The sequence below is a fragment of the Pseudomonas sp. NPDC087814 genome, from assembly GCF_044742865.1.
Lineage (GTDB): Bacteria > Pseudomonadota > Gammaproteobacteria > Pseudomonadales > Pseudomonadaceae > Aquipseudomonas.
This window is the reverse complement of sequence record NZ_JBIUVK010000045.1, coordinates 1-55,767: the sequence shown is the minus strand read 5'-3', so window position 1 is coordinate 55,767 and position 55,767 is coordinate 1. Positions and strand designations below refer to the sequence as shown.

Genomic DNA, 55,767 nt, shown 5'->3' with positions numbered 1-55,767 from the left:
GTCAGGTTATACGTAACGGAGCCGCCAGCCTTTGCGGCCATTGGGCTGGACTAGGAGGTAGAGGCCATCGCCGTCGAAAAGCTTGTAGGCGCGGTCTGTATGTTTTGCCAAGCGGCAAGCTGCGTCGGAGAGCGGAGCTGTGGTGCGCGACATAAGGGTACTCCCTTTTATCGAAGTGACCTGTATCCCAAACTCTACCCTTAAAACGGTTGGAATCCACCAGTTTCTGACGGAAACCGATGGAACGCCAAAACGAAAAAACCCGCCAGAAGGCGGGTTTTTCGGGGGTTCCAGAGATTTTGAAAGCCTTCTCTGGAACCTTGGATGGTGCCGGCACCAGGAGTCGAACCCGGGACCTACTGATTACAAGTCAGTTGCTCTACCAACTGAGCTATACCGGCGTGTTAGGGCGACGATTATAGCGATTGGCAGGCATCTGTAAACCCCTGAATTCTGACTATTTTTGCAACCGACCGGGTTTTCTCTGCGCGGCCTCGTTTCAGCCACCCCAACCCCGCCAATCCCATGCGCTGGATCACTGGAAAGGCCTGCGTGCAGAAAGCGGCAAGTGCCAGTTCCTGTCCTGGAACAACAACCTCAAGCCCGACGGCCGCTTCACCATCACGTTTTCCGCGATGCGCAGCAAACCCAGCCGATTCAAACCGAGAACGGTACCTGGTGTGGCTGCGGACCCGACTGGCGATTGCCAGGAGGATTATGAGTTCACCGAGCACCGTATTCGCGGTTAATCCCATTTAGCTTCAGATGAGGTTTTGTGGCGAGGGAGCTTGCTCCCGCTGGGCTGCGCGGCAGGCCCAAAACAGTGGGAGCGCTGCGCACTCCAGCGGGAGCAAGCTCCCTCGCCACAGGTTTTGTCGTTCAGCTTTTTAGTTGCCTTCGTTGCACGAGTCGGCAAACTTCTTGTACTCAAACACCCGCTTCTGCCCATGGGAATCCAGGTAGGTCATCCGCGCATTCACCACGCCACACGCCGCGCCTCCATCGTCCACGGTCGACAGTACTTGCTGTACATCCAGCTTGGGGCTGGCCTGGACATGGGCCGAAAAGGCGGCAACGTTGAGCAAGGCAAACAGGCTGCTGGCGATGAGGGTGTTGCGGTTCATGGTGGTGTCCTCTGAGGTTCAATAGGGTGTGTGTTGCGTTGGAGCCTATTGAGCGCCCGGGAGGTATCCGGCCTGTGTCATGCACCCGGCGTTTTGCCTCGGCATGTGTTGAGAAGGGGATTGCATACAACTTGATACAGAAACATATCCATTAGAGGCATTAGTGCCTCAGGGTCTTTCTCTTAGATGTTTTCGACATAACGGTCATCGTTTTTCCCTTGAATAAGGTGAGTGTTACCGTATTCTGTTTCGAAATATTAAGCGTCATATAAATAGCGGAATCGTTTAACCCGGTTCACGGAACGTTGGCGGTTAATTACTAAGTTGTAATTTGATTCGTCAGCTAAGCAATTTTTCCTGACCAGGCGGCCAGGAAAATGGTTAGAAGCCTCCGCAAGCTTCTGATCTGAAAGGAAATGATAAAATTCGCTAAATAAGTCAAAAATACGGCACTCAGCCGCTCGTCGGAAATAATTCGTCCAAAAGCATCAAAATACTGACACCATCAATCTGATATCACAGAATGCCGCCAGCCAACACATAACTAGAAAAACCAAGGTCAGCTCAACGGGCTGACCTTTTTAACGCCTTTAAAGCGTAATAACCGGGGAGGGCCGTGGGTGAGTCGCGCAGACGATATTTCAAAACTATTCAATAAGCTGGGCGCCAATCCAAATGGCTACCGGGAGATGTACGCCGTCCATGATTATCTTGAGGATGACGTGGTGGTCGAGCGTTTCGACGCCGTGCCCATCCCGGCCCAAACCGCTTGCACCGTCGCGCTGGATGAGCCGCCGTCGGCGCCATTGCTGCGCTTGCTCGAAGAGCTGACCCAGGGCGAAGCCGATCACCTGCAACCTCCCGAAGTGGTCGAAGGGCCGACCGGTGAGGTGTACTCGGATCAATCCTCACCCAAGGTGATCGTGGTGGTCTCGCTTAAGGGCGGTGTCGGTCGCAGCACGCTGACCGCGGCCATTGCCAGCGGCTTGCAGCGTCAAGGCCACCCGGCCGTGGCGCTGGACCTGGACCCGCAAAATGCCCTGCGTCATCACTTGTGCCTGGGCCTGAATTTGCCCGGCATCGGCGCGACGAGCTTGAGCAATGAGTCCTGGGAAGGCCTGGCTGAGCGCGGCTTTGCCGGTTGCCGCCTGGTGGCCTTCGGTGAGACCAACAACGACCAGCAAAAAAACCTCAATCGCTGGCTCGGCGAAGACGCCCAATGGCTGCCCCGGCACCTGGCCGGCTTGCAGTTGAATGGCCAGGACACGGTGGTGATCGACGTGCCTGCCGGCAACACGGTGTACCTGCACCAGGCCATGGCCCTGGCAGACGTGGTGTTGGTGGCGGTGCAGGCGGATGTTTCCTCATTCAGCACCCTGGCCCAGATGGACAGTGTGCTGGCGCCGTACCTTGAGCGCGAAAAACCGCCACTGCGTTACTACGTGATCAACCAACTCGACGGCGCCCACCGCTTCAGCCTGGACATGGCCGAAGTGTTCAAGGCCCGCCTCGGCGATGCACTGCTCGGCACGGTCCACCGTGACCCGGTGTTCAGTGAAGCCCAGGCCTGCGGCCGCGATCCCCTCGACCCTACCGTCAACAGTCTCGGCTGCCAGGACATTCATGCCCTGTGCCGCACGCTGCTCGAACGCATCGATTCGGACCTTCCATGACCGACACTACGTCCTCTACGCCCCACGCTCCGGGGCGCGCCGAGCAGCGGCTGGACGCCGCGATTTCGCGCTTCAATCGCTGGCCCGATACGCTGCGCAAAGTGCTGGTGGTGATCAGTTGTGTGGTCGGCACCTTGCTGTTGGTGAGCATTGTCAGCGCCCCGCTGGACCTCTATAGCCAATGCCTGTTTGCTGCCGTGTGCTTCCTTGCGGTGCTGGTGCTGCGCAAGATTCCCGGGCGCATGGCGATCCTCGCGCTGGTGGTGTTGTCGCTGGTGGCGTCGCTGCGCTACATGTACTGGCGGTTGACTTCCACCCTGGGTTTTGAAACCTGGCTCGACATGCTGTTCGGCTACGGCCTGGTGCTCGCCGAGCTGTACGCGCTGGTGGTGCTGATCTTCGGCTACGTGCAAACCGCCTGGCCGCTGCGCCGCGAGCCGGTGTGGCTCAAGACCGAGCCGTCGGAGTGGCCCACCGTCGACGTGTTCATCCCGACCTACAACGAGGCGTTGAGCATCGTCAAACTGACCATCTTCGCCGCCCAGGCGATGGACTGGCCCAAGGACAAGTTGCGCGTCCACGTGCTCGACGATGGCCGTCGCGACGACTTCCGCGATTTCTGCCGCAAGATCGGCGTGAACTACATCCGCCGCGACAACAATTTCCACGCCAAGGCCGGCAACCTCAATGAAGCGTTGAAGGTCACCGACGGCGAGTACATCGCGCTGTTCGACGCCGACCACGTGCCGACCCGTTCCTTCCTGCAAGTCAGCCTCGGCTGGTTCCTCAAGGACCCCAAGCTGGCGATGCTGCAAACGCCGCACTTCTTCTTTTCACCCGACCCGTTTGAAAAGAACCTCGACACCTTCCGCGCCGTGCCCAACGAGGGCGAGTTGTTCTACGGCCTGGTGCAGGACGGCAACGACCTGTGGAACGCGACGTTCTTCTGCGGCTCGTGTGCGGTGATCCGCCGCAAGCCCTTGCTGGAAATCGGCGGCGTGGCCGTCGAGACCGTCACCGAAGACGCCCACACCGCGCTCAAGCTCAACCGCCTGGGCTACAACACCGCTTACCTGGCGATCCCGCAAGCCGCGGGCCTGGCCACCGAAAGCCTGTCACGCCACATCAACCAGCGCATCCGTTGGGCGCGGGGCATGGCGCAGATTTTCCGCACCGACAATCCGCTGCTGGGCAAAGGCCTGAAGTGGGGCCAGCGCATCTGCTACGCCAACGCCATGCTGCACTTCTTCTATGGCTTGCCGCGGTTGGTGTTCCTCACCGCGCCACTGGCCTACCTGATTTTCGGCGCGCAGATTTTCCACGCCTCGGCGCTGATGATTGTCGCCTATGTGTTGCCCCACCTCGTGCATTCGAGCCTGACCAACTCGCGGATCCAGGGGCGCTTCCGCCACTCGTTCTGGAACGAGGTCTACGAGACCGTACTGGCCTGGTACATCCTGCCGCCGGTATTGGTTGCATTGGTCAACCCCAAGGCGGGCGGCTTCAACGTCACCGACAAGGGCGGGATCATCGACAAGCAGTTCTTCGACTGGAAACTCGCCCGGCCGTACCTGGTACTGCTGGCGGTGAACCTGGTCGGGCTGTGCTTCGGTCTGTATCAATTGATCTGGGGCGACGAGTCCACCGCGGTCACCGTGGCGATCAACCTGACCTGGACCCTCTACAACCTGATCATCACCAGCGCTGCAGTGGCGGTGGCTTCCGAAGCGCGGCAAGTGCGCTCCGAGCCGCGGGTCAGCGCGAAATTGCCGGTCAGTGTGATCTGCGCCGACGGTCGTGTGCTCAAAGGCACGACCCAGGATTTCTCGCAGAACGGCTTCGGCCTGATCCTCGCCGACGGGCACCAGATTGCCCGGGGCGAACAGTTGCAGTTGGTGCTGTCGCGCAACGGTCAAGACAGCCTGTTCCAGGCGCGGGTGGTGTTCAGCAAGGGCGCGCAGATTGGCGCGCAATTCGATGCACTGTCCCTGCGCCAACAAAGCGAACTGGTACGCCTGACGTTTTCCCGCGCCGACACCTGGGCCGCGAGTTGGGGTGCCGGCCAGCCCGATACACCGTTGTCAGCCCTGCGTGAAGTCGGTGCCATCGGCATCGGCGGCCTGTTTACCCTGGGTCGCGCCACGCTGCATGAATTGCGTCTGGCCCTGCGCCGCACTCCCTCACAACCGCTCGATACGCTGATGGACAAGCCATGACTTCCACACTATTTGCCCGCCCGCAGTCGCGCGGCGTGCTCGCGCTGATGATCGCTTCGCTGCTGGGCCTGGGCTCGCAGGCACAGGCCGCTGCACCCGCTGTTGCGGTGCAGAGCACTGACGACGGCTACAGCCTGACCCTCAAGCAACTGGGCCGTCGCGACACCATGAACCTGCAAGGCGTGGAAGCGTCCGACAGCGTCAACTTCGACATCCGTGCCGATGAAGTGGTGAAGGGCGCGCAACTGTTGCTCAAGTACAGCTACTCGCCGGCGCTGCTGGCGGACCTGTCGCAGATCAACGTGCTGGTCAACGACGAAGTCGCCGCCAGCCTGCCGCTGCCCAAGGAAGGCGCAGGTATCCAGCAGGAAAAACTGGTGCAGATTCCGGCGCACCTGATCACCGAATTCAACCGCTTGAGCCTGCAGTTCATCGGCCACTACACCATGTCCTGTGAAGACCCGCTGCACAGCAGCCTGTGGGCCAAGATCAGCAACAGCAGTGAGCTGAAAGTGCAGGTGCAGCCGATCGTCTTGAAAGACGACCTGTCGGTGTTGCCGCTGCCGTTCTTCGACAAGCGTGATGCGCGCCAGGTCAGCCTGCCATTCGTGTTTGCCAGCGCGCCAGACAATGCCGCGCTGGAAGCTGCCGGTGCGCTGTCGTCGTGGGTAGGCGGCTTGGCCAGCTACCGGGGTGCGACGTTCCCGACCACCCTTGGCGAGATTCCGGCCAAGGGCAACGCCATCGTGCTGGTGCAAAGTACCCAGGCCGTGGATGTACACGGTGTGGCGGTCCCTGAGCCTAAAGGGCCGACCCTGACCCTGATCACCAACCCCAACGACCCGAATGGCAAGCTGCTGATCGTCTCCGGCCGTGATGGCGCCGAACTCAAGCGTGCCGCCACCGCCGTGGTGCTGGGCAACCCGGTGTTGACCGGCAACAGCGTGGTCATCACCAGGCTCGACACCCTGGCCCCGCGCAGCCCTTACGACGCGCCGAACTGGCTGCCCAGCAACCGTCCGGTACGCCTTGGCGAGCTGGTAGAACTGAAAAAACTCAACGTCTCCGGCTACAACCCGGGCCCGATCAGCGTCGACCTGCGCCTGCCGCCCGACCTGTTCAACTGGCGTGAAGAGGGCGTGCCGCTCAACGTCAAATACCGCTACACGCCGCAGCAGGTGTCCACCAACTCCTCCTTGCTAATCGGCCTGAATGACCAGTTCATGAAGTCCGTCGCGTTGCCGTCGGTGAGCAACCTGGGCGGCGGGCAGAGCCTGCTGGACCAGCTGAAGAAAGACGAAACCCTGCCCCGTGAAGTGACGACCCTGTTGCCGATCAGCTCGGCTTCGCCCAAGTCCAAGCTGCAACTGCGCTTCATGTACGACTACATCAAGGAAGGCGAATGCCGGGACATCATCGTCGACAACATGCGCGGTGCGATTGACCCGGACTCGAGCCTGGACCTGAGCAGCTACCAGCACTTTATCGCCATGCCGAACCTGGGCGTGTTCAACGACTCCGGCTTCCCGTTCACCCGCCTGGCTGACCTTTCGGAGTCGGCGGTGGTGATGCCGGACAACGTCGGCACCGATGAATTGAGCGCTTACCTGACTGTGATGGGCCGCTTCGGCGAGTCCACCGGCTACCCGGCCACCGCCGTCAAAGTGGTGCAGGCCAAAGACGTGCAAAGCGTTGCCGACAAAGACCTGCTGGTGCTCGCCACCGGCGGCAACCAGCCGCTGCTGCAGCAATGGCAGCAATACCTGCCGGCCACCAGTGACGGCCTGCAACACCACTTCCTGTTGTCTGACCTGCCACGTTATGTGCGCAGCTGGATCAGCCCGGACGCCGCAGCCAACCAGCATACGGCCAATGCCGGCATCACCTTCAGCGGCCTGAGCAACAGCACCTGGTTCGCCGGCTTCCAATCGCCGCTCAAGGCCGGGCGCAGCGTGGTGCTGATCGCCAGCAACCAGCCTCAGGGCCTGCTTGAAGCGACCTCGGCGCTGATTGGCGGTGACGACTACAAAGACTCGATCCAGGGCAGCCTGGCGGTGGTGCAGGGCACGCAGATCAGCTCGTTGGTCGCGGACCAGCAGTACTACGTCGGCGACCTGAACTACTTCAAATTCATGCAATGGCAGCTGTCCCAGAACCTGGGCTGGATGCTGGCGATTACCTTCCTGGGGCTGCTGGTGCTGACCTGCCTGATCTACCTGGCACTGCGTGCCCGTGCAAAACGGCGGTTGGCATGAACCCTTTGCGTAGCGCGATCCTGGCGGTGATTGGCAGCACATTGCTTGCCGGTGCCGCCCAGGCACAGACCTGCGATTGGCCGCTGTGGCAGAACTATGCCAAGCGCTTTATCCAGGACGATGGCCGGGTGTTGAACTCGTCCATGAAGCCGACGGAAAGCAGCTCGGAAGGGCAGTCGTACGCGATGTTCTTTGCCCTGGTGGGCAACGACCGGGCGACCTTCGACAAGCTCTGGACCTGGACCAAGTCCAACATGGCGGGCGCCGACATCGGCCAGAACCTGCCGGCCTGGCTGTGGGGCAAGCGTGACGATGGCAAGTGGGGCGCGATCGACAGCAACTCCGCCAGCGACGCCGATTTGTGGATGGCCTATGCGTTGCTCGAAGCCGCGCGCGTGTGGAACGCACCGCAGTACCGCAGCGACGCGCAACTGGTGTTGGCCAACGTTGAACGCAACCTGATCGTGCGCGTACCGGGCCTGGGCAAGATGCTGTTGCCGGGGCCGGTAGGCTATGCACACGCGGGTGGCCTGTGGCGCTTCAACCCCAGCTATCAAGTACTGCCGCAACTGCGCCGCTTTGCAAAAGAGCGCCCGAACGCCGGCTGGAACGAAGTGGCCGAGAGCAACGCGAAGATGCTCGCCGACCTGCCGAGCAATCCCCATGGCCTGGCGGCCAACTGGGTCGGTTATCGCGCCACCAGCGCGAACACCGGGCTGTTTATCGTCGACCCGTTTTCCGATGACCTGGGCAGCTACGACGCGATCCGCACTTACCTCTGGGCCGGCATGACCGCCAAGAGCGACCCGCTGGCCGCGCCGATGCTCAAGGCCTTGGGCGGGATTTCCCGTGCCACCGCTGCGTCGGTCAGCGGTTTGCCGCCGGAGAAAGTCCACGTGCTGACCGGTGAAGTCGAGAAAAACAACGGCTACACGCCGACGGGTTTCTCGGCCTCCACCATGGCCTTCTTCCAGGCCCGGGGCGAAACCGCCCTGGCGCAATTGCAAAAGCAGAAAGTCGACGACGCCCTCGCCAAGGCGCTCGCGCCTTCGGCCCCGGACAGCGCCCAGCCGATTTACTACGACTACATGCTCAGCCTGTTCGGCCAGGGCTTCGCTGATCAAAAGTACCGTTTCGAACAAGACGGCACGGTGAAATTATCCTGGGAGTCTGCATGCGCCGTCACACGCTAGCCATTGCGATTCTGGCGGCCCTGGCTTCCAGCGCCAGCTTTGCCGAAACCACTGACCCGCAAAACCTGCTGATCGAGCAGGGCTATTACTGGCAGTCGAAAAAGAACCCGGAACGCGCCCTCGAGACCTGGCAGAAACTGCTGCGCCTGAGCCCCGAACAGCCGGATGCGCTGTACGGCATCGGCTTGATCCAGGTGCAACAACAGCGTCCGGCCGAAGCGCAAAAGTACCTGGCCCGCTTGCAGGCGTTGAGCCCGGTACCGCGCCAGGCCTTGCTGCTGGAGCAGGACATCACCGTCAACCTCCCGGCCAACGCCAAGTTGCTGGAACAGGCCCGTGAACTCGGCGAGCCTGAAGAAGAGCGCGAACAAGCGGTGGCGCTGTATCGCCAGATCTTCCAGGGGCGCCAGCCCCAGGGCCTGCTTGCCCGCGAGTATTACAACACCCTGGGCTTCACGCCCAAGGGCACGAACGAGGCCATCGCCGGCTTGCAGCGTTTGTCTCGCGAGCGGCCGAACGACCCGATTGTGGCGCTGTTCCTGGCCAAGCATCTGGCGCGTAACCCGGCCACCCGCGCCGACGGCATCCGCGCCCTGGCCAAGCTGGCACCGAACAACGACGTGGGCGGCAACGCCGATGAAACCTGGCGCTTTGCGCTGATCTGGCTCGGCCCGCCGAAGAGCGACCAGGTGCCGTTGTTCCAGCAGTTTCTGGCGGCGCATCCGGACGACAGCGAAATCCGTGCGCTGATGAACAAGGGCATTGCCCAAGGCAAGACCGGCGCCGGTTGGCAGCGTGATCCGCAGATGACCAAGGCGTTCAAGGCGCTGGATGACGGCGACCTGAAAACCGCCGAGCCGCTATTGGCGGCGCGCCTCAACGAAAAACCCAATGACGTCGATGCCCTCGGTGGCATGGGCGTGCTGCGTCAACAGCAGCAGCGCTTCAGCGAGGCTGAAAGCTACCTGGTTCAGGCCACCCGTTTGCCGGGTGGCGCGGCATGGCAGTCGGCGCTCAATGATGTGCGCTACTGGAACCTGCTCAACCAGGCCCGTGACGCCCAGCGTGGCGGGCGCGGCAGCCAGGCCCGCGACCTGGTGGCCCAGGCCGAACGCTTGAACCCTGGCCAGCCCGGCGCTGCCGTGGCACTGGCGGGTTTCCAGGCCCAGGACAATCAGTTCGACACCGCCGAAGCCGGCTACCGCAAAGTGCTCGCCCGTCATCCTGGCGACCCGGACGCGCTGAGCGGCTTGATCAACGTGCTGTCCCAATCCGGGCAGCCGGAAGAAGCCTTGAAGCTGATCGACTCGGTGTCGCCCGCCGAGCGCGCGAAGTTCGCGCCGAGTGTGAAAATCACCGCGTTGCGCGCTACCCAGGTCGGCAAGCTGGCCGAGCAGCGGGGCGATTTGAAAGCCGCGCAAGCCGCCTACAAACAAGCCCTTGATGCCGACCCGGAAAACCCGTGGACACGCTTCGCCCTGGCGCGCATTTACCTGCGCGACGGCCAGATTCGCAACGCCCGTGCCTTGATCGACGGCTTGCTGGCCAAGCAGCCGAACCAGCCGGACGCGCTGTACACCAGCACGCTGCTGTCGGCGGAGCTGGGTGAGTGGAAAAAGGCTGAAGAGACCCTGGCGCGTATCCCTGCGGGGCAACGTACCGCTGACATGAACGAGCTGGGTATCGATATCGCGCTGCACAAGCAGACCGACATCGCCATCGAGACCGCCCGCCGTGGCCAGCGCCCGGAAGCCCTCGCGCTGCTGGGCCGCAGTGAAGCCATGACCCGGCAGAAGCCTGAGCGCCTGGCGGTGCTGGCGGCCGCTTATGTGGAAGTCGGCGCGACGCAGCAGGGCCTGGATATCATGCAGAAGGTTCTGGATAACAATCCGAACCCGACCGTCGACCAGAAACTGCTGTACGCCAATGTGCTGCTCAAGGCCAACCACTACACCGAGGCGGGCGACATCCTGCGTGAAGTGCAGGGCAAGCCGCTGAGTGAAACCGGTCGCCAGCGTTACGACGATTTGATCTACCTGTACCGGGTCAAACAGGCTGATGCCCTGCGTGAGAAAAACGACCTGGTCGCGGCCTACGACATGCTGTCGCCGGCGCTTGCCCAGCGTCCCAACGACGCTATGGCGGTAGGTGCCCTGGCGCGGATGTACGCGGCCAGCGGCAATAGCAAAAAGGCCATGGAGCTTTATGCGCCGCTGATTCAGCAGAACCCGAACAACGCTCGCCTGCAACTGGGCCTGGCGGATATCGCGCTGCAAGGCCGTGATCGTGGCCTGGCGGAAAGCGCCAGTGAAAAGGCGCTGTCCCTGGAGCCGGGTAACCCCGAGATCCTCACCTCGGCTGCGCGCATCTATCAGGGGCTGGGCAAGAACAACGAAGCCGCTGCACTGCTGCGCAAGGCGTTGGCGATTGAGAACAGCCAGAAGAGCCAGACGCAATTGGCTCAGGCCGGCTCCCAGGGCGTGCCTTACAACCCCTTCGTCGGCTTGCCGGGCCAGCGTCGCCAGGTCACCGACCTGACCGTTGCCGGCGCCGTGCCGCCGCCGATTGATGCACCGACCAATGTCGTGCCGGACAATGCCCTGGCAGCCTCCGCGCGTCCGGCGTCGAACAACTGGAACGAGCCGTTCGAGCCACCGTCGAGCATTGCTGCACTCGACACCGCCAACCTCAGCCCGGCACGTCGTGCGCTGGATACGATCCTGCGGGATCGCACCGGTTACCTGGTGCAGGGCTTGAGCGTTCGCAGCAACAATGGCGAAAGCGGCTTGAGCAAAATCACTGACGTCGAGGCGCCGTTTGAAGCGCGGATGCCGGTGGGTGATCTGAACGTTGCGCTGCGCGTGACGCCGGTGCATGTGAGTTCCGGCAGCGTGAAGAGCGACTCTGCCACACGCTTTGGCGGTGGCACGGCCAACCCGGCGGGCTCCCAGAGCGACACAGGCGTCGGTCTGGCCGTTGCCGTGGAGAACCCGGATGAAGGCCTCAAGGCCGACATCGGTGTAAGCCCGCTGGGTTTTCTGTACGACACCATCGTCGGTGGCGCCAGCGTCTCGCGGCCGTTCTCCCAGGGCTCCAACTTCCGTTACGGGGTCAACGTTTCGCGGCGTCCGGTCACCGACAGTGTGACCTCCTTTGCCGGTTCCGAAGACAAGCGTACCGGCGAGAAATGGGGCGGCGTGACCGCCAACGGCGGGCGTGGCGACCTGAGCTACGACAACCAGAAGCTCGGTGTGTATGGCTACGCCTCGTTGCACGAGCTGTTGGGCAACAACGTCGAAGACAACACCCGGCTGGAACTGGGCAGCGGCATCTACTGGTACCTGCGCAACACCCCGACCGACACCCTGACCCTCGGCATCAGCGGTTCGGTCATGGGCTTCAAGGAAAACCAGGGTTACTACACCTACGGCCAGGGCGGTTACTTCAGCCCGCAGCGCTTCTTCTCCCTGGGTGTGCCGGTGCGCTGGGCGCAGAGTTTTGATCGGTTCAGCTACCAGATAAAAAGTTCGGTGGGCATCCAGCATATCGAGCAAGATGCGGTCGATTATTTCCCGGGGCATAGCGATTACCAAAATGACCCGACCCGGGGCGATCCGAAATACGCCAAGGACAGCAAGACCGGCATCGGCTACAGCTTCAACGCCGCCGCCGAATACCGCCTCAGCTCGCGCTTTTACCTGGGTGGCGAAGTCGGTCTCGACAACGCCCAGGACTATCGCCAGTACGTCGGTAACGCCTACCTGCGCTACTTGTTTGAAGACCTGAGCGGGCCTATGCCCTTGCCGGTCAGTCCGTACCGTTCCCCTTATTCGAATTGATTGATAGGAGTCATCCATGCCTGTTTCCGCTTCTGCTATTGCCGGCCTGACCCTGCTGGTATTGGGCGAAAGTCACATGAGCTTTCCTGATTCACTGCTCAACCCCCTGCAGGACAACCTCACCGCCCAGGGCGCCAAGGTTCACTCCATCGGCGCGTGCGGCGCCGGTGCAGCCGACTGGATCGTGCCGAAGAAAGTCGAGTGCGGTGCCGAGCGCCTGCCGGTTGGCAAGGCCGAGATTTTCGGCAAGAACGCCATGAGCACCACCCCGATCAAAGACCTGATCGCCAAGGACAAGCCGGACCTGGTGGTGATCATCATCGCCGACACCATGGCCTCGTACCCGGAGCCGCAGTTCCCGAAAGTCTGGGCCTGGAAAAGCGTGACTTCCCTGACCAAGGCCATCACCGAAACCGGCACCAAGTGCGTGTGGGTCGGGCCGGCGTGGGGCAAGGTCGGTTCGCAGTACAAGAAGGATGATGCGCGCACCAAGGTGATGTCGCAGTTCCTCGCCACCAACGTGGCGCCGTGCACCTACGTCGACTCGCTGACCTTCTCCAAGCCGGGCCAGTGGATCACCACCGACGGCCAGCATTTCACCATCGACGGCTACCAGAAGTGGGCCAAGGCGATCGGCGACTCCCTGGCGAAGTTGCCACCGGCCGCCGTGGGCAAAGGAGCGCAATAATGAAACGGATCACCCTGGGCCTGGCGACCTTGCTCGCCAGCGTCAGTGCCTACAGCGCCGACATCCCGCTTTACCCCACCGGCCCGGAGAAGGATTCGGCCTTCCTGCGCCTGGCCAACGGCACCGACGGTGAACTGAAATTGCTGCCCCAGGGTTCCAAGGCCAGCCTGGTGTTGGGTGGCGACAAACTGGTGTCTGACTACCTGCCGGTGTCGGGCGGCAAGACCCCGATCAAGGGCGTGTTGAGCCAGGGCGGCAAGGATTCCGAGCTGGCCGTGACCGTCGCGCCGGGCGAGTTCGCCACCGTAGTGGCGGTGCCGGACGCCAAGGGCGGCACGCGCCAGTTGGTGATCCACGAACAGCCGGATGACTTCAACGCACTGAAGGCCTCGCTGGCCTTTATCAACGCCGACGCCGCCTGCGTCGACGCGAGCCTGGAAGCCGTGGCGCAAAAAGCCGAACTGTTCAAGAAGGTCGCCGAAGGCTCGATTTCGCGCCGCATGATCAACCCGGTGGAACTGTCGGTGCAGCTCAAGTGCGCCAACGCGCCGGTGGGCCAGCCGCTGACCTTCACCCTCAAGGCCGGCGAACGCTACAGCGTGCTCGCACTGCCATCGGCCGCCGGTTCGAGGTTGCTGTTTACCTCCGACACGCTCGCTAACTGATCGGGCCCGACACCACCATGGTCTTTGCCTCACTGGAATTCCTCACGCTGTTCCTGCCGGCCTTCCTGTTGATTTATGCGCTGGCCCGTCCGGGCTGGCGCAACGTCATCCTGTTGATCGGCAGCTGGCTGTTCTACGGCTGGTTGAGCCCGCTGTTCCTGTTCCTGCACATGGTGTTGACCGTGGTGGCGTGGGTCGGCGGTTTGCTGGTGGACCGTTCCCGTGAAGACGGCAAGGGCCGGGTGCGGCTGTTGATCGCGTTGATCGTGTTCAACACCGCGGTGCTGTGTTGGTACAAGTACGCCAACATCGTCGCGGGCACCGTGAGTGAGGTGATCACCTGGTACGGCGCGATGCCGCTGGATTGGCAGCGCGTGGCGTTGCCGGCCGGGTTGTCGTTCATCGTGCTGCAGGCGATTTCGTACCTGGTGGATGTGCATCGGCACACGGTGCCGGTGGAGCGCAGCTTCATCAATTACGCGACCTATATCTCGATGTTCGGCCACTCGATTGCGGGCCCGATCATTCGTTATGACTGGGTGCGGCGCGAGCTGAACCAGCGTTATTTCAACTGGCCGAATTTCAGCCTTGGCGCCCGGCGTTTCATGATCGGCATGGGCATGAAAGTGCTGGTGGCCGACACCTTGTCGCCGTTGGTGGACATCGCCTTCCACCTGGAAACTCCGAGCCTGGTGGATGCCTGGATCGGCTGCCTGGCGTACTCGTTGCAACTGTTTTTCGACTTCGCCGGCTACAGTGCCATGGCCATCGGCCTGGGCTTGATGCTGGGCTTCCACTTCCCGGAAAACTTCAACCGGCCGTACCTCGCCAGCAGCATCCAGGACTTCTGGCGGCGCTGGCATTTGTCGTTGTCCAGCTGGCTGCGGGACTACCTGTACATCGCCCTCGGCGGTAACCGCGATGGCGTATGGCGTACCTACCGCAACCTGTTCCTGACCATGGCGATTGCCGGGTTGTGGCATGGCGGCGACAGTTGGAACTACCTGTTGTGGGGTTCGGCCCACGGTATCGCGTTGTGCATTGACCGGGCGTGGTCGCGCTCGAGCCTGCCGAGCATTCCGCCGGTGCTGTCGCACATCTTGACGCTGCTGTTTGTGTGCCTGGCCTGGACGCTGTTCCGCGCACCGGACTTCCATTCGGCACTGACCATGTACGCCGGCCAATTCGGCATGCATGGCATGGCCTTGGGTGATGCGTTGGCCGTGGCCATGCGCCCGGCTCATGGCATGGCCGCGTTGCTCGGTTTGGTGTGCATCGTCGCGCCGATCTGGCAGACCCGCTGCGAGCAGCGTTTTGGTACGCAGCCTTGGTTTGTGGTGGCCGCATCCCTGTGGCCGGTTGCCGGGTTTGTGTTGTCGTTCGCGCTGATTGCCAGCCGCGATGCCGTACCGTTTCTGTACTTTCAGTTCTAAGGAAGCCTGACGATGCCCGCCCCTACCGCGCCGACCCCACCGAGTGAATTGGCCGTCCGCACCAGCCCCCTGGCGGGCTGGGTGTTGGTGCCTTTCCTGGCGGCGGGGCTGTTGTCTTGCGTCTGGCTGATGGTCAAGGGGCCGGTGAGTTTCCTGCCGCCCAAGGTCGACAGCGACATGCTGCTGCACGGTGAAGTGACCCATCGGTTTGCCAAGGAATTGTCCAAGGCACCGATGGCCATCGAAGCGGCAAACCTGGAGCGCGGCGCCAGTTGGCTGGCGTTCGGCGACACCGGGCCGCGGGTGCGCCAGGGCTGCCCGGGCTGGCTGTTTATCAGCGATGAGCTGAAGCTCAACCGCCACGCCGAAGACAATGCGCGCACCAAGGCCGACGCGGTGATCGACCTGAAAAAGCAGCTGGGCCAGCGCGGTATTGATCTGCAAGTGATGGTGGTGCCGGATAAAACCCGTATCGCCGCTGCCCAGCGTTGCGGCTTGTATCGTCCGGCCGTGCTGGATGGCCGGATCCAGCAATGGAGCATGCTGTTGCAAACGGCGGGCGTTGAAGTACTGGATTTGACCGACACCCTGAAACCCCTCGGCCCGGATGCCTACCTGCGTACCGACACGCACTGGAGCGAAATCGGCTCGAATGCCGGCGCCCGCGCCGTGGCCCTGCGCATCCAGCAGCGCGGTATCCAGGCCACGCCGGAGCAAGCCTTCGACATTACCCAGGCACCGCTCGCACCGCGACCGGGTGACCTGGTGCGCCTGGCCGGTCTCGATTGGTTGCCGCCGAAGTTACAGCCGTTGGGCGAGCAGGTTGCGGCCAGCACCGCGCATGAGAACGGCCCGGCGGCGTCGAGTAACCCTGACGATTTGTTTGGTGACGCCGGCCTGCCGAACGTGGCGCTGATCGGTACCTCGTTTTCGCGCAATTCGAATTTCGTGGGTTTCCTGCAAAAAGCCCTGAACGCTCCGGTGGGTAACTTCAGCAAGGACGGCGGCGAATTTTCAGGCGCCGCCAAGGCTTATTTCGACAGCCCGGCGTTCAAGCAGACGCCGCCCAAGCTGCTGATCTGGGAGATCCCGGAGCGGGATTTGCAAACACCTTACGACCCGATAAAGATTAGTCAGTAAATTGACCATTTACCGCTCGTCTTAAAGATTTCTTCAGAAACACCAAAATAATGACACCTTCATTCCTTTGTCACAGAATGCGTACACAAAGGCGCCCACAAAAAGACCTGCGGTAAGCATCAGTACAGCTGACCTTTCACGTCTTTAAGATGCGTCGTGAGGGAGTGTTGGCGATGAGCCGTACCGATGATCTTTTTTCGTTGTTCGATAAGACGACTGCCAGTGATGTTCAAGGGATGGATTCGATGCTGCAGTTCTTCGAAGACATGCCGGTCGACGACAGTGCCAGCCTCAATATGGGCAGTGGCGCGTCGTTCTCCCGACATTCCCCTTGTGCCAACGAGCAGTCCCGCGAAGCCGCGAACATCCGGGCGAAGGTGGTAGCGCTGGTTTCGGTCAATGGCGGCGTCGGCCGCAGCACCCTGGCCACCGCGCTGAGCAGCGGTTTGCAGCGCCTGGGGCAGCCAGTGGTGGCGCTGGACCTGGACCCGCAAAACGCGCTCTATCACCACTTCGGCCTGGGCCACACCTTGCCCGGCATCGGGCGCACCAGCCTGCACAACGAGCGCTGGAGCCAGATCCTTCATTCAGGCTTTGCCGGTTGCCAGGTGATCACGTTTGGCGAAACCGATATCCGTCAGCAGGAAGACCTCCAGCGCTGGCTGAAACAGGAGCCGCATTGGCTGGCGCAACATTTGTCGGCCCTGGGCTTGGGTGAGCAGGACACGGTGATCATCGACACCCCGGCGGGTAATAACGTCTACCTGCATCAGGCACTGAACGTGGCCGATGTGGTGCTGGTCATCGCCCAGGCGGATGCGGCTTCCCTTGGCACCCTGGAGCAGATGGAGCAGTTGCTGGCGCCACACCTTGATGATCGGCCGGCGCTGCGTTGCCACTTCGTGATCAACCAACTCGACGAGACCTCGGGCTTTAGCCTGGACATGGTCGAGGTGTTCAGGAAGCGCCTGGGTGACAGCCTGTTGGAGGTGGTGCATCGGGATCCGGCGATCAGCGAGGCCCTGGCTTTTGGCAGCGATCCGCTGGATAACCAAGCCGCAAGCATGGCCTGTGACGATATAAACGCGCTTTGCCGCCTGCTGGTTGCCCACTGAAAAGCCCGGGTTATGCCGCTAACCTCAGATGCTTATGCACAATCGGTTGGTTCGACCTGTCATCAAACCGCAATTTTGCGGAGCGGTTCTCATCACGCTGCAACTGCCTGTTTTGCGTGCGTTTTATTTTGTGAACAAAAAATGACCAGTCAGCATTTTGCCCCGCGAAGCTTGCCGGCAGGGCCTCTGCCAGAATTCCATCAACAGAGTTATCCACAGGGCACGCTGCGACAAAATGCCCTTTAATTGCGCTCGGCGAGCAGCATTAGGTTGCGCGGGGTGAGCGGTGTTTCGCAGAAGCTGCCGACTTGAACCCTGTAACCGTTTTCTTCGAGAAACAATGCCCGGTCCAGCACCAGCCACATTTCCAGCGGGCGCCGAAACAGACCACGCACTAATTCCAGGTTTCGCACCTGCGCCAAGCGCTGCCAGCCTTGGGCCTCCAGTGCCGACCAATCCTGTTCCCCTGTGGATAATCCCTTGAGGGCCGCCAGTTCGCGGCAGTAGTCGGCGAACGGCTTGGCCAGCCAACTCGCGGGCAGGGACGGAGTGGGCAGGTAAGCATCGCTCCCGCGCAGTTGCCGCTGCAGAACATCAAAGCCCAGGCGCCTGGCCATCGACGTATCGCGCTGCTGGCGCACCCGCGCGCCTGCGGTAACGGTTTCGCTCAGCGGCAGGCCGAGGTCTTCCACCGATAAATGCAGTGACGACGCCTGGGCGGCAATCGACAGCGGCGGGTACTGCTCGGCGCGGATGCGGTTGTAGCAGCAGGGCGCCACGGCCAACTGCTGGCAGCCGGCGGCGCTGGCCAGCCGGAGCAGGCGCACATGCAGATCGCCGCAGGCGTGCAGTGCCACCGGGGTTTGGTCGCGGCTGATCTGTACGTCGGCCATCACATCTTGCAGGCGATGGGTGACGGGCAATTGATGGTGTTCGCTGAGGGCTTGCCCTGAGGCGATGAGGGCCGGGTCGTATTCCAGGCAGGTCAGTTGCTGCCCGGGTTGCAACAGGCGGCGGCCGAGGTGGCCCTTGCCGGCACACCAGTCGAGCCAGTGTTCGGGGGTTTGGCGAAATTGCAGCGCGGCGCCGAAGGCTTCGATCTGCTGCCATTTGCGGCCGGGTACATCGACGTTCAGGCGATGGCAGGCGGCGGGTAGCGGGCGGGATGGTAAGTTATCCACAGCGCTGAGATTCAGCGACTGCATGGCCAGCTCAGGGAAAGGCGCAGGCGCCGGCAAGTGGTGAGGCTGGTTATGGCTGCTTTCCGCTTCGGCCAGCGAGCGCTGGCGCAACCAATGGGCCAGTTCGGGATGCTGGGTTTCCCACGGCAATTGCAGATGGGTAAAGGGCCGTGGTCGCCACAGCCCTTGATGTTCGGTGAGGAACGTATCCAGCGCCTGGAAGCGGGCGAGCAGGTGCTCACCCGTCAGCAAGGCGTCAGCGGCCCTGGCAGGCATCGACCCGCAACCAGCGCTCCAGCAGCTTGAAGAAGCGCACCAAAACGTACGACATCAGCAGGTAGAACAACCCGGCAGCGAAGAAGATTTCCACCGGCAGGTAGGTGCGGGCAATGATCGTGCGGGCCATGCCGGTCAGTTCCAGCAGGGTCACGGTACTGGCCAGGGCGCTGGCCTTGAGCATCAGGATCACTTCGTTGCTGTAGGCCGGCAGGCCGATGCGCGCGGCACGCGGCAGGATGATGTAGAACAGCGCCTTGGGCCTGGACATGCCCAGCGCCCGCGCGGCTTCGATTTCACCCGGCGGGATGGCCTGGATCGCGCCGCGCAGGATCTCGGCGATATAGGCGGCGGTGTGCAGGGTCATGGTGGCGGTGGCGCACCAGAACGGGTCCCGCAGGTACGGCCACATGAAACTCTCACGCACGGCGTCGAACTGTGCCAGGCCGTAGTACACCAGGAACAGCTGCACCAGCAGCGGCGTGCCGCGGAAGAAGAAAATGTAGCAGTAGGGCAGGGTGCGCACGTACCACAGGCGTGACGAGCGGGCGATGCCCAGCGGGATTGCCAGCAGCAGGCCGGCGATCACGGCGATGGCCACCAGCTCCAGGGTCAGGGTTGCGCCCTGGGCCAGTTTCGGCAGCCATTTGATGATCACGGCCCAGTTCAGGCCCAGGTCGAAATGCGACAGCCAGCTGTAGTCGCCACTCATTGCGTGCTCCTCGCAAAGCCGCGCGCGGCACGTTTTTCCAGGAAGTGCATGCCGGTCATCGCCAGGACAGTGAGGCCCAGGTACATGAAGGCCGCGACCATAAAGAAGGTGAAGGGCTGCTTGGTGACGGTCACGCCGATCTGCGCGTGGCGCATGATTTCTTCCAGGCCGATCACCGAGACCAGCGCGGTGTCCTTCATCAGAATCATGAACAGGTTGCCCAGGCCCGGCAGCGCGATGCGCCACATCTGCGGCATGATCAAGCGGGTGAAGATCCGGACCTTCGACAAGCCCAGTGCGACACCGGCTTCACGGTGGCCCTTGGGAATGGCCAGGATCGCGCCGCGGAAGACTTCCGTGGCGTAGGCGCCAAAGCACAGGCCCAGGGCGATCACCCCGGCGGCGAAAGCGCTGAGGGAAAGGTCGGGGTTGCCGAAAAACTCCCCGAGGGAGCGCATCAGGTTGACCGTGCCGAAGTAGATCAGCAGGACCCACAGCAGTTCCGGGATGCCGCGAACCAGGGTGGAGTAGCTGCCGCCAAGCCATTGCAGCGGTTTGTACGGGGAAGTCTTGGCCAGGGCGCCGGCCAGGCCGAGCACCAGCCCGAGGCACAGGGCGGTGAGCGCCAGCTTGACGGTCATCAGCGCGCCGGCGGCGAGCGCCGGGCCGAATCCGTAGAGGTCGAAATTCATGGTTTAGTCGTTTCGCAAGGCAAAGCTCAGGACCGGCGCACTCAAGCGAGCACGCCGGGCAGGCCATTCAGGATCACTCGATGCTGAAAGGGAAGTACTTGTCGTTGATCTTCTTGTAGGTGCCGTCGGCCTTGATTTCAGCCAGGGCTTTGTTCAAGCGCTCGCGCAGCGGGTCGCCTTTGCGTACGGCGATACCGATCTTGTCGCTCTCGACCACCGGGTCGCCCTTGAATTCGTAGGCGGAGCCGTCTTTGCTTTTCAGCCACTCGTACTGCACGTACTTGTCGGCGAGCATCCCGTCCAGGCGGCCGGAAGTCAGGTCGAGGTAGGCGTTTTCCTGGGTGTCGTAGAGCTTGGCGGTGGTGTCCGGCAGCTTGTCTTCCAGATAGGTACCGGCCAGCGTCGCGCGCTGTGCACCGATGATCTTGCCCTTCAGGTAGTCCGCGTCGGTCTTGAAGTCTTTGTTGGCTTTGGGCGCGATGAACTGCAGCTTGTTGGAGTAGTACGGGTCGGTGAAGTCGACGGCCTGCTTGCGTTCATCGGTGATGGACAGCGAGGAGACCAGGAAGTCGAACTTCTTGGCATTCAGGGCCGGGATGATGCCGTCCCAGTCGGAGACATACACTTCGCACTTCTCGACTTTCATCTTGGCGCACAGGGCGTCGCCGATGTCCTTGTCGAAGCCGACGACGTTGCCGCTGGCATCTTTATTGTTGAACGGCGGGTAGGCCGCTTCGATCCCCATTTTCAAGGTTTCAGCCATCGCCGTGGTGCTGAACGCCATCGAAACAGCGGCGGCCAAGAGGAATTTTTTATAGTTCTGCATGCATGTTGCTCCGTTAGCGGTTGCTGGACATGAATTGTTTGCAGCGCGCCGAAAGCGGGTTTTCAAATACCTGCTGTGGCGATCCTTGCTCTTCGACCAGGCCCTGGTGCAGGAACACCACTTCACTGGACACCTGGCGGGCAAAGCCCATTTCATGGGTGACCAGCAGCATGGTGCGGCCTTCTTCGGCCAGGGCGCGGATCACATTAAGTACTTCCTGAACCATTTCCGGGTCAAGGGCCGATGTGGGCTCGTCGAACAGGATGACTTTGGGCTGCATGGCCAGGGTGCGTGCGATCGCGGCGCGTTGTTGCTGGCCGCCGGACAGTTGCGCGGGGTAGGCATGACGCTTGTCACTGATGCCGACCTTGGCCAGCAAGGCTTCGGCGATTTCAGTGGCTTCGGCCTTGCTCTGGCCGAGCACGCGGCGCGGGGCCTCGATGATGTTGTCGAGGACGCTCATGTGCGGCCACAGGTTAAAGTTTTGAAACACAAAACCGATTTCGCTGCGCAGGCGGTTGATCTGTTTGCCGTCGGCGGCCACCAGTTCGCCGTTTTTCGCAGCCTTGAGCTTGAGCTCTTCACCAGCCACCAGGATTTGCCCCTGGTGCGGGTTTTCCAGCAGGTTGATGCAGCGCAGGAACGTGGACTTGCCGGAACCGGAGGAACCCAGGATCGAGATCACATCGCCGTCGCGGGCGGTCAGCGAGATACCTTTAAGCACCTCCAGCTCACCATAGCGTTTATGCAAGTTGCGGATTTCAAGCGCGGGCGTGGCCTCAGCCATGTGCGGTCCTCATTGTGTTCATTGCGCTCCTGCTGTTGGCCCGCCTTCCTGGCGAGGCGCCAAGCTAGCATAGCGTCCGGATGACAGCCAACAGCCCTGCAGGCGGTAAACAGACGGTCTGCGGCAGGGTGTCGCATCGGCACAGCAGTGTGTCGCGCCATCAACAACCGAACAGCCGTTTGAACCAGTATTCCTACAGGTTTCGCGTAAAAAAGGGCGCGATGGTGCCAGCTTTGGCCGGGTGTTGGAAGGGTTAAACCGGCGAACGGTCCATATCAGCCCTTTAATGGGGCGTCACGCACAAATTGTGTGTGTTTTTGGTGCACTGATTCGTCTTTCAAGTGAGTCGCACAGTAACGCTATAGCGGAATGCCATTAGTGTCAGTGACTTACGAGAGCTATTGAGTTTCCCTACAGCCCGCGTCAATCGCGGCTCTGTAACATTTTGGCGCAAATCTTGCGTAAAAAATAAAGAACGCCCCGTTGGTTTCTTTTCACGAGAAAGACGCCAGACCGGGTGGACCGTATTCGCAATTCCTCGCAAAGGTGTGTCAATGAGTAGTACGCAAAGCTCCAATGACCTCGAACAGGGGCTCAAACCGCGTCACGTCACCATGCTGTCGATTGCCGGCGTTATCGGTGCCGGGTTGTTTGTGGGCTCCGGCCACGCGATTGCTGCGGCGGGCCCGGCCGTGCTGCTGGCTTATGCCGCCGCCGGTACGCTGGTGGTGTTGGTGATGCGCATGCTGGCCGAGATGGCCGTGGCATCGCCGGACACGGGTTCGTTCTCTACTTATGCCGACCGTGCGATCGGGCACTGGGCCGGTTTCACCATCGGCTGGTTGTACTGGTGGTTCTGGGTCCTGGTGATTCCGCTGGAAGCCAACGCTGCCGCGACCATCCTGCACGCCTGGTTCCCCGGCGTGGCGATCTGGGCCTTCACCCTGATCATTACCTTGCTGCTGACCGCGACCAACCTGTTCAGTGTGAAGAACTACGGCGAGTTCGAGTTCTGGTTTGCGCTGATCAAAGTGGTGGCGATCATCGGCTTTGTGATCCTCGGCATCCTGGCGATCTTCGGCTTCCTGCCGGGCAGTCAGGTCAGCGGCGTTTCGCACCTGTTCGACACCCAGGGCTTCCTGCCCAACGGCATGGGCGCGGTATTGGCGGCGATCCTGACCACCATGTTCTCGTTCATGGGCACCGAGATCGTGACCATCGCGGCCGCTGAATCGAAGAACCCGGGCCAGCAGATTTCCAAGGCCACCAACTCGGTGATCTGGCGGATCGGCTTGTTCTACCTGGTGTCGATCTTCATCGTCGTGGCCCTGGTGCCGTGGAATGATCCTGCGCTGGCAGCGGTCGGTTCCTACCAGACCGTGCTGGAACGCATGGGCATCCCGAATGCCAAGCTGATCGTTGACCTGGTGGTGCTGGTGGCCGTGACCAGTTGCCTGAACTCGGCGCTGTACACCGCTTCGCGCATGATGTTCTCCCTGGGCCGTCGCGGTGATGCACCGGCGGTGTCCAAGATCACCAACAAGAGCGGCACGCCTTACTGGGCGGTGTTGCTGTCTACCGGCGCGGCGTTCCTGGCGGTATTCGCCAACTACGTGGCACCGGCGGCGGTGTTTGAATTCCTGCTGGCCAGCTCCGGCGCCATCGCGCTGCTGGTGTACCTGGTGATCGCCGTGTCGCAACTGCGCATGCGCCAGAAACGCACGGAAGCGGGCGAGAAGATTGCCTTCAAGATGTGGCTGTTCCCGGGCCTGACGTATGCGGTGATCGTGTTCATCGTGGGCGTGCTGACGATCATGTTGTTCCAGGAAGCGCATCAGGTGGAGATCATTGCCACCGGGATCCTGAGCTTGCTGGTAGTTGCGGCGGGGCTGATGGTGTCGCGTCGGCGCAAGGGCCGGAAGGTTGGGGCTGCGGTGCTTAACTGACGGAGTGCTTTCGTCGCAATACCGTTGATCAAATGTGGGAGCGGGCTTGCTCGCGAATGCGGTGGATCAGTCGACATTTGAGCTGACTGACACACTGCCTTCGCGAGCAAGCCCGCTCCCACATTTCGTTTTGTATCAGTCTTCGGAGCTAACCAGCGCCTGTGACGCCGCGACGTAATCAGCCTGGAATTCCGGCGATTCAATCCACGCCAGCGCTGCCGCTTCATCCTCGGTATCCGTGGCCCACTGGCGATACTCGATCAGCGCCGCGAGGATAAAGTCCGTCGCTTCTTCTTCGCCTTCCTGCTCCAGTACCACTGCCAGCAGCGGGTGCGCCAGGAACACGGCACACAGCGCCTGCTGGCTGGTTTCGCCAGCGGTGCGCATCTCCAGGAACAGCTCGGTCAAATCCACCGATTCAAGATCAATGCGGCTGTCATCGCCGGCAAAGGCATCCGGCTTGGTGGCGACGGCGCGTTGGGTGCGATTCTGCTTGGCCTTGGCTTTTGCCCGGTGGGCGCGTTTTTGCTGCTTGTTCGGCGAAGCCATGGGCTCACGTCCTTGGTGTCAGGATCTGGGGGTGGGGTATTGAAGCGCAGGTCTGGAGAAATCCCAAGGCTTTCTAGGTGCGATCCGTCACTTGGCGCCCCGGCGTGCCGTTGGCCAACTCTCCCCTTTGCAGCCAAGCCAATGCAATCGGCCACAACCGATCCTGATACTGGCTGCGAAAGAATGCGAAGTGTCCGACCTCTTTTTCGCCGATATCTTCAGGGGCGATCCGCAGGTGCGTGCGCTCGCTGCCGTCGAAGTAACCCAGCAGGCGCTCGATTGCCGCCACCGTGCCAAACGGGTCGTCGGTAATGCTGATGGCCAATATCTGTGCCTTCACCCGCGAAAACGGCAACTCGGGCAAGGCTCGCCCACTCGGACGTTTTTCATAACTCGGCGTCGGCGTACTCCAGTCGCGTACCACGCCCGCCGGGGTATCCTCCAGCCAGCCTATGCGTTTGCCCGGGAAGTAGCCAAAAACCGCTGTCACCAGCGGCATCACCACATGCCATTTGGCAAGCATCCGCCAGCGCCCGCTCGCCTCGTAGTCGCGCCAGTAGGCAAACTGCGCGCCTACCGTCACCAGGCGCCGAATCACTGCGCCGGAAGCCCCGAGTCCCGCCGCACATCCGCCAAAACTGTGCCCGACCACATCAATCGGTTGGCCGGCAAACTCCCGCTGGGCCCGCTGCAGGATCGCTTCGAAGTCCAGCACGCCCCAATCGGACCATGAGGCCTTGAACCCTTTCAGCGAGCCGCTGCGGGATTCGCCGATGCCGCGGTAGTCGTAGGTAATGACGTCGAAGCCATTGGCAAACAGGTAATCGGCAAACCGTGAGTAGTGACGGCAGCGTACGGAGGTGGCGGCGTTGATGATGACGACCGGGCGTTCAACGTCTGTGCGCGGATGGCGCCATGTGAAGCCGCCGATGGAATGCCCATCGGCTGTGGGCTCGCGGAATGCTTCGGCTTGAGTTCGGGCTGGCAGGTTCATGAACAGGCTCGATCATTGCGCTTTCGATGGGGTGTCAAAGGCCCGTGCGCAGTTTTATGAGAAGTCGAAACTAACAAATTTCTGCTACGAAGACCCCGGGGATTTTTCTGAGGCTCGACCTGAGCGGCACAGATGCCTAGGCTTAGACCCTTTCGCCCACCAGAGCCGGCCCATGACCCGCGACACCCTCGAACAAAACCAGATCCCGATCTACTTCGCCAGCGTGGTGCTGGCTGCCGTTGTCGGCCTGCTGGCGCCCTCCATGGTTCAAGGTGTGGCTGCCCTGGTTACGCCCGCCATCGCCGTGCTGATGTACGCGATGTTTCTGCAAATCCCCTTTCTGGACCTGCGCCAGGGCTTGGGCAACAAACGCTTTATGGCCGCATTGCTGCTGGCCAACTTCATCCTGATTCCGCTGCTGGTGTGGGCGCTGACTCGGGGCCTGGTGGAACACCCGGCGATCCTGGTGGGTGCGTTGCTGGTGCTGTTGACGCCGTGCATCGACTACGTGGTGGTGTTTACCCATATCGGCAAGGGTGACTCGCGGTTGATGCTGGCGGCGACCCCGATTCTATTGTTGCTGCAACTGCTGCTGTTGCCGGTCTACCTGGGGTTGATGCTGGGGGCGCAGTCGCAGGTGGCGGTTGCAGTGGGGCCGTTTGTCGAGGCCTTCCTGCTGCTGATCGTTGCCCCCATGATTCTGGCGGTGCTGACCACTTCCCTGTCCCGGCGCTCACCGGTCGTCAGTGCCTGGAACGATGCCTGGGCCTGGCTGCCCGTGCCGGCCATGGCGCTGGTGCTGATGGTGGTGATCGGTTCGCAGATCACCGCCGTGGTCCGCGATATCGGCCTGCTGGCGCCGGTGATCCCGGTGTATATCGGCTTCCTGTTGCTGGCCCCGCTGATGGGGGCGCTGGCTTCGCGCCTGTTCAAGCTATCGGCGCCCACGGCGCGGGCGGTCACCTTCAGCGCCTCCACGCGTAATTCCCTGGTGGTGCTGCCGCTGGCGCTGGCGTTACCCGAAGAGATCCGTGGGCTCGCTGCTGCCGCAGTGATCACGCAAACCCTGGTGGAATTGGTAGGGGAGCTACTCTATATCCGGCTGCTGCCGCTGCTGATCTGGCCCGCTCGTCGTTAGGCGGATGAATGTTTGATTCCGTTCAGGGCTTATTCAGGGTGGCGTTCGGCAACATGAGCCGGTTTACCCCACCTGACAGGCTGAATAATGGATCAACACAATCGCTTTCGAATGGAATCGCTGGGTATTTTCCTCATCGCCCTGCTGCTGTTCACCCTGGGCATCTGGGACCAGCAGCCACAGGGCTTCGACGGCCGCTGGGCCGTGTTCATGCAAGAGATGTTTCGCCACGGCGCGAGCCTGTTTCCTACCACCTACGGTGAGCCTTACCCGGACTATCCGGGCACCGCGACCTACCTCAGCTACCTCTTTGCCCGTTTATTCGGCGCGCCCAACGACCTGGCTAACGTGATGCCCACCGCCCTGGCGTCTGCCGGGGTCATGGCGCTGATCTACCGCTTGCTGGTGCCGTCGGGCCGGGCGTGGGCGCTGCTGACGGTGCTGCTCACCGCATTGACTGCCCAGTTGCTGGAGAAGTCGCGCTCGGTGTGCCTGGACCAGATGATCTCGTTGTTGTGCCTGGGGTGTTTCTACCTGCTGCATACCGGTGAGCGCCTGGGCTCGCGGCTGCGCCAATATGCGATCTTTCCGTTGTTCGTGGTGGCGTTTGCCATTCGCGGGCCGCTGGGGTTGATCGAGGTGTGCGGGGTGGCCTGTGTCTACTGGGCGCTGGGCACCGCTCGTACGCGGCAAGAGCGGATTGCACTGCTGAAAAAGGTGATTGCCCACGGCGTGGTCGGTTTGATCCTGCTGGCCGGCTGTTGGTGGGCGCTGTTGAAACTGGCGCGGATCAGCGGGGGCGATGCTTTCGTCGATGATGTGCTGCGGATGCAATTCACCGGGCGCCTTGATGAAACCGGTGAGGCGTTCTACTTCTACTTCAAGCTGAGCCTGTACCGCTATTTCCCGGTGGTGCCGCTGGCCCTGGCGACGATGATTGCCCTGCGCCACAAATGGTCGGCCCGCCACGACGATGCCGATGTGCAGTTGATGCTGCGCTTGGCCGCCTGCGGCCTGATGATTTTGCTGGGCTTGTCGGTGCCGCACTTCAAGCGCGCCTACTACATCGTCCCCATGGTCCCGATGTTTGCCGCGGTGGCCGCCTATGGCTTGCTCCAGGCCCAGGGCTGGTTGCTCGGCGTGCGGCGTGGCTATGAGTGGCTGGTGGCGGTCCTGCCGGTGCTGGGTATTGCCGTGGTGTTTGTCTGTCGGCATCTGTGGCACAAGCACGGCTACTGGCCGGACGTTTCAGTGCCGGCGCTGGTGGGTGTGCTGATCGTGCTGCAACTCGCAGCCGTGATTGCCTGGCGCCGTTTGCAGGGCAATCTCGGCCAGCGCCTGGTGGTGCTCAGCCTGATTGCGCTGGCCACCCAATGGCTGGTGCTGGTGAAGGTTGTGGAGCCGGCCAAGGACCTGCAATTCGACACCAGGAACTTCGTAAGCGCGGTGGAAAAGCTGCGTGCCGATAATCCCGGGACCCTGGTGTTCGTCGATCTGGCCAAGGACACCTGGGCGATTCGCTACATCATGAACCTGGATCACGACGAGCAGCCGCTGTTCATCGGGCGCAACCAACCCTTGCTGGTGGATACGCTGCCGCGCCCCGCCTGGGTGATTGTGGAGCGCAAGCAAACCGCATTGCTCAGCGGCACGCCGCTGGAACACATGGCGCCGGTGTTCAATGGGCGGTTGAATGACAACCCGCTGCTGGTGTTCCTGGTGAAGTGACTCAGTCGCCTTGACATCCTTGTCGGTGGTAACGCCGACAAGAGTGGCGATCACTGGGGAATTAAGGATGGATCAATAGGGTCGGAATGAGGTGTTGATAACCGGCGCTTTGGATCGTCTTACTGTATGGTCGCCGCCTGGATGACCGGTTGGTCTGATTGGAGCGCTTTGCAGCCTGCCGCAAAACAGGCGCCTGCTAGGCTTGGGTACTTTCGTGGTGATGAGTTTGGGTGCGACATGGAAGCAGTAAAAATGGATTTTGAGTATGCCGGTGCCGAGAGCGTCGGTAGTGCCCACGTGATCGGCCGTTCCTGGCTTGGCGGCCTCAGCATCTGTTTTGACGGAGGCTGCAGCTACCCCTCGATGATCAGCGTGCTGGAGGCTGTGTTCAGGCGCTACGGACGCCTGGTGCGTTTTGGCGAGTCGCTCTCGGCGCAGGATTGGATTGCGCGCGTGGAGGAGAGTGGTTTTCACATCTCCGAGCAGGAGCGGGTTGCGGTGTTGACGTTGATGCGGGGCGGGGGCTGAAGGAGTCAAAAACGGCAGGCAACAAAAAACCCGCACCAGGCGGGTTTTTTGTGTGTTTCAGATGACATTTGCACCACCTGAAACTAATTAGTGGTGCCCAGAGACGGAATCGAACCGCCGACACGGGGATTTTCAATCCCCTGCTCTACCGACTGAGCTATCTGGGCAACGGGGCGCATTAAACGGGTTTTTCAGGGGGTCGTCAAGCAAGTTTTCAAAAAATATTTAATTATTACCGTCGCTTACGGGCCAACCCCCAATTTTGATCAATTATTCAGCAGGTGGCACGTAGCCGTCGGCCTTGGCGTAATCCTCGCCGGAAAAGTACTTGTCCATCTCGCCCTGCAGGTATTTGCGGTCTTCGGCGTTCATCATGTTCAGGCGCTTTTCGTTGATCAACAGGGTCTGGTGCTTTTGCCAGTCAGCCCAGGCCTTGGCGGAGACGTTGTCGAAAATGTCCTGGCCCTTGGCGCCAGGGAACGGGGCGCGCTCCAGGGCGGGCAGTTCTTCGTGGTACTTGCGGCAGATGATGGTGCGGGTCATGACGGAACTCCTGCGTTCAATACTTCAGCCGCGCGCTTCAGCAGTTTTTTCACCGGGGCGGCAAGGCCCAGGCGCGGCGGGGTGGCGAGGTTATACCAGAGCCAGTCAGCCTCGGCCACGTGATGGGCAGACTCCTGGACCTGGACCAGCCAGGGTTCGATAGCCAGTTGGAAGTGGCTGAAGGTGTGGATCAGGCTCGGGAGCTCCTGGTGTTTGCCCAGCGCCAGCGAGTGCTGGTTGGCCAGGTGTTCCAGGTCGGCCAGGTCATCCAGCTCCGGCAGGCTCCACAAACCGCCCCACAGGCCCGTGGAAGGGCGACGGTAAAGCAGGATCGCGCCCTCGCCATTGGCCAGCATCGGCATCAGCGTGCGCTTCTGGGGCACGGTCTTGCGTGGCTTGGGGATCGGGTAGCGGGTTTCCAGGCCGAGCAGGTGCGCTTCGCAGCCCTTTTCCAGCGGGCACAGCAGGCAGCTGGGCTTGCTGCGGGTGCAGAGGGTGGCGCCCATGTCCATCATGGCCTGGGTGTAGGCGTTGACGCGGTCATGGGGCGTAAAGCGCTCTGCGGTGGCCCACAGCTGTTTGGCGACCTTCGGCTCGCCCGGGTAACCCTCTTGCGCGGTAAAGCGCGCCAGCACGCGTTTGACGTTGCCATCGAGGATCGGCGCTCGCAGGCCCATGCTCAGGCTGGCAATCGCACCCGCGGTGGACAGGCCAATGCCGGGCAGTTCGGTGAGTTTTTCGACGTCACGGGGAAACTCGCCACCATATTCGGCAACGACGATCTTCGCGGTCTTTTGCAGGTTGCGCGCCCGGGTGTAGTAACCCAGCCCGGTCCACAGGTGCAGCACTTCGTCTTCCGGCGCGGCAGCCAGGGCTTCGACCGTTGGCAAGGATGCCATGAACCGGTCGAAGTAGTTCAGCACGGTGCTGACCTGGGTCTGCTGCAACATGATCTCCGAGACCCACACCCGGTAAGGCGTGATGCCCTGTTGCCAGGGCAGGTCATGGCGACCGTGGCGGTCGTACCAGTCGAGCACCGCCGTTGAAAACTGCTCGTTTCTCATCGTTTGAACAGGCCTTTAAGCGCGTCTTTCAGCTGTGGATTGACCTTGTCGAGCTTCTGTTCAAGCTTCTCGCCGAGCTTGTTGCCTGCCGCCTTGATGGCGACCTGGCTCAAGCCGTCCTTGTCCAGGCGGCAGGCCTTGGCGCCCAGTTCCAGCGGGCCACGGCAGCGCAGCGGGACTTCGATGTTCTGGAAGTTGGAGCCCACCTGGCAAGCCGGGTCCGGCACGTCGCGCTGGTCGCCTTCGACGATAATGCCGACGCGGTAGTCCATGCCCAGCACGCGCAGGTCGACGTCACCGTCGCCGTTGACGGTCAGGCCCGGGATGCGCACTTTCAGGTCGGGGTTGCTGGCCACACCATTGCGGAAGATCAGGTTGCCCTTGAGTTCCTGGAACGGGGTGTCCTTGCCGCGCTGGTCGCCGCTGAGGGTCTTGCGGTTGAGCAGGGCGATGCCGGTGCACAGCTGTTGCTCGATGTTGGCGTTGAGCAGCACGCCATTGTTGATCGCGAAGCTGGCGGTACCGTTGAGGCTGTCGATCAGGGCTTTCTGGCTATTGCCGCGGCCGTTGAGGTTGCTGTCGAGGGTGAGCTGGCCCTTCACCGGCGGGTTCTGCCCCTGGGCTTGCAGGATGCGTTCGACCGGTACCTGCTTGATGCGGGTTTGCAGCGCCAGCAGCGGGATGTCCTGGCGCACGTCAAGGTTGCCGTTGGCCTGGAAGGTGCCGTTGTAGAGGCCGCCGCTCAAGGTATCGAGCTTGAGCTGGCCATCGAGGCCGGAGGCTTTCAGGGCGGCATTCTGGATCGGCAGCTTGCTCAGGGTCAGTTGGCCAAAGGACAGGTCGGCGTTTACGTCCAGGGTGCGCAGGCGGGTCAGCGGCAGCAGCTTGTCGGTACTCCACGCGGCTTTGGTCGGGGCGTCCGGCAGCGGTGTGGTGCCACCGGCCGCCATGGCGCCGGCTTCGCTGTTCTGCACTTCAGCCTGGCGCGCGGCCGCAGCGCCCTTGGCGGCTTCGGACTTGGCCGGCAGGTAGTTGTCGGCGTTGAACGTATCGGCCTTGAGCTGCACCCGCAGGGATTGCCTGGCGAAATCATCCACGGCCACGCGACCGGTGAAGGTGCTGTCGTCGAGTTTCAGGTTGAGGTCTTCAAGCGCCAGGCTGGTCGGCGTGCCCTTGAGGCGGCTGACCAGTTCGACCTTGCTCAGGCTGCCGGCGGCCATCGGTGGCAGCGGGTTGCCGACGCTGTCGAGGAACTTGGCCAGGTCAAACTGGGCAATCGACAGGGCGCCGCTGAGCTGTGGAGTCTTGTCCAGGTCGTTGACCTTCAGCTCGCCCAGGGCGCGCAGTTGGTTCAGCGACAACTTCATGCCGGTCCATTCGGCGATATTCGCAGACTGGTCCACCAGCAATTGGCCCTGGGTCGAAAAGGTCACGGTCTTGCCTTGCAGCGGCTCGCCGGTGGCTTCACCAGTGACCTTCATGTCTTCGAACTGGTAGCGCTTGAGGGCGCGCTGAATGCGCAGGTTGCCGTTGACCTCGGTCTTGACGCGCATCAGCGGCTGGTTGGTGCCGAAGAACGCGGTGAGTTTGACCGGGATGCTTGCACCTTCGTGCACGGCGCCGGCACTCAGCTGGATGCTTTCGGCGCTGAACTGCTTGCCGGTCTGCTCGTCGTTGTATTCGACGCGGGCGTTGTTGATGGTCAGGCTGTCGATGTCCAGGCGGATCGGCTGCGGCGGCTTTTCAGGCTTGGGCGGTGTGGCCGCTTCAGCCACGGCAGGCGTGGTGGCGGCGGTAGCCGGGTCCGGCACATTCTTGCCGATGTCTTCCCAGTTGCCGTGGCCATGCACGTCTTTGTTCAGGCGCAGGTTCAGGCCTTCGACACGTACATCGCTCATCTGCACTTCACGGCGCAGCAGCGGCAGTACGCGCACCGACAGGCCGAGCATCTGCAGGTCGGCAAACGGTTGGCTCGGATTGGTCAGGGTCGCAACGCTGGCCTCGTGCAATTCAAGACCAAGCCAGGGGAACAGGCTCCAGCCGATGTCGCCATTGAGCGTCAGCTCGATGTGGGCCTTGTCGCGGGCAATCTGGCGAATCTCGTCTTTGTAGTCGTTGGGATCGAAGAGATGGGTCAGGGCAAAGCCTAGAGCCACAATGATCAGCAACAGCCCGAGAAGTACCAGACCCAGGATTTTGCCGAACGCTTTCATGGGCGAGTCCTTGTATGTCGATTTTAAAATTTAGCCGAAGAGTATAACGCTCGTAGCCCTATGGCTGTTTAGGGATCGTTACATGGCGTCAAACAAATCAGATAACTCCAGAAAGGTGATATCAGTTTGGTTTTTCTGTCATCCACAGATGCTAATCTGCGCATGTTCGTCTGCCGTCTGCGACTAAACGTCGCGTTTAAAAGGAGCTTTACTCAACAAAACGGCCACGCCTTGCGTGTAAGGCCGAGGGAGAGAGCGCCCGACGGACACATACTAATAACTGGGGGAAACACCAATGAGCACTAGCACTGCGGCGGGTAATACTGCTGCACAGCCTGCGTTCCTGTCCAAGGAACGCATTATCGCCAAGCCCGGGTTCAACCGTTGGCTGGTACCACCGGCCGCCCTGGCGATCCACCTGTGTATCGGCATGGCCTACGGTTTTTCGGTGTTCTGGCTGCCGTTGTCCAAGGCGCTGGGGATCACCGCACCGGTCGCCTGCGCGCCGGACATGAGCTTCATCAGCCAGGTCTTCTCGTCGCAATGCGACTGGCCCATCTCCATGCTGGGCTGGATCTACACCCTGTTCTTCATCTTCCTCGGCTGCTCTGCGGCGATCTGGGGCGGCTGGCTGGAACATGCCGGGCCACGCAAGGCAGGTGTCGTTTCGGCCTTGTGCTGGTGTGGCGGCCTGCTGATCTCTGCGTTGGGGATCTATACCCACCAGATCTGGCTGATGTGGATCGGCTCCGGGGTCATTGGTGGTATCGGCCTGGGCCTGGGTTACATCTCGCCGGTCTCGACCCTGATCAAGTGGTTCCCGGACAAGCGCGGCATGGCTACCGGCATGGCGATCATGGGTTTCGGCGGCGGCGCGATGGTTGGCGCTCCGTTGGCAGCCGCCCTGATGGGCCACTTCGCTTCGCCGACCAGCGTGGGCGTGTGGCAGAGCTTCGTGGTCATGGCCGTGATCTACTTCGTGTTCATGATCGGCGGCGCCTTGTCCTACCGCGTTCCGCCTACCGGCTGGAAGCCTGAGGGCTGGACTGCCCCGGCGAAAAAAGCCAGCAACGCGATGATCACCCATCGTCACGTGCACGTGAACGTGGCCTGGAAAACCCCGCAATTCCGCCTGGTGTGGCTGGTGCTGTGCCTGAACGTGTCTGCCGGCATCGGCATCCTCGGCATGGCTTCGCCGCTGCTGCAGGAAGTGTTCGGCGGCAAGTTGCTGGGTAACGGCCTGGCATTTGGCCAACTGGATGCCGGCCAACTGGCTTCCATCGCGGCCATCGCAGCCGGCTTTACCGGTCTGTTGAGCCTGTTCAACATCGGTGGCCGGTTCTTCTGGGCATCGTTCTCCGACTACCTGGGCCGTAAAAACACCTACTTCGTGTTCTTCGCCCTTGGCTTTGCCCTGTACGCGTTGATCCCGAACCTGGGTCACCTGGGTAACGTCGCGCTGTTCGTGGCGGCGTTCTGCATCATCCTGTCGATGTACGGCGGTGGTTTTGCGACGGTGCCGGCTTACCTGGCGGACCTGTTCGGTACGCAAATGGTGGGTGCGATCCACGGTCGCCTGCTGACCGCTTGGGCAGCGGCGGGCGTACTGGGCCCGGTGCTGGTGAACTACCTGCGTGAGTATCAGTTGAGCATCGGCGTTGAACGCGCTGCCGCCTACGACATCACCTTGTACATCCTCGCCGGCCTGCTGGTGCTGGGCTTCATCTGCAACCTGCTGGTACGGCCGGTGGCAGACAAGTACTTCATGACCGACGCCGAACTGGCTGCCGAGCAGGCGCTGGGCCATGACAAGGGCGCCGATTCCAGCACCGTGCTGGAGTGGAAAGCCTCCTCCGGCAGCGTGCCATTGGCGGTTGCCGCCTGGCTGGTGGTGGGTATTCCGTTGGCGTGGGGCGTGTGGGTCACCCTGCAGAAAACTGCGGTACTGTTCCACTAACACCGCGTAACCCTTGTGGGAGCGGGCTTGTGTGGGAGCGGGCTTGCTCGCGAATGCGATGGATCAGTCAGCACATGTATTGGCTGACCCACCGCCTTCGCGAGCAAGCCCGCTCACACACAAAGCTGCTCCCACACTTGTACTGACATGTCTATCCCCGACACTCCATCAGTCTTATCCCCTCCGATGTTTCTGTTTAGCGCCCGCGCCCCTATAATGGCTGCCTTTTTCGCCCAATGATTTTGCGGAGCTGGTGATGGCCGAACGTAAGGCGTCCGTCGAGCGCGACACTCTGGAAACCCAGATCAAAGCCTCGATCAACCTGGATGGCACCGGAAAGGCCCGATTTGATATCGGTGTACCTTTTCTTGAGCACATGCTGGACCAGATCGCCCGTCACGGGCTGATCGACCTGGATATCGTCAGCAAGGGCGACCTGCATATCGACGACCACCACACGGTAGAAGACGTCGGTATCACGTTGGGCCAGGCATTTGCCAAAGCCATCGGCGACAAGAAAGGCATCCGTCGCTACGGCCACGCCTATGTCCCGCTGGATGAAGCGCTGTCGCGTGTGGTCATCGACTTCTCCGGCCGCCCGGGCCTGCAGATGCACGTGCCGTACACCCGCGCCACCGTGGGCGGCTTCGACGTCGACCTGTTCCAGGAATTCTTCCAGGGTTTCGTCAACCACGCCCTGGTCAGCCTGCACATCGACAACCTGCGTGGCACCAACACCCACCACCAGATCGAGACCGTGTTCAAGGCTTTCGGCCGTGCCCTGCGCATGGCCGTGGAGCTGGATGACCGCATGGCCGGGCAAATGCCGTCGACCAAGGGCGTCCTGTAATGCAGACGGTCGCGGTTATCGACTACGGCATGGGTAACCTGCACTCGGTGGCCAAGGCCCTTGAGCACGTAGGTGCCGGCAAGGTGCTGATCACCAGCGATGCCGACGTGATTCGCGAAGCCGACCGGGTGGTGTTCCCGGGGGTTGGCGCGATTCGCGACTGCATGGCCGAGATTCGCCGCCTGGGCTTCGACAGCCTGGTGCGTGAAGTGAGCCAGGACCGGCCGTTCCTCGGCATCTGCGTGGGCATGCAAGCCTTGCTCGACAGCAGTGAAGAGAACGACGGCGTCGACTGCATCGGTCTGTTTCCGGGCCAGGTGAAGTTTTTCGGCAAGGACCTGCACGAAGACGGCGAGCACCTGAAGGTGCCACACATGGGCTGGAACGAAGTGCGCCAGACCGTGGATCACCCGCTGTGGCACGAAGTGCCGGACCTGGCGCGTTTCTATTTCGTACACAGCTATTACATCGCCGCCGGTAACCCGCGCCAGGTGGTGGGTGGCGGGCACTATGGCGTCGACTTCGCCGCGGCCCTGGCCGACGGTTCGCGCTTTGCCGTGCAATTCCACCCGGAGAAGAGCCATACCCATGGCCTGCAATTGCTGCAGAACTTCGCCGCGTGGGACGGGCGCTGGTAATGGCCAAGAAGGTCAAGCCGCCGATCTTGAACCTCACTCCCCAGCAGGAGAGTGAGGCCACCGACAAGATCAAGCGTTTCATGGAAGACCGCTTCGAGCTCAAGCTCGGCTCGTTCGAGGTCGCAGAAATCCTCGAACTGTTCACCACTGAAATTGCTCCGCACTATTACAACAGGGCGATTTTCGATGTGCAGACGCACCTTAAAGAAAGGTTCGAAAGCATCGAAAGCGACTTGTGGGCGCTCGAGAAACCCTGATTTCCCGAGCAACGCTGAATATCGAATAAGGTTTGCCAGATGCTGATTATTCCCGCAATCGATCTCAAGGACGGCGCCTGCGTACGTCTGCGCCAGGGCCGCATGGAAGATTCCACGGTGTTCTCCGATGACCCGGTGAGCATGGCTGCCAAGTGGGTGGAAGGCGGTTGCCGTCGTCTGCATCTGGTGGACTTGAACGGTGCGTTCGAAGGCCAGCCGGTCAACGGTGAAGTCGTCACGGCGATCGCCAAGCGCTACCCGAACCTGCCGATCCAGATCGGCGGCGGTATCCGCTCCCTGGAAACCATCGAGCACTACGTGAAAGCAGGCGTGAGCTACGTGATCATCGGCACCAAGGCCGTGAAAGACCCGGCCTTCGTCGCCGAAGCCTGCCGTGCGTTCCCCGGCAAAGTGATCGTGGGCCTGGACGCCAAGGACGGTTTCGTCGCCACCGACGGCTGGGCCGAGATCAGCACCGTCCAGGTGATCGACCTCGCCAAGCAGTTTGAAGCCGACGGCGTCTCCGCCATCGTTTATACCGACATCGCCAAAGACGGCATGATGCAGGGCTGCAACGTACCGTTCACCGCTGCGCTGGCCGCCGCCACCAGGATCCCGGTGATCGCTTCCGGCGGTATCCACAACCTGGGCGACATCAAGTCGCTGCTGGACGCGAAGGCGCCGGGGATCATCGGCGCGATCACCGGCCGGGCGATCTATGAAGGCACCCTGGACGTCGCTGAAGCCCAGGCTTACTGCGACGCCTACAACGGCTGAGGACTGACCATGGCGCTGGCCAAACGCATCATCCCTTGCCTGGACGTCGACAACGGTCGCGTGGTCAAGGGCGTCAAGTTCGAGAACATCCGTGACGCCGGCGACCCGGTGGAAATCGCCCGTCGCTACGACGAACAGGGTGCCGACGAGATTACCTTTCTCGACATCACCGCCAGCGTCGATGGTCGCGACACCACGCTGCATACCGTGGAGCGCATGGCCAGCCAGGTGTTTATCCCGCTGACCGTGGGCGGTGGCGTGCGCACCGTGCAGGACATTCGCAACTTGCTGAATGCCGGCGCGGACAAGGTTTCGATCAACACCGCGGCGGTGTTCAACCCGGAATTTGTCGGCGAAGCCGCACAGCACTTCGGTTCGCAATGCATCGTGGTTGCCATCGACGCCAAGAAAGTCTCCGGCCCGGGCGAAACCCCGCGCTGGGAGATCTTCACCCACGGCGGGCGCAAGCCGACCGGGCTGGATGCCGTGCAGTGGGCGATGAAGATGGAAGCCCTGGGTGCCGGTGAAATCCTGCTGACCAGCATGGACCAGGACGGCATGAAAAACGGCTTCGACCTGGGCGTGACCCGCGCCATCAGCGACGCGCTGGGCATCCCGGTGATTGCTTCCGGCGGCGTCGGCAACCTGCAGCACCTGGCCGACGGCGTGATCGAAGGCCACGCCAGCGCAGTGCTGGCGGCGAGTATTTTCCACTTTGGCGAATACACCGTGCCTGAGGCCAAGGCCTACATGGCGGCGCGCGGTATCGTCGTACGCTAAACGTCACTGGACACCATGGCAGGCTCGCGGCACTCTCTGGGCTTGCCATGGATTCCGGTAACTTTCATGTTCAAAGACCTGCTGCTCGCCCTCGCCAGTACCACCGTTCTGCTGACGGGTTCGGCTTACGCTGATGAACCGTCCGACGGCGCTTCCCTGGTGTTGCTGACGGAAAACTTCCCGCCGTACAACATGGCGAAAAACGGCAAGAACTTCGCCAAGGAAGAGAACATCGAAGGCATTGCCGTGGACATCGTCCGCGAGACGTTCCAGCGTGCCGGTATTTCCTACAACCTGACCCTGCGGTTCCCTTGGGACCGGATCTACAAACTCGCCCTGGAAAAACCCGGTTACGGCGTGTTCGTGATGGCGCGCTTGCCGGACCGTGAGGCGCTGTTCAAATGGGTCGGCCCCATCGGCCCGGACGATTGGGTGCTGCTGGCCAAGGCTGACAGCAAGATCCAGCTGAGCGACCTTGAGCAGGCGCGGCGCTACAAGATCGGCGCCTACAAGGGCGACGCCATCGCCGAGAGCCTGGAGAAGCAGGGGCTCAAGCCGGTGATCGTGTTGCGGGATCAGGACAACGCGAAAAAGCTGGTGGATGGCCAGATCGACCTGTGGGCCACCGGGGACCCGGCGGGCCGTTATCTGGCACGCCAGGTCGGGGTGACCGGGCTCAAGACTGTGTTGCGTTTCAACAGCGCGGAGCTGTACCTGGCGCTGAACAAAAACGTGCCGGATGACGTAGTGGCGAAACTCCAGGCGGCCCTCGATCAGTTACGGCAGGAGGGTGTCGTCGATGAAATCATGGGGCGTTATCTCTAGGTTGTTTTCTGTGGGCTCGGGCACCTCTGCTGGTACTTCCTCTGGCTCCTCAACAGCAGTAACCGCCGCTTCAGGTTGCAGCAGCTCGCTGAAGTAGACGTTATCTCCGCTGGCATAGGTCAGGGTTGGCCCGAGCTGGCTGCCGTCAGCCCGCAATAGCTCGTATCGGCTTTTGACCAGGTAGGCAGCGATGGATTTATTCGCCGGGATGTAAGCCATCACATCCGCCACGCCCTCCCGTTCCCAGCCTTGTGCGGTCAAGCCCGTATGCGTGAAGTCGCGATTGAGGTTGGCACTGATACTCAACGGATGCCGGGGTGCCCAGGCAGCCTTTATATCGACGCCGGTCAAGGCGCGCAGGCCCATGGAGAAGTCACTGATCTCTCCTTTTGCGAATACCCAACTGAAGGTTTGGCTTGCTGGCGTGGTGTTTTGACCGCTGGCCACCAAGCTGTACTGGTCGATTCTTTTCAACCGATATACCGGGCACGTTTGCAGTTTTTCCAGGGGCGTCAGGGTCGGGTCGTTCACGGTAAACCAGGGCAGTTCGCACACATGAATGCCCTCTGTTACCTGCTCCGGCATCGTGCGTCCTGGTGCCATTTCGGGTGAAAGTGGCGGCAAATCTTCGGAATGAAGCGCAAGGTCCAGCCGCAGGGCGTGCACCGGGCTTTGCCTGGTTGGCTTGGCATAGCCCTCGGCGCCGGTAAAGGTGCCCGGTGCCAGGTAGGCTTGGGCAGGAGCTGCTTGCGACGGGGAGACACCCCAGGCGCTGAAGTCCCGGTGGGCGCCGCTGCCTTGGTCGCTCCAGATCAACTGGTCGACATAGGCCTGAGTCACCAGGTCTTCTCTGACACAGCGGATGGTATTGCGTGGTGGTTTGTCGTTACCGAGGCCACAGACCAGCCCCATCGCCACATAACCTTCTGGAGCGGTGGGCCGCCAGATTGAGAAATTGGCGCGTGCCCTTGGTCCCGAGTGTTCCCAGACTCTCTCGAAGTCGACGGGGGGCCGCAAGGCGGTGCCATTCTCCCGGTCAACTTCGCTGACAACAGCGACGATGTTCAGTTGATTGATGTTGTGGTAACCCGCCACGGCCACATCACCCAGCGGGACGAAGTTGCCCAGCGCGTCGGAGGATGTGCTCGGGCGCCAGAAGGTCACGGGTTTCTCGGCGCGAGTGCCTTTGTCGTTCCATACAGGAACGAACTCGGTGGTGAAGTTGATCAGCAGGTCTTTGTATTGCAGTGAGTTCATCTACAGACTCTCCAGTGGATACGAAGATCCACTATCGGAGAGTCCGCTCGGTCAGGCGCGGTAGCTATATAGCACTAGCGGTAAGTGCCGTTTTTTCCGTGCCCGGCCATGGCCTGGTTGCTGCGCAGGCTGATCATCAACTTGATGTCGATCCACTCGACGCCCTGGGCCTTGAGCTTGGGCAGCTCACGTTCGAGTACCGCCAGGGTCTGTGGATAAGGGTGGCCGATCATCACCGCCGAACCCTGTTTGTGGGCCAGCTTGATCGCGGTCTGCAGCTGGGTGGTGATGGCCGCTTCGGTGCGTTCGTCGTCGAGGAACACATCCCGCGAGACGCTGGCCAGGCCAATCTTTTGCGCCTCGGCGGCGGCGACGGTTTTAGCGCTGGTGCGGCTGTCGACGAAGAACTTGTGGCGTCGTTGCAGCTCACCCATCAACCAGGCCATGGCCTCCGGCTGGGCGGTCATGCGGCTGCCCATGTGGTTGTTGATGCCGGCGGTGTAGGGCACGGCCTTGAAGGCCGCGTCCAGGCGTTTGCCCAGCTCTTCGATAGGCAGGTCGGGGTGCCAGGCGAACGGGCCGGTGGCCGGGTCCATGGGCATGTGCAGGATGACGATCTTGCCGGCCTTGTGGGCTTCGCGGGCGAATTCGGCGGCGTGGGGTGTGTCGGGCATGATCGCCGTGGTCACCGGGCCGGGCAGGGCGAGCACACGACGATCCCGGGGCAGGTTTTGCCCAAGGTCGTCGATGATCAGGGTCAGGTAGGCTTTGTGTTCAGCGGGGGCTGCACTGGCGGGGTTGCCTTGGGCGACTCCCGCCAGACAGCACAGCAACGCGATGATCAGTCCACGGCGCATATCAACGGCTGCGCGTAATGCTCAGGCCCTTGAGCAGGCTCAGCGCCTGGGCCAACTGATAATCGTCGTCCTGCGGCATCGGCTTGGCTTTCGAGCCGCTGCCGGTCGGCTGGTCGGCGCCGCCGTTGCCATTGCCCAGGTGGCCTTGCAGGTCCGCTTCCTTGTAGAACTCGCTGTCGGCTTCGTTGGTGATCTTGGCCTTGCGCACTTCGATGTCCGGCACGATGCCCTGGGCCTGGATCGAGCGACCGTTCGGCGTGTAGTACAGCGCCGTGGTGATCTTCAAGGCACGCTCGTTGTTCAGCGGCAGCACGGTTTGCACCGAGCCTTTGCCGAAGCTGGTGGTGCCCATCAGCACGCCGCGTTTCTGGTCTTGCAGGGCGCCGGCGACGATTTCCGAAGCCGAGGCGCTGCCGCCGTTGATCAGCACAACCATCGGCACGCCTTCGCTGAGGTCGTTGCCGGTGGCCGAGAAGCGCAGCTCGGAGTTGGCGATACGGCCCTTGGTGTAGACGATCAGGCCCTTGGTGATGAAGTGGTCGACCACTTCCACAGCGGCCTGCAACACGCCGCCCGGGTTGTTACGCAGGTCGAGCACGATGCCGCTGAGTTTCTTGCCGTTGTCTTTGCGCAGCTTGGCGAGGGCCTTGGCCACTTCGTCGCCGGTCTTGACCTGGAACTGGGTGATACGGATGTAGCCGTAGCCCGACTCCAGCAGCTGGCTCTTCACGCTCTTGACCGTGATGGTGGCGCGGGCCAGGGTCACGTCGAACGGCGTGCCGCCGTCGCGCACCAGGGTCAGGGTGATTTTCTGGCCGATCTTGCCGCGCATCTTGTCGACGGCTTCGGTCATGGTCTGGCCGCGGGTCGGCTGGCCGTTGATCTTGACGATAAAGTCACCGGCCTGGATGCCGGCCTTGGACGCAGGGGTGTCATCGATCGGCGAAACGACCTTGATGTTGCCGTCGTCGGCGCCGACTTCAATGCCCAGGCCACCGAATTCACCGCTGGTGCTCTCCTGCAGCTCGGCGAAATCTTCCGGGCCCAGGTAGGCGGAGTGCGGGTCAAGGTTGCTGAGCATGCCCTTGATGGCATTTTCCAGCAGGGTCTTGTCGTCCACAGGTTCGACATAAGCGGCCTTGATCCGGTCCATGACCTCGGCAAAGGTGCGCAACTCGTCCAGCGGCAGCGGGGCCTTGGTGGTCGCGGCCGTGGCCGACTGGGCGGTCTGGTCGGCGAATGCCAAAGGCGCGCCGATCACCAGAGCGATCGTCAGGGCCAGCGATGTGAGGCGGGACAAATGCAGCATGTCGAACGAACTCCTAATGTAGATGCGACCCTTATCCTTGGGTACGGCACCATTGTGCCGGGTCGCTCGGGCGGCCCTGCTGACGAATAGCGAAGTACAGCGCCGGGGTGTCCTGGCCACCACTGTTACCGACAGTGGAGATGGATTCACCGGCTTTTACAACATCACCTGCCGCTTTAAGCAAAGTTTGATTGTGGCCGTAAAGGCTCAAATAGCCATTGCCGTGGTCAAGAATCACCAACAAACCTGCGCCACGCAGCCAATCGGCGAATACCACGCGGCCGCCGTGGATAGCGTGGACCTGGGTGCCGGCACCGGCACTGATCATCACACCGTCCCACTTGGCGCGGGTGTCATCGCCACGGGTTTCACCAAAGCGTGCCAGTAATCGACCATCAACTGGCCATGGAAGTTTGCCCCGAGCTGAAGCAAAAGGTCCGCCGAAGGATTCGCCGGCGCTGGAAACCAGCGGGCCAGGCGCTGCACGCGCCGGTTTACGCGGGGCCGGGGCGTCGGTAGTGGCGCTGGCGACTGCCTCGGCGGCTTCACGCTCGCGCTTTTTTTCGGCTTCCTGCTGGGCAATCAGCGCTTTTTGCCGCGCCTGCTCTGCCTCACGGGCCTGGCGCGCCAGGGTTTCCTCGATGGTTTTCAGGACTTTACCGAGGTCGGCCTGGTCTTGCTCGCGGGCCTGGAGCTTGGCGTCACGGGCCTTCACGTCGTCATTCAGCTTGGCCAGCGCCTGCTGGCGCTCCTTGCGGACCTTGTCCAGTTCGTCGCGCTGGCTGTCGAGGGCGGTTTTCTGGTCGAGCAGCTGCGACTGCTGGTTGGCGATTTCCTGCTCGACGTTGGCCAACTGGCGCAGGGTCTCGTTGAAGCTTTTCAGTTGCTCCAGGCGGGCCTTGCTCAGGTAGTCGTAATAGGTAAGGGTGCGGGCGAACTTTTCCGGGTTCTGCTGGTTGAGCAGCAGCTTGAGGTATTCCTGGCGGCCGTTCTGGTAAGCGGCGCGGGCCTGGATCGCGATCAGGCGTTGCTGTTCAACGCGGGCGCTCTGGAGTTTTTTTTTCTCAGCGTCGAGTCGCTCCAGTTCCGACTCGCTCTTCTTTAGTTCTTTTTGCAGCTCCTGGACCTGCTTCTCCAGCTTGCCCATCTCGGTTTCCGTGCCGCGCAGGTCTTTCTGCACGCCGGACTTCTCTTCCTGGAGCTTGCCGAGCAGCTTCTTCAGCTCGGTAATGTCCTGACGCGTAGCGTCCAACTGTTGTTGGGTTTGTGCGCGCTCATCGGCAAACGCCGGTTGGAGCAGGCAGACAAGAGCAAGGGTAATCAAGGCGCGAAGCATAGAGGCGGGCGACACCAGGGAAAGGGACGGCCTAGTATGCCCGCCAAGCGCTGCAAAAAAAACGCCCAATTCGGCTTGGCAGGCAAGTTAGGTGCCCAGTGGCCGCATTCTGCAAGCAATTGTGGGCAAGTCCCATAGCCCTTTGAAGGCGACGAGCGGTAGAGAGCGTCGTGTCGTGCTTCTGCAGTTGTTTTGTGTGCTTCGCGAAATGCCTTGAAATGCTCCACCCTGAAGGTGCATTTGCGCTCGGAATAGACTCTTCGGCCCTGTTAATCCGACGGTCGGCATAGTCACTAATGCCTTGTATTCACGAGTCAAAAGGCCAGCAAACGTGGCTTGATTATGGGCTTCCCGATCTTCGTAGTCTGGATCGGGCTTTGCGAGCGCGTCCACTTGAAGAAGTGGCCGCTGGCAATGACGTCGAAGCGGCCATCGATATAGTCGCAATGCATTTTGGCATTGCCTATTCGAGCTCTTCAGCGGTGGAAATTACTTCGCCTTTGGGGCAAATAGCGATCAGGCGCAGTTGTCTGCAGCACATTGTTGAAAAGCGGCAGGACGCCAGAGAGCGTTATGTCAGGTTCGCCTTGGACACATTGACGGGGCCTCTGGAAATATGGCGTGTTGCTTATAGCGATTGCTCCGCTCGTTTAGCATTCATTGGGGCTTATGAATCCAGGAGGCAGATGCTGGTGGTGGTCAATATTCAGGCTGGCAATGTGCTGTGGAACTTCATGCAGACAGACGCCAAGGCCTTGAACAAGCATCGTCATGGTGAGTTGCTCTACAAGCGTTACGAGCTTTTGTGACGCCCAAAGAAAAGGGCAGCTCTTTCGAACTGCCCTAAGTAGTGCTTGCTTGATATTCATATACACACCCTCAAGCAGGGGTGTGGAGGTCTCACCCTACGCGGATATCCAGCCATCTGCGGGGTTCCTACGCCAGTTATCGCCGCTGGAGGCAACTGGTTTCGCGCTCGAGTCCATTATTGACGGGCTGCCTGTTTTGAGCAACCCCTGAACTGTGTCAGACCAGAATCGAAGTGCCAGTCATCTCTTTCGGCTTCTCCAGCCCCATCAGCATCAACATGGTCGGTGCCACGTCGGCCAGCACGCCGCCATCACGTACTTTAAAGTCACGTTTGCCGACGTAGATGAATGGCACCGGCTCAGTGGTGTGGGCGGTGTGGGCCTGGCCGGTGGATTCGTCGGACATTTGCTCGCAGTTGCCGTGGTCAGCGGTGATCAGCGCTTCGCCGCCCACCTTGTCCAGCGCGTCGACGATGCGGCCGACGCACAGGTCCAGGCATTCCACGGCTTTTACCGCCGCTTCCAGGTTGCCGCTGTGGCCCACCATGTCACCGTTGGCGTAGTTGACCACGATCACGTCGTAGCGCTGGTGTTCGATGGCGTCGACGATCTTGTCCGTGACTTCCGGGGCACTCATCTCCGGCTGCAGGTCGTAGGTGGCGACTTTCGGCGACGGGATCAGGATGCGTTCTTCACCCGGGAACGGTTCTTCACGACCGCCGGAGAAGAAGAAGGTCACGTGGGCGTATTTCTCGGTTTCGGCAATGCGCAGTTGGGTCTTGCCGTTTTTCGCCAGGTAATCCCCCAGCACGTTTTCCAGGCTGCCCGGGGCGAATGCCGACGGGGCCGGGATGTTGGCGGCGTATTGGGTCAGCATCACGAATTCGACTTTCGGCTGGCGGGCGCGCTCGAAGTCCTTGAAGCCGGCATCGACGAATACGTGGCTCAGCTCGCGGGCACGGTCGGCGCGGAAGTTCATGAACACCACGGCGTCGCCATCTTCGACCTTGACCGGTTCGCCGATGGTGGTGGCCTTGACGAATTCGTCACTCTCGCCACGGGCGTAGGCGGCTTCCAGGCCTTCCTGGGCGGTGGCGGCGTTGAATTCGGCCTGGCCGTCGACGATCAGGTTGTAGGCCTGCGCCACGCGGTCCCAGCGGTTGTCGCGGTCCATGGCGAAGTAGCGGCCAACCAGACTGGCGATGCGGCCTTTGCCGAGGGTCTTGAAGGTTTCATCCAGCAGTTCGATGGAGGACTGGGCACTTTTCGGCGGGGTGTCGCGGCCGTCGAGGAACGCGTGCAGGTAGATCTTCTCGGCGCCGCGCTTGAAGGCCAGTTCGGCCATGGCGATCAGGTGGTCCTGGTGGCTGTGGACGCCGCCGTCCGACAGCAGGCCCATGAAGTGCACGGCCTTGCCGGCCTTGACCGCTTTATCCACTGCCGCGCAGATGTTTGGGTTCTCGAAAAACTCACCGTCGCGGATCGCTTTGGTCACGCGGGTGAAGTCTTGATAGACCACTCGTCCGGCACCGAGATTCATATGGCCGACTTCCGAGTTGCCCATTTGGCCCTCCGGCAGGCCAACATCCATGCCCGAGCCCGAGATCAGGCCGTTCGGAACGGTAGCGCTCAGACGGTCCAGTACTGGCTTGCTGGCCGAGTACACGGCGTTGTCGTGGTGGCTTTCACTGTGTCCGAAGCCATCGAGAATTATCAGGACCAAAGGTTTAGGCGTAGTAGTCATAGATCCTCTCGCGGCGGTAATGAATGAAGGGAATAGAAAAGGGAGTGGCAGTTTAAAGCGAAGTTCCGACCACGTCACCGCTTTACGGGGGTTGGCCGACCATGACGGCTGTGTATACTTACCGCCATTTTAACGCCCTGGAACCTCCTTGATGGTTGATCACCTGATTGCATTTGCCACTACCCACTATTTGCTCGCTGGTGCGTTCGTCGTACTGCTGGCGCTGCTGATCGCTCACGAATTGAGCCGCGGTGGCCGCAGCCTCAGCACGTCCGAGCTGACCGCCCTGGTCAACAAGGATGAGGCCGTAGTGGTGGACATTCGTCCCGCCAAGGATTTCGCCGCCGGTCACATTGTCGGCGCGCTGAACATTCCCCAGGACAAACTGATTTCGCGCCTGGCCGAGCTGGAAAAGCACAAGGCCAAGACCATTATCCTGGTCGACGCCCAGGGCCAGCACTCCGGCACCCACGCCCGCGAGATGCTGAAAACCGGCTTCAACGCCGCCAAACTGTCGGGTGGTATTTCCAGCTGGCGTGGCGATAACCTGCCGCTGGTGAAGTGATATGAGCCAGGTTGTCGTTTATTCCAGCGATTATTGCCCTTATTGCATGCGGGCCAAGGCCCTGCTTGTGAAAAAGGGCATTGCCTTCGAAGAGATCAAGGTTGATGGCAAGCCCCAGGTGCGCGCCGAGATGACCAAGAAAGCGGGACGCACGTCCGTGCCGCAGATCTGGATCGGTGACAAGCATGTCGGTGGTTGCGATGACCTGTTCGCACTCGAGCGCGCCGGTAAACTGGATGCGCTGCTTCACGTCTGACTCCTAACCCCTAAAAGACCCCAAGATCACGAAGGATCTGCGATGACTGACCAACAGAACACCGAAGCGGCAGCAGAAGAAGCTCAAGGCCCACAATTTTCCCTGCAGCGTATTTACGTACGTGACTTGTCGTTCGAAGCGCCGAAAAGCCCGGCCATCTTCCGTCAGGAATGGACCCCGAGCGTTGCGCTGGACCTGAACACCCGTCAGAAGGCACTGGAAGGTGACTTCCACGAGGTCGTGCTGACCCTGTCGGTCACCGTCAAGAACGGCGAAGAAGTGGCCTTCATTGCTGAAGTGCAACAGGCCGGTATCTTCCTGATCCAGGGCCTGGACGAAGCGTCCATGAGTCACACCCTGGGCGCGTTCTGCCCGAACATCCTGTTCCCGTATGCCCGTGAGACCTTGGACAGTCTGGTCACCCGTGGCTCGTTCCCGGCGCTGATGCTGGCTCCGGTGAACTTCGATGCCCTGTATGCGCAAGAGCTGCAGCGCATGCAACAGGAAGGCTCGCCAACGGTTCAGTAAGCTGTTCTGAGCAACGACGCCGATCCAATGTGGGAGCGGGCTTGCTCGCGAATGCGGTACTTCAGTCGATATCTTCGTTGACTGGCACTCCGCTTTCGCGAGCAAGCCCGCTCCCACATTCGTTATGCAGTGTTACTTGAACCCCAGTTGCCGCCAACCTTCGTAAACCGCGACGGCCACGGTGTTGGACAGGTTCAGGCTGCGGCAGCCTTCGCGCATCGGCAGGCGCAGGCGGTGGCCGTCGGGCAGGGCGTCCAGCACGTCTGCCGGCAGGCCGCGGCTTTCCGGGCCGAACAGGAAGGCGTCGCCTTCGGCAAAGCTGGCATCATGGAACGGCCGCGAACCCTTGGTGGTAAACGCGAACAACCGTGGGTGGTTCAGGCTTTCCAGGCAGCTGGCAAGGTCGGCGTGGCGTTGCAGGGTGGCGTACTCGTGGTAGTCCAGCCCGGCGCGGCGCAGGCGCTTGTCGTCCATGTCGAAACCCAAGGGCTCGATCAAATGCAGGTGGCAGCCACTGTTGGCGCACAGCCTGATAACGTTGCCGGTATTCGGCGGAATTTCTGGTTGAAAAAGGATGACGTGAAACATGCACGGCTCCGAAGGCAAAGATGCGCTGCATTCTACCCCTGAAGAAGACCCCAGGCCGAAGCTATTGCCACGGGTTTTAGGCTCGTTGGCGATTGTCGGCTTGATGGTGGGCCTGATGATCGGCCGGCTGACCACGCCAGACCCGGTTGAGCTGCAGCAGGTAGAGCCCGCCGCCGATGGCCTGGTGGTGTGGTTCAACAGCGAACCCAAGCTGCACGGCGAGCATATCGACGGCACCGTGGCGCTGCTGTTCGATGCGCTTGGCAAGGCCCAGGGCGGCCAATTGAAGGTCAATGACAAGGATGTGAACTGGCGCGTACGCAAGACCGATGGCGGCTTGCTGCTGAACCTGGTGGCGGCTCGGCCGTTGCGCGGGGAGTGGTCGGGAGAGAAGGCCGATGGACGCTGGCGGGTGGAGATCCATCTCCAGGAGCAATAAAAGAGGGAATCCCCGGCCTGCCTGTACCAAGGTTCCCAAAACGGGCTGGGGCTATGGGCGCGTTGCCTCATAAGCCCCGGGTGTAAAGAAGGGAGTTCCCGGCCTGCCTGTACCAGGGCTCCCAAAACGGGGTGAAGCCAAAGGCTTCGGTGTTAAAGAGGGAATCCCCGGCCTGCCTGTACCGAGGTTCCCGAAACGGGTGTGGGGCGCGACGCGATCCGCATCAAGCACCCCGGGTGTTAAAGAGGGGATTCTCGGCCTGCCTGTACCAAGGTCCCCGAAACTGGGTAGTAACAGGGTTATTGCAGGGCGCGTGCCAGAATTGCGAAGTGGCGCCAAAAAATTTCTTCAGAAAGCGCAAAGCCCCGGAATACGGGGCTTTGGCTTTTTTGGGTTTTAATATTTTCTTAACAAGGTATGGGTTTCAGGCGTTGGATAAGTGCGCGATGCCGGTTCGTGGTGCATTGAAGCGGTGCACGGTCTTAGTCTGGTACAAAACAAATGTGGGAGCTGGCTTGCCTGCGATGGCGCTGTGTCAGTCGATACATCCAGTGACTGACACAGCGCCATCGCGGGCAAGCCCGGCTCCCACATTAGATCTTCAGTGGATCAGGCCTCATCACCTTCATCATCATCCCCACCGTCAACCTTCATCCCCAGCTCCTTGATCTTGCGTGTCAGCGTATTGCGGCCCCAGCCCAGCAGCACGGCGGCGTCGCGACGACGTCCAGCGGTATGCTTGAGGGCGGTTTCGATCATGATCCGCTCGAAAGCCGGCACAGCGCTGTCCAGCAGGTTCGACTGGCCACGTGCCAGGGCCTGGTCGGCCCATTGGCGCAGTGCCTGCTCCCAGTTGGTCACCGGTGCCGAATCCTGCGGCAGGCTCAGCAGCTCAGGCGGCAGGTCGCTGATATGCACTTCGCGCCCCGAAGCCATCACCGTGATCCAGCGGCAGGTGTTCTCCAGCTGACGCACGTTGCCCGGCCATGGCAGGTTCTTCAGGTATTCCTCGGTCTCGCTTTTCAGCAGCTTCGGCTCGACGGCCAGCTCCTGGGCGGCGCGGCTGAGGAAGTGACGGGCCAGGGTCGGGATGTCCTCGCGACGGTCCGACATCCGTGGGATGTGGATGCGGATCACGTTCAGGCGGTGGAACAAGTCTTCACGGAATTTCCCGGCGTGCACCAGGGTTTCCAGGTTCTGGTGCGTCGCCGCGATGATACGTACGTCGACCTTGACCGGCGTGTGCCCGCCTACCCGATAAAACTCGCCGTCGGCCAGGACCCGCAGCAAGCGCGTCTGGGTGTCGGCCGGCATGTCGCCGATTTCATCGAGGAACAGCGTGCCGCCGTCGGCCTGTTCAAAACGGCCACGGCGCAGGTTGGCCGCACCGGTGAACGCGCCTTTTTCATGGCCGAACAGTTCCGACTCCATCAAGTCTTTCGGGATCGCCGCCATGTTCAGCGCAATGAACGGCGACGCCGCCCGTGGGCTGTGACGGTGCAGGGCGTGGGCCACCAGCTCTTTACCGGTACCCGACTCGCCATTGATCAGCACGGTGATGTTGGAGTGGCTCAAGCGCCCGATGGCGCGAAACACTTCCTGCATCGCCGGCGCTTCGCCGATGATTTCCGGGGTACGGGTCAGGGCCGGCGGGGCTTCCTGGTTCTGCTGTTCCTGGGCGTGCTGGTTGGCGCGTTTTACCAGCGCCACCGCTTCGTCCACGTCGAACGGTTTTGGCAGGTATTCAAAGGCGCCGCCCTGATAGGACGCGACAGCGCTGTCCAGGTCCGAGTGCGCGGTCATGATGATCACCGGCAGGCGCGGGTGCTGCTCGCGAATCCGCGCCAGCAAGTCCAGGCCACTGGCGCCGGGCATGCGGATGTCGGAGATGATCACGTCGGGCTGCTGGCGAGCCAGGCGGCTCATCACCCCGTCGGCGCTGTCGAAGCTCTGGGTGGTCATGCCTTCCTGTTGCAAGGCTTTCTCCAGGACCCAGCGGATAGAACGGTCGTCATCGACGATCCAGACAGTTTCACTACGGCTCATGTCGATGGGGCTCCTTGTTCCAGTGGCAGAAAGATCGAGAAGGTGGTGTGACCGGGATGGCTCTCACATTCGATCAAACCCTGGTGCTGGCTGATGATGTTCTGGGTAATGGCCAGGCCGAGCCCGGTACCGTCCGGGCGGCCGCTGACCATTGGGAAAAAGATGGTTTCCTGCAGTTCTGCAGGGATGCCGGGGCCGTTGTCGATGATCTCGACCTTGGTTACCAGGCGATGGCGCACGTGGCCAATGGTGAACTGGCGCAGGGCACGGGTGCGCAGGCTGATGCGGCCCAGGCGCAGCTCGTTCTGGCTGCTGATGGCCTGCATGGCGTTACGCACGATATTGAGCACCGCCTGGATCATCTGCTCGCGGTCGATCAATACGTCGGGAATGCTTGGGTCGTAGTCGCGCACCAAGGTGATGCAGCCCTGGCTTTCGGCCTCCACCAACTGGCAAACCCGCTCCAGCACTTCGTGCACGTTGGTCATTGCCAGCGACGGCAGCTTGTTGGAGCCGAGCATGCGGTCTACCAGGTTACGCAGGCGGTCGGCTTCCTCGATGATGACGTTGGTGTAGTCCTTGAGGTTTTCGTCCGGCAGCTCGCGGGCCAGCAGCTGTGCGGCGCCGCGAATCCCGCCCAGGGGGTTCTTGATCTCGTGGGCCAGGCCGCGTACCAGCATCTTGCTGGTTTCCTGCTTGGACAGTTGCGCCTCTTCCTTGGTGATGCGCAGCAGGCGATCCCGGGGATGCACCTCCAGCAGCAACAAGGTGGCGCCGTGGCTGAGGATCGGTGTTACCGCGTAGTCGACGGTGAGGGTCTGGCCGGTGAGGGCGGTGAGCATCGCTTCGCGCTTGGTGAACGGGTGCGCCTGCTCCACGGCCTGGCGCAACGAGCTCAAGGCCTCGGCCGACTCAGTGAACAGCTCACTGATGAATTGCCCATGGCTGCGCTGCCCGCTGATGGCCAGCAGCATCTCCGCCGCCGGGTTCATGTACTCAAGGCGCAGTTCGTCATTGAGCAGAATGGTCGCGGTGGTCAGGTTGTCGAGTAACAGGCGGTGCAGTGCGTCGCTGATGGTCATTAGGACCTCTTTTGGAGCAAGGCGCGGGCTTGAGGCACACGCTGATACAAGGAAAATGCAAAAACCAAACCAAAGCTCCGAAAAGAAGCGTTAAAGCCCTGAAATGGGGGCTTAAGGCGCGAAACTGTGGCGTTCTGCCAGCTTGGACGGGAAGTTTCGAACCAAAATGGGTTGCGTAAGTGGGAAGGGTGCAGCGTATCGCACCAATATAGTGCGGTTTTGAAAAGTCTGTTCAGGAAGCTGGTGGCAGCGACTGATTGGCTGAATGGGTCGAATCTAAATTGTGGGAGCGGGCTTGCTCGCGAAGGCGGCGTGTCAGTCATGCACATATCAACTGACACACCGCCATCGCGAGCAAGCCCGCTCCCATATTTTGATGGGGTTCGCAATTTTAGATTTTATAGATACACAGCTCGGCAGTGGCGCGGATCATTGCCAGCTGGTGCAGCGAGTCTTTGGCAGGTGCGTGATTGGCCTGGGCCAGCCATTGCGGGCATTGCGGGTTGGTGCGCTCCGGGGTGAAGTCCGCCAGCTGTTGCAGCAGGCGTTTTTGCAGCAGGTCCAGTTTAGGGCGGATCTGGCCGACCAGATCCGGGCGTGGGTCATTCGGCGCCTTGCCTTGCAGCTGCCAGTCGGAAAGGTGGGCGTATTGCACCAGTTTGTTCGCCTCAATCTGGGCCAAGAAAAACTGCTCGGCCTGGGCCGGTGCCAGTTTGTAGCTCGGCGCCTGGGCGACGACGCTGGCGATCACGTCCTGCTCCCGTGGGCGGTCTTCGACGGGCTTGTGGCTGTCCCATTTGCTCAGGGCCACCTGGTCGGCAATCGCCAGGCGTTCGGCAATGCTGTCGAGCAGCGGGGCGAGGGTGGGTGGTGCTGCGAATACATTGGCGCTGATGGCCAGCAAGATGAACCCAATTTTGAGTTTCAAGGCAGATCCCTCTTCTGTAGGGGCGAGCTTGCTCGCGAAGGTCGTTAACGATAACGCGTAAATATTGAAAAAATGCGGCGCCTTTGAATTTTTCGCGGGCAAGCCCGCTCCCTCAGGGTTTTGCGGGCAAAAAAAAGACCTCCCGAAGGAGGCCTTTTTCATCACGCCGCGTTACGCAGCGCTACCGGATCAGCAGCTGTAGTACAGCTCGTATTCCAGTGGGTGTACGAAGGTGCGGACCTTGATTTCTTCTTCGCTTTTCAGGGCGATGTAGGCATCGATAAAGTCGTCGCTGAACACGCCGCCTTTGGTCAGGAACGCACGGCCCTTGTCCAGCTCTTCCAGGGCTTCTTTCAGGCTGCCGCATACTTGTGGGATCTCTTTGGCCTCTTCAGGCGGCAGGTCGTACAAGTTTTTGTCGGCGGCGTCGCCAGGGTGGATCTTGTTCTGGATACCGTCCAGGCCGGCCATGACCAGGGCAGCGAAGGCCAGGTACGGGTTGGCTGCCGGATCCGGGAAACGGGCCTCGATACGGCGAGCGCGAGGGCTGGACACGTAAGGAATACGGATCGAAGCGGAACGGTTGCGAGCCGAGTAGGCGAGCATTACCGGAGCTTCGAAACCTGGAACCAGACGCTTGTAGGAGTTGGTCGACGGGTTGGTGAAGCCGTTCAGGGCCTTACCGTGCTTGATGATACCGCCGATGAAGTACAGGGCGGTGTCGGACAGGCCGGCATAACCTTCGCCAGCGAAGGTGTTCTTGCCTTCTTTGGCGATGGACAGGTGAACGTGCATACCCGAACCGTTATCGCCGTACAGAGGCTTAGGCATGAAGGTAGCGGTACGGCCGTAGGCATCAGCCACGTTGTGTACGCAGTACTTCAGGGTCTGAACTTCGTCAGCCTTGGCAACCAGGGTGTTGAACTTCACGCCGATTTCGTTCTGGCCGGCAGTCGCCACTTCGTGGTGGTGAACTTCGATGACCAGGCCCATCTCTTCCATGGCGTTGCACATGGAGGTACGGATTTCGTGGTCGTGGTCGAACGGAGGAACCGGGAAGTAGCCGCCTTTGATACCTGGACGGTGGCCTTTGTTGCCGCCTTCCACGTCCTGGTCGGACATCCACGAACCTTGTTCGGAGAAGATCTTGAACATGGAGCCAGAGATGTCGGACTTGAACTTGACCGAATCAAAGATGAAGAATTCTGGTTCCGGGCCTACGAATACGGTGTCGCCGATACCGGTCGACTTCAGGTATTCCTCGGCACGCTTGGCGATCGCACGTGGGTCACGGTCGTAGCCCTGCATGGTCGAAGGCTCGATCACGTCGCAGACGATGATCAAGGTTGGGTCTTCGGTGAACGGGTCGAGTACGGCAGTGCTGTCGTCCGGCATCAGGATCATGTCGGACGCTTCGATGCCTTTCCAGCCGGCAATGGAGGAGCCGTCGAACATTTTGCCTTCTTCGAAGAAGGCGTCATCCAGCGCGTCGCGAGCCGGCATGGTCACGTGGTGCTGAGTGCCTTTGGTGTCCGTGAAGCGCAGATCAATCCATTTGACGTCATGATCTTTGATGAGTTGAACCGACTTCGACATAGTGTCCTCCGGGTGGCTTCGGGCTGGGGTAGTGGAGTAGCCCTTAGAATGTGGGTGATGCCGGCGCGAATACTCGACCAAGGCAACCTGCCTCACAAGAGAGCAAATTGCATGCCAGTGCCCCGACATGGGTTTTTTGCCACAAAAACGCCCCTATAAAGGTGCAATCCGCTGAAACGGAAGAAATTGCGCACCGCAATGTAGCGCTTATTTTGGTTTATGACCCGTTTTGGTGCGCGAAAGGTCAGTTGCATATTAACTGGTTAAACCTTGAGCGATTTCCGCTATAATCCGCGCCCCCCTTTTTCGGCTGGGCCTGCGCGCGCTGTTTTCATGAAATTAATCGTTAAAGTCTTCCCCGAGATCACCATCAAGAGCCGACCGGTACGGATGCGTTTCATCCGTCAATTGGCCAAGAACATCCGTGCCGTGCTCCGCGATCTGGACCCGGCTGTGGTGGTGAATGGTGTGTGGGACAATCTCGAGCTGGAAACCCGCCTCACAGACCCCAAGGCCCTGAAGGACATGACCGAGCGCCTGAGCTGCGTGCCGGGCATCGCGCATTTCCTGCAGGTCGACGAGTACCCGCTGGGCGACTTCGACGACATCACCGAAAAGTGCAAGCAGCACTACGGCGATGTGCTGGCAGGCAAGGTGTTTTCAGTGCGTTGCAAACGCGCCGGCAAGCACCCGTTCAGCTCCATGGATGTCGAGAAATATGTGGGCAGCAAGCTGCGTCGCGAGTGCGGCGCTGCCGGAATTTCCCTGAAAGAGCCGCAAATTGAAGTGCGGATGGAAATTCGCGACCAACGGTTGTTTGTGATCCACAGCCAGCACGACAGCATCGGCGGCTACCCGCTGGGTGCCCTGGAACAGACCCTGGTATTGATGTCCGGCGGTTTCGATTCCACTGTCGCGGCCTACCAGATCATGCGCCGCGGGCTGATGAGCCACTTCTGCTTCTTCAACCTGGGCGGGCGTGCACACGAATTGGGCGTGATGGAAGTCGCGCATTACATCTGGAAGAAATACGGCAGCTCGCAACGGGTGCTGTTTGTCAGCGTACCGTTCGAGGAAGTCCTGGGAGAAATTCTCGGGAAAGTCGATAACAGTCATATGGGCGTAGTATTGAAGCGTATGATGTTACGCGCTGCGTCCCGAATCGCGGATCGGCTGGAAATCGACGCACTGGTCACCGGTGAAGCGATTTCCCAGGTGTCCAGCCAGACCCTGCCGAACCTGTCGTTGATCGACTCTGTGACCGAGAAGCTGGTACTGCGCCCGCTGATCGCCAGTCACAAGCAAGACATCATCGACCTGGCGACCCAGATCGGCACGGCGGATTTCGCCAAGCACATGCCGGAATATTGCGGGGTCATCTCGGTGAACCCCAAGACCCACGCCAAGCGCAACCGCGTGGAGTACGAAGAACAACAGTTCGATATGGCGGTGCTCGAGCGTGCGCTTGAGAACGCCAAGCTGGTGCCGATCGATCGGGTTATCGACGAATTGGGCCAGGATTTGCAGATCGAAGAAGTCAGCGAGGCTCTGGCCGGTCAGATCATCATCGACATCCGTCACCCGGATGCCGCTGAAGACGAGCCGCTGGAAATTGCTGGCATCGACGTACAAACGCTGCCGTTCTATGCATTGAATGCGCGTTTCAAGGAACTGGATGACAGCCGTCAGTACCTGTTGTATTGCGACAAAGGCGTGATGAGTCGCCTGCATGCCCACCATTTGCTCAGTGAGGGGCATGCCAATGTGCGCGTTTATCGACCGAGCTAAGAGCCCGGTGCTGATTGCCTGAGGCCAGCGTCACCGG

48 protein-coding genes, 2 tRNA genes and 1 pseudogene are annotated in these 55,767 nt (G+C 61.2%); 27 read left to right on the top strand and 24 right to left on the bottom strand.

Annotated features, from left to right (window positions below; genetic code table 11):
- Positions 1 to 9: 9 nt before the first annotated feature.
- The 3 genes and pseudogenes from ACIOMR_RS24805 to ACIOMR_RS24795 form a co-directional block, all read right to left on the bottom strand.
- A pseudogene (locus ACIOMR_RS24805) lies at positions 10 to 153 on the bottom strand (integrase arm-type DNA-binding domain-containing protein); the annotation flags it as partial.
- 172 nt (positions 154 to 325) lie between these two features.
- Positions 326 to 401, bottom strand: a tRNA-Thr gene (locus ACIOMR_RS24800).
- A 486-nt stretch (positions 402 to 887) separates the two neighbouring features.
- Positions 888 to 1,124 carry a DUF2790 domain-containing protein gene (locus ACIOMR_RS24795; RefSeq protein ID WP_401196912.1) on the bottom strand — a complete coding sequence of 79 codons (237 nt, stop codon included), beginning with the start codon at positions 1,122 to 1,124 and terminating at the stop codon, positions 888 to 890.
- Between the two features lie 689 nt (positions 1,125 to 1,813).
- Between ACIOMR_RS24795 and bcsQ (ACIOMR_RS24790) the strand changes: the two genes are divergently transcribed.
- The 10 genes from bcsQ (ACIOMR_RS24790) to bcsQ (ACIOMR_RS24745) all read left to right on the top strand — a co-directional run bounded on the left by bcsQ (ACIOMR_RS24790) (position 1,814) and on the right by bcsQ (ACIOMR_RS24745) (position 17,341).
- Positions 1,814 to 2,797: a cellulose biosynthesis protein BcsQ gene (bcsQ, locus tag ACIOMR_RS24790; protein WP_301048785.1), complete on the top strand. Its 984-nt coding sequence runs from the start codon at positions 1,814 to 1,816 to the stop codon at positions 2,795 to 2,797.
- Positions 2,794 to 5,013: a UDP-forming cellulose synthase catalytic subunit gene (bcsA, locus tag ACIOMR_RS24785; protein ID WP_401196908.1), complete on the top strand. Its 2,220-nt coding sequence runs from the start codon at positions 2,794 to 2,796 to the stop codon at positions 5,011 to 5,013. The genes bcsQ (ACIOMR_RS24790) and bcsA overlap by 4 nt, the downstream gene beginning before the upstream one ends.
- Positions 5,010 to 7,268, top strand: a complete 2,259-nt coding sequence (bcsB, locus tag ACIOMR_RS24780; RefSeq protein ID WP_008435714.1) for a cellulose biosynthesis cyclic di-GMP-binding regulatory protein BcsB — start codon at positions 5,010 to 5,012, stop codon at positions 7,266 to 7,268. The genes bcsA and bcsB overlap by 4 nt, the downstream gene beginning before the upstream one ends.
- Entirely contained in the window at positions 7,265 to 8,461 is a 1,197-nt protein-coding gene (gene bcsZ, locus ACIOMR_RS24775) for a cellulose synthase complex periplasmic endoglucanase BcsZ (RefSeq protein WP_177009278.1), read from the top strand. The genes bcsB and bcsZ overlap by 4 nt, the downstream gene beginning before the upstream one ends.
- Positions 8,443 to 12,300 carry a cellulose synthase subunit BcsC-related outer membrane protein gene (locus tag ACIOMR_RS24770; RefSeq protein ID WP_401196905.1) on the top strand — a complete coding sequence of 1,286 codons (3,858 nt, stop codon included), beginning with the start codon at positions 8,443 to 8,445 and terminating at the stop codon, positions 12,298 to 12,300. The genes bcsZ and ACIOMR_RS24770 overlap by 19 nt, the downstream gene beginning before the upstream one ends.
- A 16-nt stretch (positions 12,301 to 12,316) precedes the next feature.
- Positions 12,317 to 12,988, top strand: coding sequence for an SGNH/GDSL hydrolase family protein (locus ACIOMR_RS24765; protein WP_003218072.1), 672 nt, complete (start codon positions 12,317 to 12,319; stop codon positions 12,986 to 12,988).
- A complete protein-coding gene (locus ACIOMR_RS24760) occupies positions 12,988 to 13,653 on the top strand; it encodes an alginate O-acetyltransferase AlgF (RefSeq protein ID WP_177049453.1) in 666 nt (221 codons plus the stop codon). The genes ACIOMR_RS24765 and ACIOMR_RS24760 overlap by 1 nt, the downstream gene beginning before the upstream one ends.
- A gap of 17 nt (positions 13,654 to 13,670) precedes the next feature.
- A complete protein-coding gene (locus ACIOMR_RS24755; RefSeq protein WP_401196901.1) occupies positions 13,671 to 15,086 on the top strand; it encodes an MBOAT family O-acyltransferase in 1,416 nt (471 codons plus the stop codon).
- Positions 15,087 to 15,098: 12 nt separating this feature from the next.
- Positions 15,099 to 16,226: a cell division protein FtsQ gene (locus ACIOMR_RS24750; RefSeq protein WP_177081409.1), complete on the top strand. Its 1,128-nt coding sequence runs from the start codon at positions 15,099 to 15,101 to the stop codon at positions 16,224 to 16,226.
- A gap of 173 nt (positions 16,227 to 16,399) precedes the next feature.
- Positions 16,400 to 17,341: a cellulose biosynthesis protein BcsQ gene (gene bcsQ / locus ACIOMR_RS24745; protein WP_008435707.1), complete on the top strand. Its 942-nt coding sequence runs from the start codon at positions 16,400 to 16,402 to the stop codon at positions 17,339 to 17,341.
- Positions 17,342 to 17,583: 242 nt separating this feature from the next.
- Here bcsQ (ACIOMR_RS24745) and ACIOMR_RS24740 read toward each other — a convergent pair whose 3' ends face one another.
- The 5 genes from ACIOMR_RS24740 to ACIOMR_RS24720 form a co-directional block, all read right to left on the bottom strand.
- On the bottom strand, positions 17,584 to 18,798 hold the full coding sequence (locus tag ACIOMR_RS24740) for a methyltransferase (RefSeq protein ID WP_401196897.1): 1,215 nt from the start codon (positions 18,796 to 18,798) through the stop codon (positions 17,584 to 17,586).
- Positions 18,779 to 19,468, bottom strand: a complete 690-nt coding sequence (locus tag ACIOMR_RS24735) for an ABC transporter permease (RefSeq protein ID WP_032899447.1) — start codon at positions 19,466 to 19,468, stop codon at positions 18,779 to 18,781. Before ACIOMR_RS24735 ends, ACIOMR_RS24740 begins: the two co-directional genes overlap by 20 nt.
- A gap of 38 nt (positions 19,469 to 19,506) precedes the next feature.
- A complete protein-coding gene (locus tag ACIOMR_RS24730; protein WP_003218063.1) occupies positions 19,507 to 20,202 on the bottom strand; it encodes an ABC transporter permease in 696 nt (231 codons plus the stop codon).
- Positions 20,203 to 20,275: 73 nt separating this feature from the next.
- Positions 20,276 to 21,028, bottom strand: a complete 753-nt coding sequence (locus tag ACIOMR_RS24725) for an ABC transporter substrate-binding protein (protein WP_401196894.1) — start codon at positions 21,026 to 21,028, stop codon at positions 20,276 to 20,278.
- A gap of 13 nt (positions 21,029 to 21,041) precedes the next feature.
- Entirely contained in the window at positions 21,042 to 21,815 is a 774-nt protein-coding gene (locus ACIOMR_RS24720; protein ID WP_003218059.1) for an ABC transporter ATP-binding protein, read from the bottom strand.
- 554 nt (positions 21,816 to 22,369) lie between these two features.
- On the opposite strand from ACIOMR_RS24720, the gene gabP reads away from it, so the two are divergent.
- Positions 22,370 to 23,761, top strand: a complete 1,392-nt coding sequence (gene gabP, locus ACIOMR_RS24715; RefSeq protein ID WP_003218057.1) for a GABA permease — start codon at positions 22,370 to 22,372, stop codon at positions 23,759 to 23,761.
- Between the two features lie 135 nt (positions 23,762 to 23,896).
- On the opposite strand, the gene ACIOMR_RS24710 is transcribed toward gabP, so the two are convergent.
- Complete coding sequence (locus ACIOMR_RS24710) at positions 23,897 to 24,310, bottom strand: hypothetical protein (protein WP_063033519.1); 414 nt, start codon at positions 24,308 to 24,310, stop codon at positions 23,897 to 23,899.
- 73 nt (positions 24,311 to 24,383) lie between these two features.
- Positions 24,384 to 25,304, bottom strand: a complete 921-nt coding sequence (locus tag ACIOMR_RS24705) for an alpha/beta fold hydrolase (RefSeq protein WP_102367918.1) — start codon at positions 25,302 to 25,304, stop codon at positions 24,384 to 24,386.
- 172 nt (positions 25,305 to 25,476) lie between these two features.
- On the opposite strand from ACIOMR_RS24705, the gene ACIOMR_RS24700 reads away from it, so the two are divergent.
- From ACIOMR_RS24700 to ACIOMR_RS24690, 3 genes are all read left to right on the top strand, one after another.
- A complete protein-coding gene (locus ACIOMR_RS24700) occupies positions 25,477 to 26,442 on the top strand; it encodes an arsenic resistance protein (protein ID WP_177021915.1) in 966 nt (321 codons plus the stop codon).
- Between the two features lie 87 nt (positions 26,443 to 26,529).
- Positions 26,530 to 28,170: a glycosyltransferase family 39 protein gene (locus tag ACIOMR_RS24695; RefSeq protein ID WP_177409846.1), complete on the top strand. Its 1,641-nt coding sequence runs from the start codon at positions 26,530 to 26,532 to the stop codon at positions 28,168 to 28,170.
- Positions 28,171 to 28,422: 252 nt separating this feature from the next.
- Positions 28,423 to 28,698, top strand: coding sequence for a hypothetical protein (locus tag ACIOMR_RS24690; protein ID WP_008435692.1), 276 nt, complete (start codon positions 28,423 to 28,425; stop codon positions 28,696 to 28,698).
- Positions 28,699 to 28,789: 91 nt separating this feature from the next.
- Here ACIOMR_RS24690 and ACIOMR_RS24685 read toward each other — a convergent pair.
- The 4 genes from ACIOMR_RS24685 to ACIOMR_RS24670 all read right to left on the bottom strand — a co-directional run bounded on the left by ACIOMR_RS24685 (position 28,790) and on the right by ACIOMR_RS24670 (position 32,518).
- A tRNA-Phe gene (locus tag ACIOMR_RS24685) sits at positions 28,790 to 28,865 on the bottom strand.
- 103 nt (positions 28,866 to 28,968) lie between these two features.
- Positions 28,969 to 29,241, bottom strand: a complete 273-nt coding sequence (locus ACIOMR_RS24680; protein WP_087693327.1) for an oxidative damage protection protein — start codon at positions 29,239 to 29,241, stop codon at positions 28,969 to 28,971.
- Entirely contained in the window at positions 29,238 to 30,305 is a 1,068-nt protein-coding gene (mutY, locus tag ACIOMR_RS24675) for an A/G-specific adenine glycosylase (protein WP_008435691.1), read from the bottom strand. Before mutY ends, ACIOMR_RS24680 begins: the two co-directional genes overlap by 4 nt.
- Positions 30,302 to 32,518: an AsmA family protein gene (locus ACIOMR_RS24670; protein ID WP_401196886.1), complete on the bottom strand. Its 2,217-nt coding sequence runs from the start codon at positions 32,516 to 32,518 to the stop codon at positions 30,302 to 30,304. Before ACIOMR_RS24670 ends, mutY begins: the two co-directional genes overlap by 4 nt.
- 295 nt (positions 32,519 to 32,813) lie before the next feature.
- Here ACIOMR_RS24670 and ACIOMR_RS24665 point away from each other — a divergent pair, with 295 nt between their 5' ends.
- The 7 genes from ACIOMR_RS24665 (at position 32,814) to ACIOMR_RS24635 (ending at position 38,602) form a co-directional block, all read left to right on the top strand.
- On the top strand, positions 32,814 to 34,475 hold the full coding sequence (locus ACIOMR_RS24665) for an OFA family MFS transporter (RefSeq protein ID WP_102367922.1): 1,662 nt from the start codon (positions 32,814 to 32,816) through the stop codon (positions 34,473 to 34,475).
- 256 nt (positions 34,476 to 34,731) lie between these two features.
- Complete coding sequence (gene hisB / locus ACIOMR_RS24660; protein ID WP_003218037.1) at positions 34,732 to 35,325, top strand: imidazoleglycerol-phosphate dehydratase HisB; 594 nt, start codon at positions 34,732 to 34,734, stop codon at positions 35,323 to 35,325.
- Entirely contained in the window at positions 35,325 to 35,963 is a 639-nt protein-coding gene (gene hisH, locus ACIOMR_RS24655; protein WP_003218034.1) for an imidazole glycerol phosphate synthase subunit HisH, read from the top strand. The genes hisB and hisH overlap by 1 nt, the downstream gene beginning before the upstream one ends.
- Positions 35,963 to 36,220, top strand: a complete 258-nt coding sequence (locus ACIOMR_RS24650; RefSeq protein WP_003218033.1) for a DUF2164 domain-containing protein — start codon at positions 35,963 to 35,965, stop codon at positions 36,218 to 36,220. The genes hisH and ACIOMR_RS24650 overlap by 1 nt, the downstream gene beginning before the upstream one ends.
- 39 nt (positions 36,221 to 36,259) lie before the next feature.
- Complete coding sequence (hisA, locus tag ACIOMR_RS24645; protein ID WP_008435688.1) at positions 36,260 to 36,997, top strand: 1-(5-phosphoribosyl)-5-[(5-phosphoribosylamino)methylideneamino]imidazole-4-carboxamide isomerase; 738 nt, start codon at positions 36,260 to 36,262, stop codon at positions 36,995 to 36,997.
- Positions 36,998 to 37,006: 9 nt separating this feature from the next.
- Positions 37,007 to 37,777, top strand: a complete 771-nt coding sequence (hisF, locus tag ACIOMR_RS24640; protein WP_003218030.1) for an imidazole glycerol phosphate synthase subunit HisF — start codon at positions 37,007 to 37,009, stop codon at positions 37,775 to 37,777.
- A gap of 66 nt (positions 37,778 to 37,843) precedes the next feature.
- A complete protein-coding gene (locus tag ACIOMR_RS24635; RefSeq protein ID WP_003218028.1) occupies positions 37,844 to 38,602 on the top strand; it encodes an ABC transporter substrate-binding protein in 759 nt (252 codons plus the stop codon).
- Here the strand turns inward: ACIOMR_RS24635 and ACIOMR_RS24630 are convergent.
- The 4 genes from ACIOMR_RS24630 to ACIOMR_RS24615 form a co-directional block, all read right to left on the bottom strand.
- Positions 38,555 to 39,859 carry a Vps62-related protein gene (locus ACIOMR_RS24630; RefSeq protein ID WP_401196879.1) on the bottom strand — a complete coding sequence of 435 codons (1,305 nt, stop codon included), beginning with the start codon at positions 39,857 to 39,859 and terminating at the stop codon, positions 38,555 to 38,557. The two genes, ACIOMR_RS24635 and ACIOMR_RS24630, sit on opposite strands and share 48 nt — an antisense overlap.
- A gap of 74 nt (positions 39,860 to 39,933) precedes the next feature.
- A complete protein-coding gene (locus ACIOMR_RS24625; protein WP_008435686.1) occupies positions 39,934 to 40,716 on the bottom strand; it encodes a divergent polysaccharide deacetylase family protein in 783 nt (260 codons plus the stop codon).
- Position 40,717: 1 nt separating this feature from the next.
- Complete coding sequence (locus ACIOMR_RS24620) at positions 40,718 to 42,025, bottom strand: S41 family peptidase (protein ID WP_401196876.1); 1,308 nt, start codon at positions 42,023 to 42,025, stop codon at positions 40,718 to 40,720.
- A 31-nt stretch (positions 42,026 to 42,056) separates the two neighbouring features.
- Positions 42,057 to 43,361, bottom strand: a complete 1,305-nt coding sequence (locus ACIOMR_RS24615; RefSeq protein ID WP_087693335.1) for a murein hydrolase activator EnvC — start codon at positions 43,359 to 43,361, stop codon at positions 42,057 to 42,059.
- A 296-nt stretch (positions 43,362 to 43,657) separates the two neighbouring features.
- Here ACIOMR_RS24615 and ACIOMR_RS24610 point away from each other — a divergent pair, with 296 nt between their 5' ends.
- On the top strand, positions 43,658 to 44,170 hold the full coding sequence (locus ACIOMR_RS24610) for a PBECR2 nuclease fold domain-containing protein (protein ID WP_401196873.1): 513 nt from the start codon (positions 43,658 to 43,660) through the stop codon (positions 44,168 to 44,170).
- A 217-nt stretch (positions 44,171 to 44,387) separates the two neighbouring features.
- Here ACIOMR_RS24610 and gpmI read toward each other — a convergent pair whose 3' ends face one another.
- Positions 44,388 to 45,914: a 2,3-bisphosphoglycerate-independent phosphoglycerate mutase gene (gene gpmI, locus ACIOMR_RS24605; protein ID WP_401196870.1), complete on the bottom strand. Its 1,527-nt coding sequence runs from the start codon at positions 45,912 to 45,914 to the stop codon at positions 44,388 to 44,390.
- Positions 45,915 to 46,065: 151 nt separating this feature from the next.
- Between gpmI and ACIOMR_RS24600 the strand changes: the two genes are divergently transcribed.
- The 3 genes from ACIOMR_RS24600 to secB are packed head-to-tail and all read left to right on the top strand — an operon-like array spanning position 46,066 to position 47,263.
- Positions 46,066 to 46,479, top strand: coding sequence for a rhodanese-like domain-containing protein (locus tag ACIOMR_RS24600; protein ID WP_003218014.1), 414 nt, complete (start codon positions 46,066 to 46,068; stop codon positions 46,477 to 46,479).
- Between the two features lies 1 nt (position 46,480).
- Entirely contained in the window at positions 46,481 to 46,735 is a 255-nt protein-coding gene (gene grxC, locus ACIOMR_RS24595) for a glutaredoxin 3 (RefSeq protein WP_177028519.1), read from the top strand.
- Between the two features lie 42 nt (positions 46,736 to 46,777).
- Positions 46,778 to 47,263 (top strand): protein-export chaperone SecB, encoded by a 486-nt coding sequence (gene secB / locus ACIOMR_RS24590; protein ID WP_003218009.1) that lies wholly within the window; start codon positions 46,778 to 46,780, stop codon positions 47,261 to 47,263.
- A gap of 132 nt (positions 47,264 to 47,395) precedes the next feature.
- On the opposite strand, the gene ACIOMR_RS24585 is transcribed toward secB, so the two are convergent.
- The gene (locus ACIOMR_RS24585) at positions 47,396 to 47,851 is read right to left on the bottom strand and encodes a tRNA (cytidine(34)-2'-O)-methyltransferase (RefSeq protein WP_003218007.1); all 456 of its coding nucleotides are present in this window, start codon (positions 47,849 to 47,851) and stop codon (positions 47,396 to 47,398) included.
- On the opposite strand from ACIOMR_RS24585, the gene ACIOMR_RS24580 reads away from it, so the two are divergent.
- Positions 47,850 to 48,290, top strand: coding sequence for a hypothetical protein (locus ACIOMR_RS24580; RefSeq protein ID WP_003218005.1), 441 nt, complete (start codon positions 47,850 to 47,852; stop codon positions 48,288 to 48,290). The genes ACIOMR_RS24585 and ACIOMR_RS24580 overlap by 2 nt on opposite strands.
- A 609-nt stretch (positions 48,291 to 48,899) precedes the next feature.
- Here ACIOMR_RS24580 and ntrC read toward each other — a convergent pair.
- From ntrC to glnA, 4 genes are all read right to left on the bottom strand, one after another.
- Complete coding sequence (ntrC, locus tag ACIOMR_RS24575; RefSeq protein WP_008435682.1) at positions 48,900 to 50,336, bottom strand: nitrogen regulation protein NR(I); 1,437 nt, start codon at positions 50,334 to 50,336, stop codon at positions 48,900 to 48,902.
- A complete protein-coding gene (glnL, locus tag ACIOMR_RS24570) occupies positions 50,333 to 51,418 on the bottom strand; it encodes a nitrogen regulation protein NR(II) (protein WP_003218001.1) in 1,086 nt (361 codons plus the stop codon). Before glnL ends, ntrC begins: the two co-directional genes overlap by 4 nt.
- A gap of 391 nt (positions 51,419 to 51,809) precedes the next feature.
- Positions 51,810 to 52,346, bottom strand: a complete 537-nt coding sequence (locus ACIOMR_RS24565; RefSeq protein WP_177122639.1) for a chorismate mutase — start codon at positions 52,344 to 52,346, stop codon at positions 51,810 to 51,812.
- 189 nt (positions 52,347 to 52,535) lie between these two features.
- On the bottom strand, positions 52,536 to 53,942 hold the full coding sequence (gene glnA, locus ACIOMR_RS24560; RefSeq protein ID WP_003217999.1) for a glutamate--ammonia ligase: 1,407 nt from the start codon (positions 53,940 to 53,942) through the stop codon (positions 52,536 to 52,538).
- 333 nt (positions 53,943 to 54,275) lie between these two features.
- Between glnA and thiI the strand changes: the two genes are divergently transcribed.
- Complete coding sequence (gene thiI, locus ACIOMR_RS24555; protein ID WP_023659343.1) at positions 54,276 to 55,730, top strand: tRNA uracil 4-sulfurtransferase ThiI; 1,455 nt, start codon at positions 54,276 to 54,278, stop codon at positions 55,728 to 55,730.
- Positions 55,731 to 55,767 lie beyond the last annotated feature (37 nt).

Coding starts and splice junctions, on each gene's coding strand:
- ACIOMR_RS24795 (WP_401196912.1), bottom strand. CDS start 1,124: ATGAACCGCAACACCCTCATCGCCAGCAGCCTGTTTGCCTTGCTCAAC.
- bcsQ (WP_301048785.1), top strand. CDS start 1,814: ATGTACGCCGTCCATGATTATCTTGAGGATGACGTGGTGGTCGAGCGT.
- bcsA (WP_401196908.1), top strand. CDS start 2,794: ATGACCGACACTACGTCCTCTACGCCCCACGCTCCGGGGCGCGCCGAG.
- bcsB (WP_008435714.1), top strand. CDS start 5,010: ATGACTTCCACACTATTTGCCCGCCCGCAGTCGCGCGGCGTGCTCGCG.
- bcsZ (WP_177009278.1), top strand. CDS start 7,265: ATGAACCCTTTGCGTAGCGCGATCCTGGCGGTGATTGGCAGCACATTG.
- ACIOMR_RS24770 (WP_401196905.1), top strand. CDS start 8,443: ATGCGCCGTCACACGCTAGCCATTGCGATTCTGGCGGCCCTGGCTTCC.
- ACIOMR_RS24765 (WP_003218072.1), top strand. CDS start 12,317: ATGCCTGTTTCCGCTTCTGCTATTGCCGGCCTGACCCTGCTGGTATTG.
- ACIOMR_RS24760 (WP_177049453.1), top strand. CDS start 12,988: ATGAAACGGATCACCCTGGGCCTGGCGACCTTGCTCGCCAGCGTCAGT.
- ACIOMR_RS24755 (WP_401196901.1), top strand. CDS start 13,671: ATGGTCTTTGCCTCACTGGAATTCCTCACGCTGTTCCTGCCGGCCTTC.
- ACIOMR_RS24750 (WP_177081409.1), top strand. CDS start 15,099: ATGCCCGCCCCTACCGCGCCGACCCCACCGAGTGAATTGGCCGTCCGC.
- bcsQ (WP_008435707.1), top strand. CDS start 16,400: ATGAGCCGTACCGATGATCTTTTTTCGTTGTTCGATAAGACGACTGCC.
- ACIOMR_RS24740 (WP_401196897.1), bottom strand. CDS start 18,798: ATGCCTGCCAGGGCCGCTGACGCCTTGCTGACGGGTGAGCACCTGCTC.
- ACIOMR_RS24730 (WP_003218063.1), bottom strand. CDS start 20,202: ATGAATTTCGACCTCTACGGATTCGGCCCGGCGCTCGCCGCCGGCGCG.
- ACIOMR_RS24725 (WP_401196894.1), bottom strand. CDS start 21,028: ATGCAGAACTATAAAAAATTCCTCTTGGCCGCCGCTGTTTCGATGGCG.
- ACIOMR_RS24720 (WP_003218059.1), bottom strand. CDS start 21,815: ATGGCTGAGGCCACGCCCGCGCTTGAAATCCGCAACTTGCATAAACGC.
- gabP (WP_003218057.1), top strand. CDS start 22,370: ATGAGTAGTACGCAAAGCTCCAATGACCTCGAACAGGGGCTCAAACCG.
- ACIOMR_RS24710 (WP_063033519.1), bottom strand. CDS start 24,310: ATGGCTTCGCCGAACAAGCAGCAAAAACGCGCCCACCGGGCAAAAGCC.
- ACIOMR_RS24705 (WP_102367918.1), bottom strand. CDS start 25,304: ATGAACCTGCCAGCCCGAACTCAAGCCGAAGCATTCCGCGAGCCCACA.
- ACIOMR_RS24700 (WP_177021915.1), top strand. CDS start 25,477: ATGACCCGCGACACCCTCGAACAAAACCAGATCCCGATCTACTTCGCC.
- ACIOMR_RS24695 (WP_177409846.1), top strand. CDS start 26,530: ATGGATCAACACAATCGCTTTCGAATGGAATCGCTGGGTATTTTCCTC.
- ACIOMR_RS24690 (WP_008435692.1), top strand. CDS start 28,423: ATGGATTTTGAGTATGCCGGTGCCGAGAGCGTCGGTAGTGCCCACGTG.
- ACIOMR_RS24680 (WP_087693327.1), bottom strand. CDS start 29,241: ATGACCCGCACCATCATCTGCCGCAAGTACCACGAAGAACTGCCCGCC.
- mutY (WP_008435691.1), bottom strand. CDS start 30,305: ATGAGAAACGAGCAGTTTTCAACGGCGGTGCTCGACTGGTACGACCGC.
- ACIOMR_RS24670 (WP_401196886.1), bottom strand. CDS start 32,518: ATGAAAGCGTTCGGCAAAATCCTGGGTCTGGTACTTCTCGGGCTGTTG.
- ACIOMR_RS24665 (WP_102367922.1), top strand. CDS start 32,814: ATGAGCACTAGCACTGCGGCGGGTAATACTGCTGCACAGCCTGCGTTC.
- hisB (WP_003218037.1), top strand. CDS start 34,732: ATGGCCGAACGTAAGGCGTCCGTCGAGCGCGACACTCTGGAAACCCAG.
- hisH (WP_003218034.1), top strand. CDS start 35,325: ATGCAGACGGTCGCGGTTATCGACTACGGCATGGGTAACCTGCACTCG.
- ACIOMR_RS24650 (WP_003218033.1), top strand. CDS start 35,963: ATGGCCAAGAAGGTCAAGCCGCCGATCTTGAACCTCACTCCCCAGCAG.
- hisA (WP_008435688.1), top strand. CDS start 36,260: ATGCTGATTATTCCCGCAATCGATCTCAAGGACGGCGCCTGCGTACGT.
- hisF (WP_003218030.1), top strand. CDS start 37,007: ATGGCGCTGGCCAAACGCATCATCCCTTGCCTGGACGTCGACAACGGT.
- ACIOMR_RS24635 (WP_003218028.1), top strand. CDS start 37,844: ATGTTCAAAGACCTGCTGCTCGCCCTCGCCAGTACCACCGTTCTGCTG.
- ACIOMR_RS24630 (WP_401196879.1), bottom strand. CDS start 39,859: ATGAACTCACTGCAATACAAAGACCTGCTGATCAACTTCACCACCGAG.
- ACIOMR_RS24625 (WP_008435686.1), bottom strand. CDS start 40,716: ATGCGCCGTGGACTGATCATCGCGTTGCTGTGCTGTCTGGCGGGAGTC.
- ACIOMR_RS24620 (WP_401196876.1), bottom strand. CDS start 42,025: ATGCTGCATTTGTCCCGCCTCACATCGCTGGCCCTGACGATCGCTCTG.
- ACIOMR_RS24615 (WP_087693335.1), bottom strand. CDS start 43,361: ATGCTTCGCGCCTTGATTACCCTTGCTCTTGTCTGCCTGCTCCAACCG.
- ACIOMR_RS24610 (WP_401196873.1), top strand. CDS start 43,658: ATGCCTTGTATTCACGAGTCAAAAGGCCAGCAAACGTGGCTTGATTAT.
- gpmI (WP_401196870.1), bottom strand. CDS start 45,914: ATGACTACTACGCCTAAACCTTTGGTCCTGATAATTCTCGATGGCTTC.
- ACIOMR_RS24600 (WP_003218014.1), top strand. CDS start 46,066: ATGGTTGATCACCTGATTGCATTTGCCACTACCCACTATTTGCTCGCT.
- grxC (WP_177028519.1), top strand. CDS start 46,481: ATGAGCCAGGTTGTCGTTTATTCCAGCGATTATTGCCCTTATTGCATG.
- secB (WP_003218009.1), top strand. CDS start 46,778: ATGACTGACCAACAGAACACCGAAGCGGCAGCAGAAGAAGCTCAAGGC.
- ACIOMR_RS24580 (WP_003218005.1), top strand. CDS start 47,850: ATGCACGGCTCCGAAGGCAAAGATGCGCTGCATTCTACCCCTGAAGAA.
- ACIOMR_RS24585 (WP_003218007.1), bottom strand. CDS start 47,851: ATGTTTCACGTCATCCTTTTTCAACCAGAAATTCCGCCGAATACCGGC.
- ntrC (WP_008435682.1), bottom strand. CDS start 50,336: ATGAGCCGTAGTGAAACTGTCTGGATCGTCGATGACGACCGTTCTATC.
- glnL (WP_003218001.1), bottom strand. CDS start 51,418: ATGACCATCAGCGACGCACTGCACCGCCTGTTACTCGACAACCTGACC.
- glnA (WP_003217999.1), bottom strand. CDS start 53,942: ATGTCGAAGTCGGTTCAACTCATCAAAGATCATGACGTCAAATGGATT.
- thiI (WP_023659343.1), top strand. CDS start 54,276: ATGAAATTAATCGTTAAAGTCTTCCCCGAGATCACCATCAAGAGCCGA.